Origin of the sequence: Cryobacterium sp. CAN_C2 (genome assembly GCF_015751745.1) — a bacterium.
Taxonomy (GTDB): domain Bacteria; phylum Actinomycetota; class Actinomycetes; order Actinomycetales; family Microbacteriaceae; genus Cryobacterium.
This window is the reverse complement of sequence record NZ_JADOUX010000002.1, coordinates 1-56,159: the sequence shown is the minus strand read 5'-3', so window position 1 is coordinate 56,159 and position 56,159 is coordinate 1. Positions and strand designations below refer to the sequence as shown.

At 64.9% G+C, this 56,159-nt stretch carries 55 protein-coding genes and 3 tRNA genes (1 of these 58 running past the window's edge); 31 read left to right on the top strand and 27 right to left on the bottom strand.

From position 1 onward, the window contains the following. On the bottom strand, positions 1–498 hold the 5' portion of the coding sequence (pgm, locus tag IWX77_RS01875) for a phosphoglucomutase (alpha-D-glucose-1,6-bisphosphate-dependent) (RefSeq protein WP_196842822.1). It extends 1,119 nt beyond the left edge of the window; only the first 498 of its 1,617 coding nucleotides appear in the window; its start codon is at positions 496–498; its stop codon lies off the left edge, out of view. Positions 499–533: 35 nt separating this feature from the next. On the opposite strand from pgm, the gene pheA reads away from it, so the two are divergent. Beyond that, positions 534–1,490: a prephenate dehydratase gene (gene pheA, locus IWX77_RS01870; RefSeq protein ID WP_196842821.1), complete on the top strand. Its 957-nt coding sequence runs from the start codon at positions 534–536 to the stop codon at positions 1,488–1,490. Between the two features lie 24 nt (positions 1,491–1,514). Here the strand turns inward: pheA and IWX77_RS01865 are convergent, their stop codons facing one another. Continuing rightward, a complete protein-coding gene (locus IWX77_RS01865; RefSeq protein ID WP_196842820.1) occupies positions 1,515–2,510 on the bottom strand; it encodes a diacylglycerol/lipid kinase family protein in 996 nt (331 codons plus the stop codon). A gap of 63 nt (positions 2,511–2,573) precedes the next feature. On the opposite strand from IWX77_RS01865, the gene serS reads away from it, so the two are divergent. From serS to IWX77_RS01840, 5 genes are all read left to right on the top strand, one after another. Further along, positions 2,574–3,854, top strand: a complete 1,281-nt coding sequence (serS, locus tag IWX77_RS01860) for a serine--tRNA ligase (protein ID WP_196842819.1) — start codon at positions 2,574–2,576, stop codon at positions 3,852–3,854. Beyond that, positions 3,851–4,666: an HAD family hydrolase gene (locus IWX77_RS01855; protein ID WP_196842818.1), complete on the top strand. Its 816-nt coding sequence runs from the start codon at positions 3,851–3,853 to the stop codon at positions 4,664–4,666. The genes serS and IWX77_RS01855 overlap by 4 nt, the downstream gene beginning before the upstream one ends. 118 nt (positions 4,667–4,784) lie before the next feature. Next, a tRNA-Ser gene (locus IWX77_RS01850) sits at positions 4,785–4,869 on the top strand. 100 nt (positions 4,870–4,969) lie between these two features. Next, positions 4,970–6,268 carry an LCP family protein gene (locus tag IWX77_RS01845; RefSeq protein WP_196842817.1) on the top strand — a complete coding sequence of 433 codons (1,299 nt, stop codon included), beginning with the start codon at positions 4,970–4,972 and terminating at the stop codon, positions 6,266–6,268. 88 nt (positions 6,269–6,356) lie between these two features. Beyond that, positions 6,357–6,447: transfer RNA gene (locus IWX77_RS01840), tRNA-Ser, on the top strand. Positions 6,448–6,804: 357 nt separating this feature from the next. Here the strand turns inward: IWX77_RS01840 and IWX77_RS01835 are convergent. From IWX77_RS01835 to IWX77_RS01820, 4 genes are all read right to left on the bottom strand, one after another. Further along, positions 6,805–6,948, bottom strand: coding sequence for a GPGG-motif small membrane protein (locus IWX77_RS01835; RefSeq protein ID WP_166786221.1), 144 nt, complete (start codon positions 6,946–6,948; stop codon positions 6,805–6,807). A 242-nt stretch (positions 6,949–7,190) separates the two neighbouring features. Continuing rightward, positions 7,191–7,559: a hypothetical protein gene (locus IWX77_RS01830; protein ID WP_196842816.1), complete on the bottom strand. Its 369-nt coding sequence runs from the start codon at positions 7,557–7,559 to the stop codon at positions 7,191–7,193. A 273-nt stretch (positions 7,560–7,832) separates the two neighbouring features. Then, positions 7,833–8,240: a DUF2256 and DUF3253 domain-containing protein gene (locus IWX77_RS01825; protein WP_196842815.1), complete on the bottom strand. Its 408-nt coding sequence runs from the start codon at positions 8,238–8,240 to the stop codon at positions 7,833–7,835. Positions 8,241–8,358: 118 nt separating this feature from the next. Further along, complete coding sequence (locus tag IWX77_RS01820) at positions 8,359–10,437, bottom strand: glycogen debranching N-terminal domain-containing protein (RefSeq protein WP_196842814.1); 2,079 nt, start codon at positions 10,435–10,437, stop codon at positions 8,359–8,361. A 170-nt stretch (positions 10,438–10,607) separates the two neighbouring features. Between IWX77_RS01820 and IWX77_RS01815 the strand changes: the two genes are divergently transcribed. From IWX77_RS01815 to IWX77_RS01800, 4 genes are read left to right on the top strand one after another with little or no spacing between them, the layout of a single operon-like run. Beyond that, positions 10,608–11,726: a LacI family DNA-binding transcriptional regulator gene (locus IWX77_RS01815; protein ID WP_196842813.1), complete on the top strand. Its 1,119-nt coding sequence runs from the start codon at positions 10,608–10,610 to the stop codon at positions 11,724–11,726. A gap of 2 nt (positions 11,727–11,728) precedes the next feature. Beyond that, positions 11,729–12,982 carry a sugar ABC transporter substrate-binding protein gene (locus IWX77_RS01810; protein WP_196842812.1) on the top strand — a complete coding sequence of 418 codons (1,254 nt, stop codon included), beginning with the start codon at positions 11,729–11,731 and terminating at the stop codon, positions 12,980–12,982. Between the two features lie 10 nt (positions 12,983–12,992). After that, positions 12,993–14,255, top strand: a complete 1,263-nt coding sequence (locus IWX77_RS01805) for a carbohydrate ABC transporter permease (protein WP_196842811.1) — start codon at positions 12,993–12,995, stop codon at positions 14,253–14,255. Then, positions 14,252–15,166 carry a carbohydrate ABC transporter permease gene (locus tag IWX77_RS01800; RefSeq protein ID WP_196842810.1) on the top strand — a complete coding sequence of 305 codons (915 nt, stop codon included), beginning with the start codon at positions 14,252–14,254 and terminating at the stop codon, positions 15,164–15,166. Before IWX77_RS01805 ends, IWX77_RS01800 begins: the two co-directional genes overlap by 4 nt. Before the next feature lie 96 nt (positions 15,167–15,262). On the opposite strand, the gene IWX77_RS01795 is transcribed toward IWX77_RS01800, so the two are convergent. From IWX77_RS01795 to IWX77_RS01775, 5 genes are all read right to left on the bottom strand, one after another. Continuing rightward, positions 15,263–17,368 (bottom strand): alpha-galactosidase, encoded by a 2,106-nt coding sequence (locus IWX77_RS01795; RefSeq protein WP_196842809.1) that lies wholly within the window; start codon positions 17,366–17,368, stop codon positions 15,263–15,265. A 149-nt stretch (positions 17,369–17,517) separates the two neighbouring features. Continuing rightward, a complete protein-coding gene (locus IWX77_RS01790; RefSeq protein WP_442784442.1) occupies positions 17,518–18,849 on the bottom strand; it encodes an ABC transporter substrate-binding protein in 1,332 nt (443 codons plus the stop codon). Between the two features lie 88 nt (positions 18,850–18,937). Further along, positions 18,938–19,852 (bottom strand): carbohydrate ABC transporter permease, encoded by a 915-nt coding sequence (locus tag IWX77_RS01785; protein WP_196843036.1) that lies wholly within the window; start codon positions 19,850–19,852, stop codon positions 18,938–18,940. 5 nt (positions 19,853–19,857) lie between these two features. Then, entirely contained in the window at positions 19,858–20,808 is a 951-nt protein-coding gene (locus tag IWX77_RS01780) for a carbohydrate ABC transporter permease (protein ID WP_196842807.1), read from the bottom strand. Then, positions 20,805–22,841 carry a beta-galactosidase gene (locus tag IWX77_RS01775; protein WP_196842806.1) on the bottom strand — a complete coding sequence of 679 codons (2,037 nt, stop codon included), beginning with the start codon at positions 22,839–22,841 and terminating at the stop codon, positions 20,805–20,807. Before IWX77_RS01775 ends, IWX77_RS01780 begins: the two co-directional genes overlap by 4 nt. Positions 22,842–23,005: 164 nt before the next feature. On the opposite strand from IWX77_RS01775, the gene IWX77_RS01770 reads away from it, so the two are divergent. From IWX77_RS01770 to IWX77_RS01755, 4 genes are all read left to right on the top strand, one after another. After that, positions 23,006–24,028 (top strand): LacI family DNA-binding transcriptional regulator, encoded by a 1,023-nt coding sequence (locus IWX77_RS01770; protein ID WP_196842805.1) that lies wholly within the window; start codon positions 23,006–23,008, stop codon positions 24,026–24,028. 493 nt (positions 24,029–24,521) lie between these two features. Then, positions 24,522–25,181 carry a TetR/AcrR family transcriptional regulator gene (locus tag IWX77_RS01765; protein WP_196842804.1) on the top strand — a complete coding sequence of 220 codons (660 nt, stop codon included), beginning with the start codon at positions 24,522–24,524 and terminating at the stop codon, positions 25,179–25,181. Between the two features lie 5 nt (positions 25,182–25,186). After that, positions 25,187–27,715, top strand: coding sequence for an MMPL family transporter (locus IWX77_RS01760; RefSeq protein ID WP_196842803.1), 2,529 nt, complete (start codon positions 25,187–25,189; stop codon positions 27,713–27,715). Positions 27,716–27,949: 234 nt separating this feature from the next. Continuing rightward, positions 27,950–28,519, top strand: coding sequence for a hypothetical protein (locus tag IWX77_RS01755; protein ID WP_196842802.1), 570 nt, complete (start codon positions 27,950–27,952; stop codon positions 28,517–28,519). Here the strand turns inward: IWX77_RS01755 and IWX77_RS01750 are convergent. Next, on the bottom strand, positions 28,506–28,919 hold the full coding sequence (locus tag IWX77_RS01750) for a DUF1294 domain-containing protein (RefSeq protein WP_196842801.1): 414 nt from the start codon (positions 28,917–28,919) through the stop codon (positions 28,506–28,508). The two genes, IWX77_RS01755 and IWX77_RS01750, sit on opposite strands and share 14 nt — an antisense overlap. Before the next feature lie 290 nt (positions 28,920–29,209). Next, the gene (locus tag IWX77_RS01745) at positions 29,210–29,947 is read right to left on the bottom strand and encodes a flavodoxin family protein (RefSeq protein WP_196842800.1); all 738 of its coding nucleotides are present in this window, start codon (positions 29,945–29,947) and stop codon (positions 29,210–29,212) included. A 149-nt stretch (positions 29,948–30,096) separates the two neighbouring features. On the opposite strand from IWX77_RS01745, the gene IWX77_RS01740 reads away from it, so the two are divergent. Beyond that, positions 30,097–30,169, top strand: a tRNA-Arg gene (locus tag IWX77_RS01740). 594 nt (positions 30,170–30,763) lie between these two features. Here IWX77_RS01740 and IWX77_RS01735 read toward each other — a convergent pair. The 3 genes from IWX77_RS01735 to upp all read right to left on the bottom strand — a co-directional run bounded on the left by IWX77_RS01735 (position 30,764) and on the right by upp (position 33,452). Further along, a complete protein-coding gene (locus IWX77_RS01735) occupies positions 30,764–31,240 on the bottom strand; it encodes a MarR family winged helix-turn-helix transcriptional regulator (RefSeq protein ID WP_297412912.1) in 477 nt (158 codons plus the stop codon). 354 nt (positions 31,241–31,594) lie between these two features. Continuing rightward, the gene (locus IWX77_RS01730) at positions 31,595–32,299 is read right to left on the bottom strand and encodes a winged helix-turn-helix domain-containing protein (RefSeq protein WP_196842798.1); all 705 of its coding nucleotides are present in this window, start codon (positions 32,297–32,299) and stop codon (positions 31,595–31,597) included. Positions 32,300–32,819: 520 nt separating this feature from the next. Then, positions 32,820–33,452, bottom strand: a complete 633-nt coding sequence (upp, locus tag IWX77_RS01725) for a uracil phosphoribosyltransferase (RefSeq protein ID WP_196842797.1) — start codon at positions 33,450–33,452, stop codon at positions 32,820–32,822. Between the two features lie 45 nt (positions 33,453–33,497). Between upp and tadA the strand changes: the two genes are divergently transcribed. Continuing rightward, positions 33,498–33,974, top strand: a complete 477-nt coding sequence (gene tadA, locus IWX77_RS01720) for a tRNA adenosine(34) deaminase TadA (RefSeq protein ID WP_297412910.1) — start codon at positions 33,498–33,500, stop codon at positions 33,972–33,974. A 3-nt stretch (positions 33,975–33,977) separates the two neighbouring features. Here the strand turns inward: tadA and IWX77_RS01715 are convergent, their stop codons facing one another. After that, positions 33,978–34,940: a cation diffusion facilitator family transporter gene (locus tag IWX77_RS01715; protein ID WP_196842796.1), complete on the bottom strand. Its 963-nt coding sequence runs from the start codon at positions 34,938–34,940 to the stop codon at positions 33,978–33,980. A 96-nt stretch (positions 34,941–35,036) separates the two neighbouring features. Here IWX77_RS01715 and proC point away from each other — a divergent pair, with 96 nt between their 5' ends. Then, positions 35,037–35,885 (top strand): pyrroline-5-carboxylate reductase, encoded by an 849-nt coding sequence (proC, locus tag IWX77_RS01710; protein WP_196842795.1) that lies wholly within the window; start codon positions 35,037–35,039, stop codon positions 35,883–35,885. Positions 35,886–35,919: 34 nt separating this feature from the next. Here proC and IWX77_RS01705 read toward each other — a convergent pair whose 3' ends face one another. The 3 genes from IWX77_RS01705 to IWX77_RS01695 all read right to left on the bottom strand — a co-directional run bounded on the left by IWX77_RS01705 (position 35,920) and on the right by IWX77_RS01695 (position 39,483). Beyond that, positions 35,920–37,305, bottom strand: a complete 1,386-nt coding sequence (locus IWX77_RS01705; protein ID WP_196842794.1) for a MinD/ParA family ATP-binding protein — start codon at positions 37,303–37,305, stop codon at positions 35,920–35,922. A 113-nt stretch (positions 37,306–37,418) separates the two neighbouring features. Next, complete coding sequence (locus IWX77_RS01700; protein WP_196842793.1) at positions 37,419–38,090, bottom strand: potassium channel family protein; 672 nt, start codon at positions 38,088–38,090, stop codon at positions 37,419–37,421. Further along, entirely contained in the window at positions 38,083–39,483 is a 1,401-nt protein-coding gene (locus tag IWX77_RS01695; RefSeq protein ID WP_196843033.1) for a TrkH family potassium uptake protein, read from the bottom strand. The genes IWX77_RS01700 and IWX77_RS01695 overlap by 8 nt, the downstream gene beginning before the upstream one ends. A 118-nt stretch (positions 39,484–39,601) precedes the next feature. Here IWX77_RS01695 and IWX77_RS01690 point away from each other — a divergent pair, with 118 nt between their 5' ends. From IWX77_RS01690 to IWX77_RS01675, 4 genes are all read left to right on the top strand, one after another. Beyond that, positions 39,602–40,048, top strand: a complete 447-nt coding sequence (locus IWX77_RS01690) for an ArsR/SmtB family transcription factor (RefSeq protein ID WP_196842792.1) — start codon at positions 39,602–39,604, stop codon at positions 40,046–40,048. A gap of 129 nt (positions 40,049–40,177) precedes the next feature. Continuing rightward, entirely contained in the window at positions 40,178–40,276 is a 99-nt protein-coding gene (locus tag IWX77_RS01685; RefSeq protein WP_003792170.1) for a 30S ribosomal protein bS22, read from the top strand. Between the two features lie 104 nt (positions 40,277–40,380). After that, positions 40,381–40,650 (top strand): glutaredoxin family protein, encoded by a 270-nt coding sequence (locus IWX77_RS01680; RefSeq protein ID WP_196842791.1) that lies wholly within the window; start codon positions 40,381–40,383, stop codon positions 40,648–40,650. Beyond that, the gene (locus tag IWX77_RS01675) at positions 40,647–40,946 is read left to right on the top strand and encodes a Dabb family protein (RefSeq protein ID WP_196842790.1); all 300 of its coding nucleotides are present in this window, start codon (positions 40,647–40,649) and stop codon (positions 40,944–40,946) included. The genes IWX77_RS01680 and IWX77_RS01675 overlap by 4 nt, the downstream gene beginning before the upstream one ends. 98 nt (positions 40,947–41,044) lie before the next feature. Here IWX77_RS01675 and aspS read toward each other — a convergent pair whose 3' ends face one another. Next, positions 41,045–42,358, bottom strand: coding sequence for an aspartate--tRNA(Asn) ligase (gene aspS / locus IWX77_RS01670; RefSeq protein ID WP_442784446.1), 1,314 nt, complete (start codon positions 42,356–42,358; stop codon positions 41,045–41,047). Positions 42,359–42,450: 92 nt separating this feature from the next. Here aspS and IWX77_RS01665 point away from each other — a divergent pair, with 92 nt between their 5' ends. The 5 genes from IWX77_RS01665 to ccsB are packed head-to-tail and all read left to right on the top strand — an operon-like array spanning position 42,451 to position 47,210. Continuing rightward, the gene (locus IWX77_RS01665) at positions 42,451–43,095 is read left to right on the top strand and encodes a histidine phosphatase family protein (RefSeq protein ID WP_196842788.1); all 645 of its coding nucleotides are present in this window, start codon (positions 42,451–42,453) and stop codon (positions 43,093–43,095) included. Next, the gene (locus IWX77_RS01660) at positions 43,092–43,712 is read left to right on the top strand and encodes a TlpA family protein disulfide reductase (RefSeq protein WP_196842787.1); all 621 of its coding nucleotides are present in this window, start codon (positions 43,092–43,094) and stop codon (positions 43,710–43,712) included. Before IWX77_RS01665 ends, IWX77_RS01660 begins: the two co-directional genes overlap by 4 nt. Continuing rightward, on the top strand, positions 43,709–44,470 hold the full coding sequence (locus IWX77_RS01655) for a cytochrome c biogenesis CcdA family protein (RefSeq protein ID WP_196842786.1): 762 nt from the start codon (positions 43,709–43,711) through the stop codon (positions 44,468–44,470). Before IWX77_RS01660 ends, IWX77_RS01655 begins: the two co-directional genes overlap by 4 nt. Then, positions 44,454–46,130 (top strand): cytochrome c biogenesis protein ResB, encoded by a 1,677-nt coding sequence (gene resB, locus IWX77_RS01650; RefSeq protein WP_196842785.1) that lies wholly within the window; start codon positions 44,454–44,456, stop codon positions 46,128–46,130. Before IWX77_RS01655 ends, resB begins: the two co-directional genes overlap by 17 nt. A gap of 15 nt (positions 46,131–46,145) precedes the next feature. Beyond that, on the top strand, positions 46,146–47,210 hold the full coding sequence (gene ccsB / locus IWX77_RS01645) for a c-type cytochrome biogenesis protein CcsB (protein ID WP_442784445.1): 1,065 nt from the start codon (positions 46,146–46,148) through the stop codon (positions 47,208–47,210). A gap of 37 nt (positions 47,211–47,247) precedes the next feature. Here the strand turns inward: ccsB and IWX77_RS01640 are convergent, their stop codons facing one another. Genes IWX77_RS01640 through IWX77_RS01625 form a run of 4 tightly spaced genes read right to left on the bottom strand, consistent with a single transcriptional unit; the run spans position 47,248 to position 49,887 of the window. Then, complete coding sequence (locus IWX77_RS01640; protein WP_196842784.1) at positions 47,248–48,234, bottom strand: o-succinylbenzoate synthase; 987 nt, start codon at positions 48,232–48,234, stop codon at positions 47,248–47,250. Positions 48,235–48,282: 48 nt separating this feature from the next. Beyond that, entirely contained in the window at positions 48,283–48,537 is a 255-nt protein-coding gene (locus IWX77_RS01635; RefSeq protein WP_196842783.1) for a hypothetical protein, read from the bottom strand. Then, a complete protein-coding gene (locus IWX77_RS01630; RefSeq protein WP_196842782.1) occupies positions 48,534–48,869 on the bottom strand; it encodes a DUF7882 family protein in 336 nt (111 codons plus the stop codon). Before IWX77_RS01630 ends, IWX77_RS01635 begins: the two co-directional genes overlap by 4 nt. 34 nt (positions 48,870–48,903) lie before the next feature. Further along, the gene (locus tag IWX77_RS01625) at positions 48,904–49,887 is read right to left on the bottom strand and encodes a sigma-70 family RNA polymerase sigma factor (RefSeq protein ID WP_196842781.1); all 984 of its coding nucleotides are present in this window, start codon (positions 49,885–49,887) and stop codon (positions 48,904–48,906) included. A gap of 219 nt (positions 49,888–50,106) precedes the next feature. On the opposite strand from IWX77_RS01625, the gene IWX77_RS01620 reads away from it, so the two are divergent. From IWX77_RS01620 to IWX77_RS01610, 3 genes are read left to right on the top strand one after another with little or no spacing between them, the layout of a single operon-like run. Then, positions 50,107–51,018, top strand: coding sequence for a 1,4-dihydroxy-2-naphthoyl-CoA synthase (locus tag IWX77_RS01620; protein ID WP_196842780.1), 912 nt, complete (start codon positions 50,107–50,109; stop codon positions 51,016–51,018). A 23-nt stretch (positions 51,019–51,041) separates the two neighbouring features. Then, on the top strand, positions 51,042–52,211 hold the full coding sequence (locus IWX77_RS01615) for an AMP-binding protein (protein ID WP_297412906.1): 1,170 nt from the start codon (positions 51,042–51,044) through the stop codon (positions 52,209–52,211). Between the two features lie 14 nt (positions 52,212–52,225). After that, entirely contained in the window at positions 52,226–53,206 is a 981-nt protein-coding gene (locus IWX77_RS01610; protein ID WP_442784444.1) for a 1,4-dihydroxy-2-naphthoate polyprenyltransferase, read from the top strand. On the opposite strand, the gene IWX77_RS01605 is transcribed toward IWX77_RS01610, so the two are convergent. Continuing rightward, on the bottom strand, positions 53,180–53,518 hold the full coding sequence (locus tag IWX77_RS01605) for a DUF4229 domain-containing protein (protein ID WP_196842779.1): 339 nt from the start codon (positions 53,516–53,518) through the stop codon (positions 53,180–53,182). The genes IWX77_RS01610 and IWX77_RS01605 overlap by 27 nt on opposite strands. A gap of 72 nt (positions 53,519–53,590) precedes the next feature. Between IWX77_RS01605 and IWX77_RS01600 the strand changes: the two genes are divergently transcribed. Continuing rightward, positions 53,591–54,037 carry a PLD nuclease N-terminal domain-containing protein gene (locus IWX77_RS01600; protein WP_196842778.1) on the top strand — a complete coding sequence of 149 codons (447 nt, stop codon included), beginning with the start codon at positions 53,591–53,593 and terminating at the stop codon, positions 54,035–54,037. Continuing rightward, on the top strand, positions 54,030–55,742 hold the full coding sequence (gene menD, locus IWX77_RS01595; RefSeq protein WP_196842777.1) for a 2-succinyl-5-enolpyruvyl-6-hydroxy-3-cyclohexene-1-carboxylic-acid synthase: 1,713 nt from the start codon (positions 54,030–54,032) through the stop codon (positions 55,740–55,742). The genes IWX77_RS01600 and menD overlap by 8 nt, the downstream gene beginning before the upstream one ends. A gap of 100 nt (positions 55,743–55,842) precedes the next feature. Here the strand turns inward: menD and IWX77_RS01590 are convergent. Further along, positions 55,843–56,159 (bottom strand): HNH endonuclease signature motif containing protein (locus IWX77_RS01590; RefSeq protein ID WP_196842776.1); only part of this gene is annotated, 317 nt, incomplete at its 5' end.

Sequence of the window (56,159 nt, the reverse complement as noted above, 5' to 3'; positions counted from 1 at the left end):
GCTGTCGGCCGGGCCGCCGTGCGGCGGGTTGTACTTGAAGCCGCCGTCCATCGGTGGGTTGTGGCTCGGCGTGACGACGATGCCGTCGGCCAGGTCGCCGTGCTCGGCGCGGTTGTAGGCCAAAATCGCGTGCGACAGGGAAGGAGTGGGTACGTAGTCGTCGAACTCGTCGACGAGCACGCGCACGCCGTTGGCGACGAGCACCTCGAGCGCGGTCGTGTAGGCCGGGCCGCTGAGCGCGTGCGGGTCGGTGCCGATGAAGAGCGGGCCGGTGATGCCCTGGCCGGCGCGGTATTCCACGATCGCCTGCGTCGTCGCACTGATGTGATCCTCATTGAACGCGGTGTTCAGCGAACTGCCGCGATGCCCGGAGGTGCCAAAGACGACCCGCTGGGCCGGCACCGCCACATCCGGTTTCAGGTCGTAATAGGCCTTGATCAGCTCATCAACATCGATCAAATCAGTTTCCAGGGCTCGGGTTCCCGCTCGTTCGCTCATGAGCACAGTCTGGCACCCCCAGTAGGCTGAGAGCCATGCCCGACTCGCCGAATGCGCCCACAAGCCAGACCTACAGTTATCTCGGTCCGGCCGGTACGTTTACCGAAGCGGCACTCGCCCAGGTGCCCGAGGCGCGCGGGCAGATCTGGCGCCCGGTCAACAATGTCGGCGAGGCCTTCGCCGACATCGCATCGGGCCGCAGCCAGGCGGCGATGATCGCCATTGAGAACTCGGTCGACGGCGGCGTCACCGCCACCCAGGACGCGCTGGCGAGCGTGCCAAACCTGCGCATCGTCGGCGAATATCTCGTACCGGTGAATTTCGTGCTCGTCGCGCGCCCCGGCACCACCCTCGCCGACGTGCGTGTCGTCAACGCGCATCCGGTTGCCTACGGGCAATGCCGCAACTGGCTCGAACGCACACTGCCGAGCCACGGTCACATTCCCGCTTCGAGCAACGTCGCCGCCGCGTCTGCCCTCCTCGGCAACAATCAAGCGGATGCCGCGATCGCCCCGCCCGGCATAGACAAGCACCACGACCTCGTCGTTCTCGCGTCAGAAATCGGTGACAACCCGAACGCGGTGACCCGGTTCGTGCTCGTCGCCCGCACGTCGGAAGTCGCCGCGCCGACCGGTGCGGACAAGACCAGCGTCATCATTGAGCTGCCGAGCGACCGTTCGGGTGCCCTGCTGGAGATGCTCGAGCAGTTCGCCACCCGTGGCGTGAACCTCAGCCTCATTCAATCGCGGCCGATCGGCGATTCCCTCGGCCGCTACCGTTTCGTCGTTGACGCTGACGGACATATTCTCGACGAGCGCGTCGCTGACGCGCTACTCGGCCTTCGTCGCTTCAGCCCCAAGGTGATCTTTCTCGGGTCGTATCCGCGAGCCGACAAGCGCCGGATCGAATTCACCTCCCGCTACGACGACGGCATCTTCATCGAGGCCAGGGACTGGTTGCGTGGCCTGATCGCCGGGGAGCCCACCGACTGAAGCGCACCGAGTCGCGCGCCGGGCTCAGGCGCCGGAGTCAGCGGGCACGCGCACGATGAGCGCGTCGGCATCGGCGTGCAGTCGCACTTTGTGCACCAGGCCGAACTCGTCGCCGTCGAGCTCAAATTCTTGCGCGTGTTCGAGCACGATGCGAATATCGGGCCCACGCAGGGTTGTCATGACGCGCTCATTCGATGATTCGGTTGCCTGAATCATGCGTCGGCCCACCGCTGAGCGCCTCAGCACCCCGTTCTCCCAGGTCACCCGGCGCCAGATGGTCAGCCAACCGAGTACGCCCTTGGGCTGCAGCACGGCAATGTCGAGAATGCCGTCGTCGAGGCGCGCCTCGGGTAGAAACTGCAGGTTGCCCGGCAGTAGTCCGCAGTTGGCGATGAGAATGGCGCTCACCTGCGCTGGCCGGTCGGTTCGCCCCCCCACGCTGTAGCGGATACGAAATGGCTGCGCTTTGGGCAGCGCTCGTGCCACCCCGTCGACGTAGGCGAGCCACCCCACCTGCTTCTTGAGGTCGTCGCGGGTGTGGGCGATCATCTGAGCGTCGAGGCCGAGCCCGGCCATGACCAGAAAGACGTGTTCCTCCACGGCGCCGGCTTGGGTGGTCATGCTCGCCACGCCGAGGTCGATGGGCTTATCGACGCCGTTGAACGCGATCGTGGTCGCGGCATCGATGCTGCCAAGCGGCAACAGCAGGTTGCGGGCGAGCAGGTTGCCGGTGCCCGACGGCACGATAGCCATGGGCACGCCAGACTCACGCAGTGCCTCGGCCACGGCCCGCACCGTGCCGTCGCCGCCGGCCGAGAGCACCATGGCGGCGTTGGCATCGAGGGCCCGTCGTGTCGCCGCCTGACCGACATCGTCGACACTCGTTTCAAACCATTGTGTTTCAGCCCAGCCGGCGGCTCGTTCGGCCGTGGCCACGCTGGCCCGCAGCTTGTCGAGGTCAACTTTCACGGGGTTGTAGACGACGGCGGCGTGCTGATTGAGTTTTCCGGAGGCGCTCACGAGGCCTAGGCTACTGGGTTGCACTCGCGATTGCCCAACAGCGCACGCTTGTAGACTGGCCGAGTGATTGATCCGGTGCTGTTACGCGAAAACCCTGACCTCTTCAAGCGTTCGCAGGAGTCTCGTGGCGACTCCGTTGAGGCGGTGGATGCCGCGCTCGCCGCCGACGCCGAACGACGTTCGACGATCACCGCGTTTGAAGACCTGCGCGCCGCGCAGAACCTGTTCGGCAAGCGCGTGGCGGCTGCGCCCGGAGCTGAAAAGAAGGCGCTCGTCGCCGAAGCGCAGAGCCTTGCCGCCGAGGTGAAGGCCGCCGGAGTCATTGCCAGTGATGCTGACGCCCGCTTTACCGCGATCGTCAAAACCATCGCAAACCCGATCATTGACGGTGTTCCCGCGGGCGACGAGGCCAACTTCGCGACCCTGCGCACTCACGGAGCGGCACCAGTTTTTGATTTCGAGCCGCGCGACCACCTTGAGCTCGGCGAACTGCTCGGCGCCATCGACATGGCCCGCGGTGCCAAGGTCTCCGGAACCCGGTTCTACTTTCTGAAGGGAATCGGTGCCCGCCTCGAGATCGCCCTCATGAACATGGCGCTCGACCGGGCCCTCGAAGCCGGCTTCGTGCCGCTCATCACCCCCACCCTGGTGCGCCCCGAGATCATGGATGGCACCGGCTTTCTCGGCGAACACAACGACGAGGTCTACTACCTGCCCGCTGATGACCTCTACCTCACCGGCACGAGCGAGGTCGCGCTCGCCGGATATCACAAGGACGAAATCCTCGACCTGTCCGAGGAACCCCTGCGTTACGCCGGCTGGTCCACCTGCTACCGCCGCGAAGCCGGCTCGGGCGGAAAAGACACCCGCGGCATCATCCGCGTGCACCAGTTCAACAAGCTCGAGATGTTCACCTATGTGCTGCCCGACAACGCTGAAGCCGAGCACGAGCGCCTCGTCGCCCTGCAGGAGGTCATGCTGCAATCCCTCGGCCTGAGCTACCGAGTGATCGACGTCGCCGCGGGCGACCTCGGCTCGAGCGCCGCCCGCAAGTTCGACATTGAGGCCTGGGTCCCCACCCAGAACGCCTACCGCGAGCTCACCAGCACGAGCAACTGCACCACCTATCAGGCGCGCCGGCTGGACATCCGCTATCGCACCGATTCGGGCAAGACCGCGCCGGTTGCCACGCTCAACGGCACGCTCGCGACCACCCGCTGGCTGGTCGCGATGCTCGAAACGCACCAGCAAGCCGATGGTTCGGTGCGCGTTCCAGACGCGCTACGGCCCTACCTCGGCGGCCTCGATGTGTTGATGCCCCTCCCGGTGCGGGGAGCGAAGTGACCAGCGTTGTGACCACCGAACCATGGCTCGTCGCCCTCGACATCGATGGCACCACCATGCACGAAGACGGGTCGATCAGCCAGGCCGTGATCGACGAGGTTAGCCGGCTCGCCGCTGCCGGCCACGAGGTCATGCTCGCCACCGGGCGCTCCGCCGCCGCTGCCCTGCCGGTGCTTGACCGACTCGGCATCTCTCCGCGCTACGTGGTCTGCTCCAACGGTGCCATCACCATGCACCGCGACGCCTCCGCGCCCATGGGCTACCGCCGCGAATGGGTCGAAACCTTCGACCCGAGCGACGTGCTCACCTCGATTCGAGCGCACCTCGGCTCGGCCCGGTTTGCGGTCGAAGACGAGCACGGCTTCTACCGCTACACCGAGCCGATTCCGGATGCGACGATCGGCATGGACAGCGAACGGGTCGATTTCGACGAGCTTCTGAAGCACCAGGCGACCCGCGTGATCGTCATCTCGCCCGATCACGACATGGAGGATTTTCTCCAGGTCGTTGAACGCATGGGTTTGAACCGGGTGAGCTACGCGATCGGGTGGACGGCCTGGCTCGACATCGCCCCCGACGGTGTGAACAAGTCAACGGCGATGGAGCGGGTGCGGGTGTCGGTCGGTATTCCCCGCGAACGGGTAATGGCCGTTGGTGACGGTCGAAACGACATCGACATGCTGCACTGGGCCGCCGAATTCGGTCGCGGTGTGGTCATGGGAGAGTCGCCCGATGATGTTCTGGCCGCCGGTTCGGAGGTCACCGGCAACGTGTCCATCGACGGCCTCGCCATGGTGTTACGCACGCTCTAACGGGTATCCAGCCGTTTGTCAGCCTGCTCTGTCAGCCTGAGCAATCTGCCATCGGCTAGAATCGGCCCAGTTCGCCCAATATTTCTGCGCTGTACTGTGCGCGGGGAATGGGCAACCGGGAGGGCTGTCCGAGCGGCCGATGGAGCCAGTCTTGAAAACTGGTGGGCAGAAATGTCTCGTGGGTTCGAATCCCACGCCCTCCGCAGCACGAGCGCAATGCAGCTTCACCGCACTGAATACGACCGGCGCACAACGATTGTCGCCTCAGGCACACCACGCCAACAAGTCGATGAGAGGACATGAGTGAGCGACCAACTTCGCCCCCGCAAGTCAGGTTCAACGAACCTCAAAACCGTTGCTCGTCACGGTCGGCTGAAGAAGTCGAACGCGGCCGTCGCCGTGGCAAAGTTCATCGCGGCCAGCGTGGCCGTCGTTCTGGTCAGTGGATTCTCCGTGGCCGCCATCGCCACCTATGACGTCGCCACGAGCGTGCAGCCCAGCGTGCACCTCGCCAATGAGTCAAACGGCCCCGTTCCCTCGATCGGCGCCATCAACGGCGGCGTGAACATGCTCATCGTCGGCAGCGACAGTCGGGTCGGCCAGGATGCGGCCTTTGGTCCAGTGGATTCCACCGGCGACCTCAACGACGTGACGATGCTGCTGCATATCTCCGAAGACCATAGCAACGCCTCCGTCATCAGCTTTCCGCGTGACATGTTCGTGGCGATTCCGTCCTGCCCGAAAGAGGGAGGCGGCACCTACAGTGCCATGAGCAGCCAGAAGATCAACACGACGCTCAGCTATGGCGGGCTCGCCTGCACGGTGGCGACGGTCGAAAAGCTGACCGGTCTGTCGATTCCGTTCGCGGCCGAGGTGCAGTTCAGTGGCGTCATGGCCATGTCGACGGCTGTCGGCGGCGTGCCGGTCTGTGTGGCCAGCAAGATTGAAGACGAGTACACCGGTATGTTCCTCGATGTCGGGGAGCACACGCTGTCGGGGTATGACGCTCTGCAGTTTCTGCGGACCCGACACGGGCTTGGCGACGGCAGTGACCTGACTCGCATCAATAACCAGCAGCTGTTCATGTCGTCGCTCGTGCGCACGATCAAGAGCGCGGATACCCTGTCTGACCCGACCAAGGTGTACTCGCTGGCCAAGGCCGTGACGGCGAACATGCGCCTTTCCGACAGTCTCAACAACGTATCGACGATCGCCTCGATCGCCATTGCGCTCAAGGACATCGACCTGAATCAGGTTGTCTTCGCCCAGGTGCCCACGGGCAATGTTGCCGGCGGCGTCGCGGCCACCCAGCCGGCCTTCGATAACCTGTTCCAGGCGGTTGCCGCCGATGATCCGCTCACGCTGAGCGGTACGACTGGGCGGGGCACGACCGCTGATCCCAATGCACCCGTTGCCGCTGATCCAGCGCCGGCCGTTCCGGTTGACCCGACCGCGACGCCGGAACCGACCGCGACGCCGGAACCAACCGGGACGCCGGAACCAACCGCCACTGATTCGGCTGGCGTCTTGTCGGAGAAGGTGACCGGGCAAACCGCGGGCGACTACACCTGCACCCAGGGCCGCACGCTCAAAAACCAATAGTGCGCGGTGCGGCATCCGTCGTCGTGGTGTAAACGACGGATGCCATGCGGCTAGGATGGACCAGTGTGTTTGCGTCAAGCAACACCAAGGAGACGTCGCATAGTTCGGCTTAGTGCACCACCCTGCTAAGGTGGAGTACCCTTTACGGGGTACCGTGGGTTCAAATCCCACCGTCTCCGCACTGAGGAATTCACGTAATTCCGGCGATTTGGTCACGAAATTCTTGCGGTAACCAAAAACCGGCGATCCCATCGTCGGGTTTTCGCTTTAATGCGCTGTTTCTGAAGGTGTTCGCCCCGAAATACGTCGTGTTCGGAGCGTGATCGTTGCTTAAACAGCGATACGCCCTGTTTGGAAGGCTCGGTTAGACCCGTCCATGCCGGTCCGCTCCGCGAGACGATCGCAAGTGTCAGGAAAAGCTATGGTCTCCTCGACGTCATGCAGCGCTCAGACAACGAAGAGCGTCAGTGGATCCTTCACGCCGAAACCGTTCCGGAGCTTCGCCACGCCTCGAAACGGCTACTCGATCCGCAGTCTCAGGTGAAGAGGCTCACGCCACCTGGACCAACCAACAGTCCCACGACGATGAGCACAATACCCCAGAGAATCTGTCGTCGAAATAGCGCGAAAATGCCTGCAATAACAAGGATTACTGCAATGATCCAGAGAATTGTTGCCATGGTGCTGCTCCATTTCATTCAGCGCCGACGGGCCGTACGCCCACAGCGGTTTTTGATCTGTTAAAGCGAACGTACCCCCTGCTCGGTCTCTGACCACTGTGTTTTATCCAGAATGTCGTGGAGGTGAGACTCTGTCATCAGCTGTTAGCGGCCATGCGAAACGACCAAGAGAACCCAAGCACCAGACAGGTGGGGGTTAGGGCACGCGAGGTGCCCCCATTAGTTAATTTCTCTACGAGAGATTAACCATTAGCAATCCTCTTGAACGGATTTCGGCCGGCGAAATCGAGCAGCTGCACCACGAGCTCAGCGCCGAGCTCGCTGGCAGGAAGCCCGGCGTCATCAGCATGAACGATTGCCTGAAAGAGGTTGGTGATCGCTGTGGCGGTCGGCTGTAAGGAGCCGTCCGGCAATGCACATCGAGCGGCCACGGAACGCCGCCATTTGTCAAACTCCACATCGAGAAGCTTCTTCCGGGTTTGTTTCCTCCGTCCCCCAAAGAACGCGAGGAAGTCGGAAAGCCTGAGGGGCAGGTCGTCGAGGTCGTTGTCCTCGAGGTACTTCGCTCTTCTCGCCTCCGAGATAAGCGCGCTTCGATGAAATGGCCTCATTTTCGGTTGGCGTCAACAGAAGCCAAGTTGTTCGCTGTGCCAAGCTCCTCGAGGCGTTGGGGTCTGGTCAGCTGTCGGTATGTCAGATTCCTCGGCGCAACCCACCATTCGCTACACGGAGGGCCGGCACCGCTAGGACGGCGACCGATCAGGCACTGAGATGGAATTAAGTCGGCGATGTGATGGAATCGAAACTATTCGTCTCGGTTTCCTTTAGCTCTATGAGTGGCCTGTGGGAATTACGTAAACTACCCGCACTGAAAGCCGCAAATTCTACCCCGGTTTGCGCAGACGGATCGGACCTTTCGCCGCAGAAGGATCCACGACCGCGCCGCCCTGTGTTATCTGCACCTGTCCGGCCGCGACCATCCGCCGAGCGGCACGACGCGTCGGCTCCAGGAGAGCGCGCCACGATTCGCCGCCAACCGCGCGCGCTACGTCGGACGGGCAGATCGAGGCATTCCCAGCACGCGTCGACAGCAGTTGCTCGATAGTGCGCTCCAACTCTCGGTCGGTGTCATCAACTCCGTGCCGTCGGCACGCGTCGGAGCAGTACTTCACGTTGGCCCAGTCCTGTGCCCAAGACGCCCGCCAGGTGATCCGACGGCCGCAGGACGAGCAGGTGCGCTCGACCGGCGAGACCTGATCGATGTCGGATGCGCGCTGTCGGTGGGCCACCATTCCATTCTGCACCCGTGGACCGTCGCTGTCAGGGGTGGGGACCCCGGTCGTGAACTGGTCACACCCATACGCAAGCCGATAGACGTCTGACGAGGACAGTACGACCGCGGTGAGACACCTACTCTTTGGCGACGAGGGTGGCGGCTCCCGTCTCGAGCAGCGAGTTGCGGTTCACCGCGCCGGAGGCATCCGTTGCGAGCTCGAAGCTGCGGCCACCGAAGACGAGGCCGCGCACATCGAGCGCCCCGGCGATCGGGAGGGGGGAGACCCGGAGCTCGTCGGCCTGCGCGTCGGGTTCGAGGCCCAGGATCGTGCCGATGACGGCGACGGCGGACGCGGCCGACCACGCCTGCGGGCGGCAGGCCGCGGGGTACGGGATCGGGGTGGCGGTCTCCTCGGTCGAGTGGCCGGAGTGGAGTTCCGGCATCCGATAGTCGAAGCCCTCCGCGGTGCGCAGTAGCCCCTCGATCAGGATGGCTGCCTCGGCGCCGAAGCCCGCACGGCCGAGCCCGGCGATCGCGATCGCGGTGTCGTGGGTCCAGACGGAGCCGCCGTGGTAGCTCAGCGGCCAGTAACCGGCGGAATCGGTTGACATCGTGCGGAGACCGTAGCCGGAGCTCAGCTCGGGGGAGACCAGGCGCTTGGCGACCAGGCGCGAGCCTTCCTCGTCGAGGATGCCGGTGCCGAGCAGGTGACCGATGTTGCTGGTCACCGTGTCGACCTTCCGCTTGTGGGCGTCGAGGGCGACGGCGGGGTAGGCGCCGTCGGGGGATTCGATCCAGAACGCCTCGTTGAACCGGGTCTTCAGCACGGCCGCCCAGTCGCGCCAGCCCGTGCCGCCGGAGCGGCCGAAGTGGTCGAGCAGAGCCGCGCCGCCGATGGCAGCCTCGTAGGCGTAGGCCTGAACCTCGCAGAGCGCGATCGGCCCTTCGGAGAGGCGTCCGTCCCGCCACTGGATGGAATCGCCGGAGTCCTTCCAGCCCTGGTTGGCCAGGCCGTGCCCGGTCGAGTCGACGTATTCGAGGAAGCCGTCCCCATCGCTGTCGCCGTAGGAGCGCATCCAGACCAGCGCGGTTTCGAGGTTGGGCAGCAGCGCCTCGACCTCGGCGTCGGGCATACCCCACTTCCAGGCGTCGTGCAGCAGGTTGATCCACAGGGCGGTCGCGTCGACGGTGCCGTAGTAGAGCGGCGGCAGGGAGGTCTCCTCGCCGGGCATGTCGAGGGTGCCCGGGCGCAGCTCGTGCATGATCTTGCCGGGCTGTTCGGCGGTCGCGGCGACCGTCTCGGTGCCCTGCAGCGCGGCGAGCACGCGCAGGGTCGACCCGGCGAGGCCGGTGCCGAGCGGCAGCAGCATCCGGGCGGCCCAGATCGAGTCCCGGCCGAAGAGGGTGAAGAACCACGGCGCCCCGGCGGCGAGGAACACGTCGTCCGGCTGGTCGCGGGTGACCATCCGCAGCCCGGCGAGGTCCTTGAGTGCGGTGTCCACCCAGGCGCCGAGGCGGGAGTCGTCGGCTCTGGCTGTGACGCCGGTCCAGTCGGACGCCCCGCTCGCGCCGCGAACGACGGCCGACGGGTCGACGATGTCCAGTTCCCAGCTCACGCTGACGCTGCCGTGGGAGGGGATCGTGACGTTCCAACGTGCGGTGGTCAGCCCGTTGGCGTCGACGACGAGGTCGGCGCCTGCGGAGGAGAACGAGGCCGTGATTGCGCCGGAGGAGTAGTGCACCCCGACATCGTCGAGTACGGAGGCGACCACGACGTCGGGCGTGTGCACGCCGCCCTTGACGTCGTGGATGATGTCGAATGAGGGCGTGAGCTCGAGCGTCACGGTCGTCTCGATCGGGTCGGTGATGGCGCTGGTGAGCTCGATCGTCTCGGTCACTCGGCCGTCCCGCACCCGGCGTACCCGGTTGAGCAGCACCCGGGGGTCGGCGCCGCGGCCGTCGAGGTGGCGCAGCAGGGAGACGAAGCGGAGCGTGGCGGCATCCGTCACGCTGTGCGAGATATTCTCGGGCACCTGGCCGCCCACGAGCAGCGTGAGGGCGCCCACAATGCGGGTATCGGAGTGGTAGATGCCGTGCAGGGGGCGGCTGCCCAGTGATCCGTCGGGGGAGGACCAGACCTGGGTGGGCGCGGACAGCGCCACCAACTCGTCGTGGAGCAGGGGCTGGTGGGGGTGCTGGGGTGTCTCGGACATGGTTGGGTTCACGACTCCTCGTTGGTTCGGTGAGCCCGGTAGCACTGCATTTCGAGGCCCGATGTGCGACTGGTTGTTGACAGATTCGCGTATTCAGGTAACGTAGCACTCAAGATTTGAACGATCAAACTTTTGAACGATCAAATCACCGCTCATGGCAAGGAGGCACCGTGGCCCGGTTACCGACGATCGACGACGTCGCTCGTGCTGCGAAGGTGTCGAGGCAGACCGTGTCCAACGTGTTGAACACCCCGGCCATCGTCAAGCCCTCGACCCGCAAGCGCGTCGAGGTCGCCATTCGCAAGCTGGCCTATCGGCCGCACGCCTCGGCCCGCCGGCTGCGGATGCGCAAGTCCTCCACGATCGCCATCCGGCTCGACCCGATGACCAACGGCATCTCCGGCGCGCTGCTCGACCGCTTCCTGCACGCCCTGACCGAGCAGGCGGATGCCCGTGGCATCCGGATCCTGCTCTTCACCGCCGCCGACCCTGCCGCTGAGATCGAGCAGATCCGCAAGCTGCGCGCCGGCGCCGACGTGGACGCGTTCGTGCTCACCGCCACCTTCCACGGCGACCCGCGCACCGAGTGGCTGGTGGAGAACGACGTTCCGTTCGTCACCTTCGGCCGGCCGTGGGGTGCCAATGACATGAACGACCCGAGCCACCTCTGGGTGGACGTGGACGGTTTCGCAGGGATGCGCGAGGCAACCATCCACCTGATCGACGAGGGCTCTTCCCGGATCGGCTTCATCGGCTGGCCGAGTCTGTCCGGCACCGGAGACGACCGGCGCCGCGGCTGGCAGACCGCCGTCAAGGAGCGACTGGCCTTTGGCGACGACGACCTCGCCGCCCTCGACCTGAGTGTGGAGGACCGTCTCGAAGACGCGAGGGATGCCGTGGTCGCGCTCCTCCCGAGCGACGAACGGATCGACGGCCTGGTCTGCGCGAGCGACACGCTGGCCCTCGGCGCCATGATCGCCGCAGCATCCGTTGGCCGGAGCGACCTGCCGATCATCGGCTTCGACAACTCGCCCGTCGGCCAGGCCATCGGCCTCTCCAGCGTCGACCAGACCCTCGACGAGGTCGCCGCCGGCGCCCTCGAACTGCTGCTCGGCGAGACCGGGGGAGACCTCGTGCACCGCGACGCCGCCGCCGGGAACACCCGTCACCGGCTCATCACACCTCACCTCGTCAGCCGGCAGCCTCTGCGGCTGCTGGCCCCTGACGCGGTATCGACCCCCACCGCAACCAAGAATGCGGTCGGCAATCACAGGAATGGAAAGGAATAACAATGAAACTACGACGAGGAGCACGCTGGGGTGCCGTTCTGGTGGCCGGCGGACTGTTGGCCAGCCTGGCCGCCTGTTCGTCCGGTGGCGCCGGTGGCACCGACAGCACCGGCGGCGACGTTGCCGGGCAGAAGCTCACCGTGCTGATCGGCTCGAGCGGCGACGCCGAGACGCAGGCCGTGACCGACGCGGCCGCGAGCTGGGGCACCGCAAACAAGGCGACCGTCGAGGTCGTCGCCGCCAACGACCTCACCCAACAGCTGGGCCAGGGCTTCGCCGGCGGCAACCCGCCCGACCTGTTCTACATGGGCTGGGATCAGTTCCAGACCTACGCGAGCAAGCAGTACCTGGAGCCCTACGCCGACAAGGCCGGGAACAAGGATGCCTTCTACCCGTCGCTGACGAGCGCGTTCAGCTACAAGGACAAGTTCTACTGCGAGCCCAAGGACTTCTCCACCCTCGGCCTGATCATCAACTCCGAGAAGTGGGACGCGGCCGGGCTCACCGACGCGGACATCCCCACCGACTGGGCCGGCCTCGAGACGGTCGCCAAGAAGCTCACCACGGCCGACACCACCGGGCTGTCCTTCGGAGCCGAATACGCCCGGATCGGTACATTCATGAACCAGGCCGGCGGATCGATGATCTCCAAGGACGGCAAGAAGGTCACGGCCGACTCGGCTGAGAACCTCGCCGGACTCACCGAGGTGAAGAAGCTCCTCTCCGACGGCGTGCTCAAGTTCCCGGCAGACCTCGACTCCGGCTGGAGCGGCGAAGCGCTCGGCAAGGGCAAGGCGGCCATGGTCATCGAGGGTCCCTGGATCAGCGGGCTCAAGACGGACTACCCCGACCTGAAATACAAGGCCGTTGAACTTCCCGCCGGCCCCGGAGGACAGTCGACCTTCACCTTCAGCAACTGCTGGGGTATCCCGGCCCAGTCCAAGACGGCAGCCGCCGCCGAAAGCCTGGTGAAGTTCCTCACCACTGACAAGCAGCAGCTGAAGTTCTCCGATGCCTTCGGGGTCATCCCGTCGAAGGAGTCGGCCGCCAAGGTCTACTCCACGACGTACCCGCAGAACGAGTCCTTCGTCAAGAGCAACGACTACGCGGTCAGCCCGGTCGCGTTTGCCGGCGCATCCACCGTGATCGGCGACTTCAATTCCCAGTTGCAGGGTCTGAGCACGGCCGACCCCAAGGCGATCCTCGGCACCCTGCAGACGAACCTGCAAGACGCCCTCGACGCCGCGAACAAGTAAGCCGGACATCATGAGCACGATTCGGGGCAGTATCAAACCAACACCGGGTGCCGGCACGGCGCCCGGTGGGGCTGGGGCGGCCCCGAATCGTCGCCGTGGCACATCTCGGCCGAGCCTGCATCGCGGCGAGGCGAAGTACGGCTGGCTGTTCATCACGCCGCCGATCATCATCATCGGGATCTTCCTGGTCGTGCCGGTGCTCCTCGCCATCTGGGTGAGCGTCAGCGACTGGAGCGGGCTCGGCTCGCCGCTGAACCCGCAGGTCAGTTTCGTCGGTTCGAAGAACTTCGAGGCGGTGCTCTCCGACCCGGGACTCGCCCAGAAAGACTTCGGCACGTCCATCCGCAACAACCTCTACTACGTGCTGCTCGTCGTTCCGCTGCAGACCGCACTGGCCCTGTTCCTCGCGGTGCAGGTGAACCGGCGCATCCTCAAGGGGCGCGGCTTCTTCCGCACCGCCTTCTACTTCCCCTCGGTAACGAGCTCGATCGCGATCACCGCGATCTGGTTGTTCCTCTTCGGCGCGACCGGCGCCGTCAACAAGATCCTCGGGTTCTTCGGGGCGAGCGGCCCGGTCTGGTTCGCCGATCCGCGCGGCGTGCTGCACATCATCCTCGGCGCCGTCGGCGTCTCCTCCGCACCGGGGGCACTCACGGGCGGCGGGATGCTCGGGGTCAGCTGGTGGGACTGGCTGAGCGGGCCGAGCGTGGCCATGTGTGCGATCATCCTGCTCGCCGTCTTCACGACCTCGGGAACCTTCATGCTGCTCTTCATCGCGGCCATGCAGGCGATCGGCGCCGAGGTCGACGAGGCAGCCCTGATGGACGGCGCCGGCCCGTTCCGCAAGTTCTTCTCGGTGACACTGCCGATGCTCAAGCCGACCCTGTTCACCGTGCTCACGCTCGGGCTGATCGGCACCTGGCAGGTCTTCGACCAGATCTACCTCACCGGAGGCGGCAAGCCGGGCAAGACCCTGCTGACACCCGCGTACCTGGCCTACCAGAGCTCGTTCAAGGACCTCAACTGGGGCCAGGGTGCGGCGATCTCGTTCATCCTGTTCGTTATCATCATCCTGCTCACCGCGCTGCAGCGCTATGTGCTGCGGGATCGGAAAGACACGGGCAAGGTGAGCCGGGCACTGGCGGGGGCGATCGCCGCCGATCACACCGTCGTCGTCGCGGCGACCACCGTGGCATCCGCTGCAGACCGGGGGTCCTCGACGTCTTCCTCGGGCGGGAGCACCTCCTCGAACCAGACCGGAGAAGAGAAATGAACGCCGTGACCACCCCGCACGCCCCGGCTGCCGTTGCCCCTGAGTCGACGCCCTCACCCAGACCGCGTAAACGATCGATCAGCTGGCGGCTCCGCACCGGCGCGGGACTCAGCTACCTGATGCTCAGCGTGCTCGCCCTGGTCTACATCTACCCGTTCCTGATAACAGTGTCCTCGGCGTTCAAGAGCGACGATGAGGCCACCAACGACCCGCTCCGACTGATCCCGCAGACGTGGTCGTTCGCCTCGTTCGAACGGCTGTTCACGGACGTGCCGCTGCCGCTGTGGACCATGAACACGGTCTTCGTGACCATCACGATCACTCTCGGCCGGGTGTTCTTCGACTCCCTCGCCGGTTACGCGCTGAGCCGACTGCGGTTCCGCGGCCGCGGACTCATCTTCGCAGCCCTCGTCGCGGTGATGGCCGTCCCCGGGGTCGTGCTTCTCATCCCGCGCTTCCTCATCCTCAAGCAGTTCGGCATGTACGACAGCTACGCGGGCATGATCGTGCCGCTGCTCGTCGATGCGGCCGGGATCTTCATTATGAAGCAGTTCTTCGAGTCGATCCCGAGCGGCGTGGAGGAAGCGGCCCGCCTCGACGGAGCCGGCGTCTTCCGCACCTTCTGGACGATCGTGCTGCCCATGGCCAGGCCGGCCCTGGTGACCCTGTTCATTCTGAGCTTTCAGGGCTCATGGAACGAGTTCGGCCACTTCATCGTGTCGCGGCAGAGTCCGGAGACGAACACCCTGACGACGGGTATCGCGTCGCTGTTCTCCGGCCAGCTCGGCTCAGGCAACGAGTATCCCCTCAAGATGGCGGCCGCCGTGCTGATGACCATCCCGGTCGCGATCATGTTCTTCGTATTCCAGAAGCGACTCACCAACACGACGGAAGGCTCTGAGAAGGGCTAGCACCGCCGGTCGGCCCGGCAAATAGCGGGAGTCACGGACAGGGCTGGCGGGGAGGGGCGAGTCGCGCCGCTACTGCCACTACTGCTGCTACTGCCGCTACGGCTCCGCGTCGACCGTGTAGATCGCGGCCTGCTCCGGGGAGAGTAGCGGCGCTGGCAGCCCGACGAGGGCGAGCACTGAACCGGGCAGGGTGATGCCGCCGCCGCCGCCGCCCAGCCAGCCGGGCGGCGCATCCTGCACGGTGCGGGGGGCGCCGCCGAGCGCGAGCGGAGTCACCCGGTAGCTCCGTTCGGGGTCAAGGCCGGGGAATCGGATCGGCGCGGGCAGGGCTGCGAGGGGAGCAGCCAAGGCGACGTAGGCGAACACGGCCGCGGCGCGGTCGGCCGACACAACTCCGTGCAGCTCAAGTGCGGGATCGCTCGGGTCGGCCCGCACAACAGTACCGGAGTGCAGCAGCGGCCGGAGCGCCTTGTACCGGCCGACCCACTCCGCGATCGAAGCCAGCTCGGCCTCGCTCGCCTGGGTTAGGTCCCATTCGATCCCGGCGCTGCCGAAGAGCGCGGTGGCGAGCCGGAAGCCGAGGTCGGCGGTGCGTCCGGTGGTGTGCGCGGTCGCTGCGCCGAGGTGCCCGCCCAGGTATTCGGGCGGCACGAGCACGCCCGTGTAGCGCTGGATCGCCTGTCGTTCGAGCGGGTCGTTGGTGTCGCTGGTCCAGACCCGGTCGACCCGGCTGAGGATGCCGAGGTCGATCCTGGCGCCGCCCGATGCGCAGGATTCGATCTCCACTCCGGGATGCGACTCCCGCACGGCGTCGATGAGGCGGTAGAGGGAAGCCGTCTGCCGGTGTGCGGAGCCGGCCAGCAGGTCGCGATTGTGGTCCCACTTAAGGTAGCTGATCGGGTACTCGGTGAGCAGGGCGTGGAGCCGCGCGAGCAGCCAGGCGAAGGCATCCGGGTTGTCGAGGTCGAGCACCCTCTGGAACCGCCAGGTCGGTGCGCCGTCTGGCCCGAGGACCCAGTCCGGATGCTGCCTGGCCAGGTCGGAATCAAGGCTCACCATTTCAGGTTCGACCCAGAGGCCGAAGTCGAGGCCGGCGCCGCGCACGTGGTCGATCAGCGGGTGCAGCCCATCCGGCCACCCTTCTGAATCGACGAACCAGTCGCCGAGCGCGCGCCGGTCGTCGGATCGGCCGGTGAACCAGCCGTCGTCGAGCACGAACCGTTCGACGCCGACCCGCGCGGCCACGTCGGCGAGCCGGATCAGCGTGGGTAGGTCGTGGTCGAAGTAGACCGCCTCCCAGGTGTTCAGTACGACCGGGCGAGACCGTGGGGCGGGGGCAGGCCAGGAGCGGATCCACGGGTGCAGCCTCGCTGAGAGTCCGTCGAGCCCGGCGTTCGAGTACACCGCCACGGTCCACGGGGAGGCGTAGCTCTCTCCCGCCGCCAGGCTGAGTTCGCCCGGGGCGAGGAGCTCGCCGCTGCCGACGGTGGACGCGCCGAGCGAGCTTTTTTCGGCCCAGGACCGTTTGTCGCCGCTCCAGGCCAGATGGGTGGCCCACACCTCGCCGGCACGGAAGCCGAAGCCAATGCTGCCGGCAACGGTCAGGAACGCGTCGTCGTGGCCCGGGCGGCCGTGCCGTGACTCGCGACTCCAGACGCCGTGGCCGAGGGTACTGCGCTGCGGGCGGCGCTCGTGGCTCCAGAGCCCGGTGAAGTCGAGGATCTCGGCGGCGCGGTCCGGCACCGGTAGGGTGACGTCGAGCGAGCCGAGTTCAAAGGCCGAGTTCGCGGTGTTGGTGAGGGTGTGGCGCAGCCGCAGCACGCCCTGCACGGACAGTTCAAGATCGGTGCACAGATTCAGGCCGAAGGCGGCATCCGTCAGTAGGAGGGCCAGAGTGAGCGGGCCGGCGGAGCTCACCTCGGTGAGACGGAGGTCGAGCGCGGCGGTGGTGCCGCCCGAGCGGAATCCGGTGATTCCGGGCCGGCCGCTCCAGCCCTCGCGGGCAGTCGGGAGCAAGGACAGCCGGAGGGGGATGTCGACCGAGCTCGGCGGGATGGCCGGCACGGCTGAATCGGCCAGCGCGGTCAGGTCGGTGATGGAGAGCGCACCGAGGTCGGCACCCCAGTGCACCACGACGGGAACGCCCGTGCCGCGGGCGTCCAGTACGAAACTGGTACCCGCGGCACGGAGGTGGTGGACCATCGACGGGACACCCGAGGCGGTTGTTGTCCGGACGGGAGAACTCACGTGATCTGCTGCTAACTGGTTGTCACTGCGTGAACGGGTGGAACGGGTGGAACGGGTGGCTGGTCACTGCGACCGGCCACCCGGTGACCGACTTACTTTTTCGACTACTTGTTGACCGGGATCGACTGCGCCGTCATGGCCGCGATCGTGTTGGTCTGGCCGACTTTCAACGCCTCGGAGAGGGTTCCCTTGCCGCTGACCGCAGCCTTGAAGCCATCCGAGACATCATTGTAGGTCTGGGTCATGGTCGGGCCCCAGACGAAGTTCGGGGAGACCTGGGCGGATGCGATGGCGAACTCGTCGTAGATCGCCTGGTCGCCGTAGAACGGCACGCCTGCCTTGAGCGCAGGCAGTTCGAGGCCGGACTTGGCCGCCGGGTAGAGGTTGGCGGACTTGTTCAGCATGGTGAGCGCCTCGTCGGAGGTGTTCAGCCACAGGGCGAACTTCGCGGCTTCGTAGGGGTGCTTGGAACCCTTGAAGACCGCGGTCGATGAACCACCCCAGTTGCCGCTGGCCTTGTCGCCGGCTTTCCACTGCGGGGACTGGGCGACGGCCCACTTGCCCGCCGTGTCCGGGGCGCCGCTGGCGATGGAGTTGGCACCCCAGGCTGCGGAGTTCCAGGTCCAGTTGCTGCCGGAGTTGTAGGCGTTGTTCCACTCATCAGTCCACGGCGGGTTCGTCGACACGAGGTCCCGGTCGATCAGGTCCTGCCAGTAGGCGGCGACCTTGGTTGTGGTCGGGTCCGTCAGGTCGACGGTCCAGTTGTCGCCGTCGTTCTTGAACCACTCGCCGCCGGCCTGCCAGACAAATCCGGCGAACTGGTTGATGTCACTCTGGGAGAAGTTGGTGATGTACCCACCAGTGGCGCGCACTTGCTCGGCCGCGGTGGCGAATTCCGCCCACGTGGTCGGAATCGCGATGTTGTTGGCCTTGAACAGATCGGCACGGTAGAACATGGCCATGGGGCCGGCGTCCTGCGGGATGGCGTAGACCGACTTGTCCTCGCCGAAGTTGACCTGTCCCCAGGTCCAGTCGACGAAGTCGCTCTTCGCGTCGAGCACGCCGTCGCAGGCGGCCAGATTGGTCAGTCCGTCCTGCACGCGGAAGTTCGGCAGGGCGTCGTACTCAATCTGGCCCAGGTCGGGCGCGTTGCCGGCCTTGAGCTGGTTGAAGAAGTTCTGGTACGTGCCGCCGTTGCCGTTCGGGCCGGTCTGGACTTTGACCTGGATGTCGGGGTTGGCCTTGTTCCACACGGCGACGGTTTCTTCCACGCCCGGGATCCAGGTAGTGAAGGTCAGGTCGACCTTGCCCGTGGAGGGGGCACACGCGTCGGCTGACGCGGTGCCGTCGGGGGAGCTGGCGGTGGCGCAGCCGGTGAGGGCGACGGTGGCCGCCGTGAGCAAGGCGACGGCGACTGCTCTTCTCTTCATGTGCATTCTGTTTTTCTTCTCTCTTGGTGAAGGGAATCCGCCTGGGCTGTCCAGACGGCTGGTGCGGGCAAAACGGGAGGTGCGGCGTGGGGCACTACTTGACCGAACCGGCGCTAAGGCCGTTTCGCCAGAAGCGCTGGAGAAGAAGGAAGATGATGATGAGGGGGATGATCGAAAGCAGGGCGCCGATCAGTACGTAGTCGCGCAGCACGGGGATCTGGTTGACCTGCGAGTTCCAGGCGTAGAGCCCGAGCGTCACCGGGAACAGGGTCTCGTCGCGGAGCATGATCAACGGCAGGAAGAAGTTGTTCCAGATGGCGACGAATTGAAACAGGAAGACCGTGACCAGGGCGGGCACCATCATCCGCACCGAGACGGTGAAGAAGGTGCGCACCTCGCCGGCGCCGTCGAGACGAGCGGCCTCGATCAACTCGTCAGGCACACTCGCCGAGGCGTAGATGCGGGCCAGGTAGACCCCGAACGGGCTGACCAGACTCGGCAGGAACACCGACCAGAACGTGTTGGTGAGGCTGATCTGCGAGAAGATCAGAAAGAGAGGCAGCGCGAGGGCCGTGGCGGGCACGAGCACCCCGCCGAGGACAACGTTGAAGATGAGTTCGCGGCCGGGGAAGTTGTACTTGGCCAGGGCGTAGCCGCACATTCCGGCGATGATGGTGCCGATGAGGGCACCGCCGCCGGCATAGAGGGCACTGTTGAGCATCCACTTGAGGTAGACGCCGTCGCGGTAGGCCACCAGGTTGCCGATGTTCTCGAACAACGAGAAGTCGGCGAACCAGAGCGGGTTCGTGGTGGTGAACTGTGAGCGGCTCTTCGACGCCGCGACCAGGAGCCACCAGATCGGCACCAGGAAGTAGAGGGTGAAGACGCCCATCACGATCAGGGCACCCCCGCGGGCCAGCGGGCTCTCGCGCTGGGCCCGCGGGGCGTGCGGGTTCTTCGATTGCACCGGGCGGACCCTGCGCGCCGGGCGCTCTGAGTCGGTCTTCATGGCGCTCACGTGGTTTCCTTCCGCTGGGTGAACTTCAGGAACGTGAAGGAGAGGATGAACGTGGCCAGGGCCAGCACGACGGAGAACGCGGCCGCGAGATTGAAGTTCGGGATGGATGAGGTCGAGTAAACCGTCAGGTTCGGGGTGAACGTGCTGGTCACCGCGGAGCTGAAGCTGCGGAACACCTGCGGTTCGGCGAGCAGTTGCAGGGTGCCGATGATGGAGAAGATCGCGGTGAGCACGATCGCGGGCATGATCAGCGGGATCTTGACCGACCAGGCGATCCGCAACTGGCCTGCCCCGTCGAGGCGGGCTGCCTCGTAGAGTTCCGTGGGGATAGCCAGCAGAGCCGAGTAGATGATGAGCATGTTGTAGCCCACGTAGACCCAGGTGACGACGTTGGCGATCGACCACAGCACCAGGTCTGCCGAGAGAAAGTTGATATTCTCGGTGACGGCGCGAAACGGCGACAGGTTGGGCGAGTAGAGGTATCCCCACATGATTGCCGCGATGACACCCGGCACGGCATACGGTACGAAGAAGGCGAGCCTGAAGAAGCGCTTGCCGCGCAGCAGCGGTGAGTCGAGCAGCAGCGCGAACAGCAACGCCAGGCCGAGCATGACCGGCACCTGTACGACGCCGAACATCAGTACTCGGCCGATCGACTGCCAGAAGGGCCCGTTCTGGAAGACCAGGATGTACTGGGTGAAGCCACCGAACACCTCGGTGGCCGCGCCGAAGGTGCCCTCGCGCTTGATCACCAGGAGGGATTCGTAGACCGCGTAGCCGATCGGCACAAGGTAGAACAGTCCGAACAGGATGCCGAACGGGAGCACGAAGGCGAGGATCGCCCCTTTGTGCTGCACCCGCACCTTCGACGCGCGTGGCTTCTTGGTCCTGGATACCCGGGCTGCACTGCCCTGGGCATCCGGGGACAAAGCGGCTGATGCGCTCATGATGCGGTGTCCTCTCTGATGACGCGAACGGCTCCGGCCGGCACGCGCACGACGTGGCCGATCGGATCACCGGTGATGAGGTCGTGGCCGGTTGCCGGCAGGGTGAGTTCGGTGCCGCCGTGGTTGATGATGAACAGGTAGCTGGCGGTGTCGCTCGTCCGGCGTACGACCTCGACCGTGCCGTCGCTCTCCGGGCCGATTGCGGTGACCCTGGCCTGCTGAGCGATCGTGCGCATCTGGTCGCGAAGGGCCTCGGCGTCGAGAGCGGTGGCCAGGTACCAGGCGGTGCCGGCGCCGTGACCGTTGCGGGTGACGGCCGGGATGCCGGGAAGCGGGCCGTCCAGGTAGCTGGCGATCACCTCCGCTCCGGTCGGGCGGAGCCGTTCGACCCACAGGCTCGCGGTGGCACCGGAGTCGAGGGTGACCTGCCGGCCGGGCGCCAGCGGGGCGAACTCCTCGACGGTGATGCCGAGCAGGTCCCGGAAGGCGCCGGGATACCCGCCGGTGCGCACTCGGTCGTCCTCGTCGACGATGCCGCTGTAGAAGGTGACGAGGGCGTGGCCGCCGCCGGCGACGAAGTCGGCGAGGTTCGCGGCCTGCCCATCGGTGACCAGGTAGAGGGCGGGGGCCACGACAAGGCGGTAGCCGGAGAGGTCCGCGTCGGGGGAAATGACGTCGACCGTGATGCCCAGCTCGTGCAGGGCAGTGTAGGCGGTGAGCACCTGATCGAGGTAGCGCACCTCGTGCGACGGACGGGACTCGCCGTCGCCGGCCCACTGTGCCTGCCAGCTGAAGATGATCGCGGCATCCGCCACGACGGTGGTGCCCGCGAGCTCTCCCAGCCGGTCGATGGCCGCGCCCAGTTCGACCACGTCGCGCCAGAGCACCGTGTCGGTGCCGGCGTGGGGCAACAGAGCGGAGTGGAACTTCTCCGAGCCCTGCAGCGAGGCCCGCCATTGGAAGAAGCAGACCGCGTCGGCGCCGCGGGCCACGTGGGTGAGGGAATTGCGTGCCATCTGGCCCGGCGTCTTGGCCAGGTTGACCGGCTGCCAGTTGACCGCGCCGGTGGAGTGTTCCATGAGCAACCAGGGTTTGCCGCCGGCCAGGCCGCGAGTGAGGTCCGCGGCGAAGGCCAGTTCGGTGGTGGGGTCGGCCAGGCGGATGTCGAGATAGTGGTCGTTGGCGATCACGTCCACCTCGGGGGCCCAGGACCAGTAGTCGAGATTCTTGATGTGCGTGGTCACCATGAAGTTGGTGGTAACGGGCACCGCGCTGAGGCGGCGAAGCACCGCGGTCTCACGGCGATAGTACTCGAGTAGTTCGTCTGAACTGAATCGGTGGAAGTCGAGGACCTGGCCGGGGTTACGGCTCGAGAGAGTGATGCGTGGGGTGAGGATCTCGTTCCACTGGCCGTAGCGCTGGCTCCAGAACGAGGTGCCCCAAGCGGCGTTCAGCGCGTCGATGCTGCCGTACCGGTCCTGAAGCCAGGTGCGGAAGGCGGCCGCGGTGTCGTCGCAGTAGCAGAGGGCATTGTGGCAGCCGAGTTCGTTGGACACGTGCCAGAGCGCGATGGCCGGGTGCCTTCCGTAGCGTTCGGCGACCTTCTCGACCAGGGCGAGGGCGCGCTCGCGGAACACCGCGGAGCTCGAGCACCAGGCCTGGCGACCGCCGGGGAATCGGGTGGTGCCGTCCTCGGCCATCGGGAGCATCTCGGGGTGCAGCGTGGTCAGCCACGGCGGGGGCGATGAGGTTCCGGTGCCCAGGTTGACGCGGATGCCGCCGGCGTGCAGCAGCTCGATGATCGCGTCGAGGGCGGCGAAGTCGTACTCCCCCGGGCTCGGTTCGAGCTGGGACCAGCCGAAGATGTTGATGGCGACGAGGTCGACTCCCGCCTCCTGCATGAGGGCTACATCTTCCACCCAGACCTCTGGGCTCCACTGCTCGGGATTGTAGTCACAGCCGAAGGCGATGCCCTCGTGGCTGAACACGGTGGCAGGACGCAAGCGGACCGCGGTTGTTGCTCCCGGATTCATGTGCTCCCTGACCGTGCTTTCGTTTCTCTCGACGTTGCTCTGTGAACGAGCACAGCGTAGGAAGTGACAACTTCGCGTTGAGATTCTGTGAACGTACACAGAGTAGGTATTGGCTCGCGCCCGTGTCAAGCGGAATCGGCGAAACCGGGGGCTACAGTTATCAAATGGTGACCGTTCCGACTCGACGCAAGCGTGCGACCATCAACGATGTCGCCGTGGAAGCCGGCGTGTCCCGCGGCACGGTGAGTCGGGTGGTCAACAACGAGCCCTACGTCTCCGAACAGGCCCGCACGGCAATTGAGGCGGCGATCGAGAAGGTCGGCTACGTGCCGAACAACGCCGCCCGCAGTCTGGTCATGCAGCGCTCGCAGGCGATCGGGTTCATCGTGCACGAACCGCACTCCCTATTCCTGGATGATCCCAACATCGGCGGCATCCTGCTCGGCGCCAACTCCGTGCTCTCCCGCGCCGACTATCAGATGGTCAGTCTCGTGATCGATTCCCAACGTGATACCGACCGGGTCGCCCGCTATCTGAGCGGCGGATTCGTCGACGGGGTCATCATGGTCTCGGCGCGCTACGAGGATCCGATGACCCGCGTCGTGGAGAAACTGGCAATGCCCGCTGCCTTCGTCGGGCATCCGCCCGACCTGCGCCAGCTCCCCTTTGTGGGAATCGACAACCGCCGCTCGGCGCGCGCGATCACCGAACGCCTCATCGGCACGGGGCGCCGGCGGATCGGTATGATCGCCGCCGCGCTGGACCGGGACTCCGGCGCCGATCGCCTGGCCGGTTTCACAGATGCCCTCGGTTCCCGCTTCGACCCGGCCCGCGTGGCGCGCGTGGCGCTCTACACCTTCTCGGACGGCGCAGACGGAATGCGCGCCCTGCTGGCTGTCGACCCTGACATCGACGGGGTCTTCGCGGCCTCTGACGCCGTTGCCGCCGGCGCGCTCGAGGCGCTCCGCGATGCCGGGCGCAGCGTGCCGGGTGACGTGGGGATCGTCGGGTTCGATGACAGCACCTGGGCGCTCCGCACCCAGCCGCAGCTGTCCACCGTGCACCAACCGGCCTTCGGACTCGGGGCCGCGGCTGCCGAGTGCGTGCTCGGCCAGCTGCGCGGCGAGGAGCAGCCGGCCGACGGCATCCTGCTGGAGACCCCCATCGTCTGGCGCGATTCCGCCTGATCGCCTGCCGGGGTTCATCGTCGCGAAAACCGGGGCCAGGAACGGCTCCCGCTGCCCCGCGCCCAGTAGTCGGTCGGCGCTGGCGGTGGTGGACAATCCCCCCCGTTTGGCCATCATTTTGCCCTTGATTGATTAAGCCAGCAATCACGAAGTTCTCCAGTGGCTTCACGAAGTTCTCCAGTGGCTTCACGAAGTTCTCCAGTGGCTTCACAGTGAAGAGCGCAATACCTTCTCTGTCGTGGGCCGAGCACGGCAAAATATACCTATTTGAGAAAGACCTAGATTGAGCCCTGAAACCCTGTATGAAGCAGGAACATCACTGGGGTTGTCAGACACCCTTTGGCGCGCGGCCGAGAGTGACCGCCTGTCTCGACCTGTCCTCGAAAAACGGCCGCCCGTTCTGTGTACCGGCGTAGAGGTCGAAATCTGGCACCGCAGCATCGTGCGCCGCCGCATCTTGCACTTTGTGCGTCGTTGCACTTAGTGTAAGCAAGTGTCTTCCCTCAACATCGCCCCCGATCGCCGTGCCGAGCTCAAAGCACGGTACCGTCAGGCCATTCTGGATGCCGCCGACTCCCTGATCCGGGAGCGGGGTAAACCGCATTTCAGTGTCGACGAACTCGCTGAGCGTGCCGACGTCTCCCGTCGAACCGTGTTCAACCACTTTTCATCGCTCGAGGACGTGATCATGACGACCTGCACCCGGCTGCTGAGCGCAACCGTCGACGAGTTCCGTGCGGCGACGGCGTCGACTCCCGCAGGAGACGGTACTCGAGAAAGCCTGTTTGAGGAGATCACCTCGGCGCTTCGTCACGTCGATCTGCCACCCGTGGTCGCCTACCTTGCCGGCGTGCTCACCGCGGAGGGTGAGACGGGTCGTTCCCAGCACGGCATCGGCGACGTCTTCACCCGCACCACCGAGCAGCTCTCAATCGAGATCGCCGAACGAACGAACGCGATCGACGAATTCGAAGTGGCGGTCCTCGTCAGCTCCGTGATGAACGGCATCGCCGTGGTGTCTGGCCATTGGTTAGCCCGCACGGCCGGGGCGCTCGACTCATCCTCGCGCACCGTGTGGGACGAGCTGCTCGACCGTCTCATCTCCACCCTCTGCACTGGTTACGAAACTCCCGATCATCAAGAAAGAACCTGATCAATATGGCATCCCTCCTCTACCGACTCGGTAGGTTCTCCGCGCGCCGAGCGTGGCTGGTCATCGTCGCGTGGACGGCCATTCTCGTTCTCGCCGGCGGTGCGTTCGCACTCTTCGGCGGAACGCTCACCTCGGCCGTCAGTATCCCCGGCACCGCCACCCAGAAGGTCAGCGACGAGCTCGCCGCGAAATTTCCGTCAGCCAGCGGTGGGCGGGGCACTGTCGTGTTCACCACCACTGACGACTCCACGTTCACGGCGGCGCAAAAAACCGCCATCGGAGACCTGCTCCGGAGTACGGTGGATCGCAACAATGTGAAATCGGCGACGAACCCCTTTGACACCCAGTCCCAGATCGATGATCAGGCGGGGCAGGTCATCAGCGGCCGGCAGAAAATCACAAATGGAACGGCCCAGATCAAGGCGGGGCAGGTGCAGATTGACGCGGCCATGGCCCAGGCCGATGCCGGTCAGGCGCAGCTCGATGCCAGCCGCACCCAGGCGGAGTCGGCGGGGCAACTCGCCGCCGCTGCGCCGCTGCTCGATGCGCAGCAGGCCCAGATCGATGCGGGCCGAACGGCGATTGCCGGGCAGCAGGAGACTCTCGATGCGAGCCGCACCGAACTCGAGGCGCAGAGCACCACGCTCGAGCAGGGAGCCGCTCTGCTTGACCTGGCTGCAGGCATCCGTCAGGTATCGACCGATGAGACGACCGCCGTCGCGAGCGTCCAGTTCGACACGTCGCTCAACCAGGTGCCAGCCGAATCGAAAAACGCCGTCGTCGCGGAGCTGAACGACGCAGGAATTGACGGCGTCACGGCCGAGGTTTCCAACGACATAGCCGCCAGTATTCCCGAGATCCTCGGCCCGGGCGAGATCGGCGGTGTGATTGTTGCGGCCGTCGTGCTGTGGGTCATGCTCGGCACCCTGATCGGTGCGGGGCTCCCGTTGCTAAACGCACTGATCGGGGTGGGCGTCGGCGTGCTCGCCTCGCTTGCACTGTCCGGAACCGTCGAGATGCTCTCCGTTACCCCGGTTCTGGGTGTGATGCTCGGGCTCGCGGTCGGGATCGACTACTCGCTGTTTATCCTCAACCGGCATCGAACCCAACTGCGCAACGGCCTGGAACTGCATGAGTCGATCGGACTGGCCAACGGCACATCCGGCAACGCGGTCGTGTTCGCTGGCGCCACCGTGCTCATCGCCCTGCTCGCCCTCAACCTCACCGGCGTACCCTTCCTCGGGCTCATGGGTACGGTGGGCGCCGTCTGCGTTTTCGTCGCGATTCTCATCGCGATCACCCTGACGCCGGCGATGCTGAGCGTGGTCGGAACGAGGATCCTCACGAAGAAGGCCCGCGTGCGTGCCGGCAGCACCGACAACCACGCCCGGGTGCCCGCCAAACCGATGAACACCGTGCGCGCCGTCGTGACGGTGGTCGGCGGTATCATCGTGCTGCTCATCGTGGCTATCCCCGCACTCTCGATGCGCCTCGGGCTTCCCGCCGGCTCCTCAGAACCGCTCAACTCAAGCGCCTACCAGGCCTACAAACTCGCTGACGAAAAGTTCGGTGCCGGAGTGAACGGCCCGCTGCTCGTGGTCGCAGACCTTGATACGGCCATCACGGCAGACGATCTGGTCGCGGAACAGGTGCGCATCGGCGCCGCTCTAAAAGCGGAGAACGACGTCGTCGCCGTCGCGCCGATCGGAGCATCCGACGATGACCTGCTGCTCGCGTTCCAGGTTATCCCCGCGGAGGGGCCGACCAGCGAATCGACCGAGCAGCTCGTTCGGGACCTGCGCGGTCTCGAGATTGACGGTGTCACAGCCCTCGGTGTCGCAGGCAACGCATCGGGCAACATCGATGTGAGCGAAAAACTCGCCGCAGCGCTTCCGCTGTACCTTCTCGTTGTCGTGGGGCTCTCGGTGATCATCTTGATCTTCGTGTTCCGTTCGATCCTGGTGCCGGTCACCGCGACGCTGGGCTTCGTGCTGTCTCTGTTCGCGTCCTTTGGGGCAATCACGGCGGTCTTCCAGTGGGGCTGGCTCGGGGTGGTGTTCGGCATCCACGATCCAGGGCCGATCCTGAGCTTCTTGCCCATCCTCGTCGTTGGTGTTCTGTTTGGACTGGCGATGGACTACCAGCTGTTCCTGGTCAGTGGCATGCGGGAATCGTACGTTCATGGTGCCTCGGCCCGCTTGGCTGTCCAGCGCGGTGTTCACGCCGGGCGTACCGTGGTCATCGCCGCCGCCCTCATCATGGCCTCGGTCTTCTCTGGCTTCATCTTCTCGAACTCGGTGATGATCCAGTCGATCGGCTTCGGGCTGGGCATCGGGGTACTGCTCGACGCGTTCGTGGTGCGGCTGCTCATCATCCCGGCCGTGATGCACCTGGTGGGCGACGCGGCCTGGTGGCTGCCGAAGTGGCTCGACCGCATCCTGCCCAACATCGATGTGGAAGGCGCTTCGCTCGAACGGTTGCACCCCGTCGTGCCCGTGAGCGAACCCGAGCGCGTCACGACGCCGATTGCCTGACCTGCTGTCGGGCGACGGATCTGACTCTGTCGCCCGGCGGGCCCGCTCCCGAAGAACTTAGGTAATGCGGGTGCATGCTCCGGGGGCCGTGACGTTCTCACCCTGTTCCGCGCGCAGCGGAACCCGGATTCACCGATAAAATAGAAGTCACCTGCACGAGGAAGTGGTGGCGCAATCATTTGGAACCGGTCCCGGCGTCGTGCTGACGCTCACGCGCACGCCAGTGAACCCGACGTGAACGCTGAGCTGCCCGACCTTGAGCGTACGGTCGATGAAGGCTTGCTCATCGCCTTGTCGGCCGTGCGGATGGCCGTGAAGAATGACATTATCGTGGGCGCACTGCGCGAGCACTTCGACTACGACCCCGGGCGTTACGCCGACAACGCCCGCAGCGAGCTGCATCGCCTGGCTCGGCAGAACGAAGAGTATGCCCGGCGGGTCAGCCGGATGGGTCGGGATCTCGCGGCAATGAAGTGGCGGTTGAGCCTCACCGACGACCAACGACACGACCTGAAGCAGTTCGCCCTAAGATTTCGCGTGCACGAGCGATTGACACTCGCTCTCGATGCCGTGGCCGATGACGATGAGCAGGTGGCGCGGATCGTGGCGAGTGCACAACAGTCGGCGAGCGAGGAGGTCAGCTCAGCGGTCTCCTCGAAGCTCATCGAGCTGGCCGTCGACCAGCGCGAGCCCGACTACGCCGAACATCGCGGCGAACGTCTGGAAGCATTCGTTCTCATCAACCTGGCTATTCTGAAGTCCAAGCACGACGCGGCCACCAGCCCCGAATTCAACGAGTACTGAAGTCGGTGATCGTTTGGGCCACCAGCTGGTCGAATGTAGGCGTACTGAGCAGGGCGAAGAACACGACGTTGCAGACGACAGTGGTCCAGAATGCCTCGCGAAAGCTCCTCTTCTGGGTCTTGTGCCGCAGAACCTGCTGCGCCACGATCGCGCCCGGCCAACCGCCGATGAAGCCCCAGAACAGCAGCATGCGTTCCGACACCCGCCAGCCGCCGAACCTCGCCCGGCGCTTATCGACGCCGTAGAGGGCGAAACAGATCAGGCTGGTGACGAGGTAGAGCACGGCCACCCAGAGCGGTCTTGGCCAGTACACGGCGCCGACCAGGTAGAGCACCGCGAAGACGGCGATCGCGAGGTAACTGCCACGGCCCGCAGCACGGCGGGAGCGGGCGATGACCATGACCCCATGCTAGAGGCTACAGACGAGGCAGAAACCGTTGCCAGAGACGACGGTGGGTGCCCGTGACGCAGCCGCGGCACGGCTGCGGGGCGACGTCGCCCTAACGTGAGGCGTGCCGTCATCCCGACCACGCGACGATCGGGTGTGGTGCGCGAATGCCGCGCACCACACCACCGGTGACGCGCACGTCGAGCACGCTCGGCGCTGGCACGAGTGGAAGGGAGGAAGACTCTGTCGAAAGCGTTTGGAGTACCACTAGTACCCTGATCTGTCGAACTTGCTGTTGTTTGTTACCGATATTCCGGGTTCGGCTCAAACCCGAAGCGTTCGCCGCGGTCCCAGTCCCGGAGCAGGTTGCCGAATGCCGGGATGCCGCCGTTCTTCTTCAGGATCGAGGCGAGGTGCATGAGGTTCCAGCTCATGAAGGTCGTGTTGCGGTTGGTGAAGTCGTTCTGCGGTCCGCCCGATCCCTCGTCGAGATAACTGGGGCCGGGACCGATCTCGCCGATCCAGCCGGAGTCGGCGGCGGGCGGAATTGAATAGCCAATGTGCTGCAGGCTGTAGAGCAGGTTGGACGTGCAGTGTTTCACGCCATCTTCATTGCCGGTGATGATGGCGCCGCCGACCTTGCCGTAGAAAACATACTGGCCCTTGTCATTGAATTCACCCGAGTGAGCGTACAGCCGTTCCACGACGCGCTTGGTCACCGAGCCGTTGTCGCCGAGCCAGATCGGCCCGGCCAACACGAGGATGTCTGCGGCTTGCACCGTCGTAAACAGCGACGGCCAGGCATCCGCTTGCCAACCGTGTTCGGTCATGTCGGGGTAGACGCCGGTGGCGATGTCATGGTCGATGGCGCGAATCAGGTCGACCTGCACGCCCTGCTCGCGCATGATCCTCGCGCTGAGGTCAACGATGCCCTGGGTGTTGCTGACTTCGGGGCTGCGTTTGAGGGTGCAATTGATGAAGACGGCGCGCAGGCCGGAGTAGTCGAAGGATTTCCGCTGGGCACCACTCGTCTCGTTCACTCACTGAGTAAACCATTCACTGATACGGGAAAAAAGGGGGTTGATTTCGGTGCCGGTGGCGCGCTGCACCGCAGCGCGGCGCGGGAAGCCCCCGATAACTGGTATAGTTTTCAAGTTGTCTCCGGCTCTACTGTTCGCGGGATTGACATGCGCTCGTAGCTCAACGGATAGAGCATCTGACTACGGATCAGAAGGTTGGGGGTTCGAATCCCTTCGGGCGCACAGCTAAACCCGTCGCACAAGCCTTATTACGTGTCAGACGGGTTTTTTTCGCGCAGCTGCGTGTCGTTACGCGGCGAAGGCTTTTCTTGGCAGGTCGCGTTCACCGCCATCAGGGTGTCGATCGTCTCGTCCGAGACGTCGGCCATAGTTCCAAAAGCGACGAGCCCGGCAGCACACGCAGGTCACCAGCGACCACGGCTCCGGCGATACCCAGATCTGCAATGCGCTCGGCGCAGCGCGCGTGCAGGGTGAGTTTGGCGCCTTCCTGGCTCAGAATCTGCTAAATTTCTCGGCCCAACCCCCCAGCGGCTCCAACGATAAGAACGGATGAGCCGGCGAGGGAAGTCACACAGTCAGACTGGACGGTATGCCCTGTGGTTGCGCACGAATAACAATTCCATCCCCGCGCTGGGATAGCATCGGTCGAAGTGAGCAAAATTCACTAGTTTGAATTCGTTTGATTCTCAGAGGAATCCGGTACAAGGTTGCGTCCGAGTTTCTCACCGGGCAATGTTCGGGCGCCCGGTGAGGAAGGCATTCCTGCGAGGGATTGCCTCGGTGGGACGAGGGGTAGGGCCCTCGTTCCATCGCCCCCTACCCTCCAGGTCTACTGACCGAGTCGTCCCCCAATGCGCCGCGGCAATCAACTCGCAGTTTGTCGCACAAAAGCGTCAGCTGCGTCAGCTCGTCGTCGGTGAGGGTTTCGCCAATGCGCACGGCAATGGAGTCCATGTGGTCAACGGCAACTCGCCGAAACAGGGCGAGGCCGACATCCGTCAACTCGATGATGGTACCGCGACCGTCGTCCGGGTCGGTGTGCTTGTGCAGATAGCCCCGGGACACGAGCCGGTCAACGAGCCGGCTCACGCTCGGCTGGGTCAGGAGCACGTGTTGGTTGAGATCACGCAGGCGGATGTGCCGGTCCGGCTGCCGCGACAGGTTGAACATCACGTCGTACTCGTTGAGCGAAATTTCCTTGGAGGGAAAATTCGCCGCGAGGCTGCGCATGATGGCGACCTGGGCGCGAAACAGGGATTCCCACGCGCTCACCGCGGCCGTTCGATCCACCACCTGCGGCTCCTTGCCTCTTCGAGTTGTTCTCCAAGGATAGAGACTCGGGGAGGTCGCCGGGGAATCGCACATGGCTGCACCGGCAGCATCCGCTCGTGGGGCAATGGTCAGGTGCTTGGCATGAAACTCGCAGGTGATTTTCTTGACGAAAGGTGGCGCCCGTTACCTATTCGTTATATGTTTTAGGTGCGTCAATCGTTTGCTGTGGCGGATGACGTGAAATGTGATTGCAGGACACTCTTGGTGCAAGGGAAGAGGGTCGGTCGTAGCCTCTGCGACTGGCCCTCAATCACTTTAACGCCGCCACCTTCACGCCTCTGTGAGAGACCGAAATTTCTGCCCGGCAACCCCGGCCTAGAACAGGTCGGGGCTCGGCGTGGTCGACTGGCGTATGGCGACGTCCGCGTGGCGGTCGAAGCGGTAGCCGACTCCGCGAACAGTGCGCACGATGTCTTCATAGCGGCCGAGCTTGGAGCGTAGGCGACGAACGTGCACGTCGATGGTCCGCTCGTTCGGGGTGTCTTCCTCGTCGGCGGAGTTCCACAGCGACGAGACGATCTCGGCGCGGTCGATGGTGCGGCCCTCGCGTAGCACGAGGTACTGCAGCAGCTCGAACTCCTTGTAGGTCAGCGCGGCGGTCTCGTTGTCGAGAATGACCCGCTTGCGGGAGATGTCCACGACCACGCCACTTTGGGCACGGTCCAGTTCCTCGGGCTCGGCGCGGCGCTGGGCCAGGGCGGCCGGGTCCTGCAAGGCCAGGCGCACGACGTCCACATCGCGCCCGCCGGCGCCCTCGGGAGCCAGTGCGACGGCGGCGTAAGTCTCGGCCGAGGGAGCTATCTCGGCGGCGAGAGCCTTGAGTGCCTCAACGATGCGGTTCAGGCTCGTGCCGGCTGCGGCCGCCTTGGCCTCGTCGATGCCGACGTAGAGCACGAAACCGCGAGCCTCGGTGCCGGTCGGCACGGCGCGAATTCGCGGGGCGGCAACCGGCGGGACCAGATTGAGTTCGGGGCGGTTGACGTGTGTGGGGCGAGTGGGGTGGATGTGTGCGAGAGACATGGCGTGGGTCCTTGACTGTTCGATCGAAGGGAGCCCGGCGGATGCGCGAAAGCGCGCTTTCCGTAAGTGGAGGCTCCCTGTGGCCCGTGGGGCCGGAGGGCGAATGCGTCAAATCAGCATTCGAGGCGTCGGCCTGACGATGTCAGGCGCAGGACGCGAGGAGGAACGTCTTGGTTAGCGGCACATTCGGCAACAGCGGATGGCGGGGGTGCCGGCCATCATCATGGCGGCAGTCCCGGGGGCCTCAAGGGAGGTCAGGGGGCGTGCGCTGGTTGTCATAACTGCGAGTAAAGCCGAATGTGACGCCGTGTGTCAATTTGATGTCACGGGAAGTCGCCGGATGACGTGCATCACGTTCGCAGGGCCGCGCCCATTTAGGCGATTCCGTGCGCAATCACGTCTTTATGAAATATTCCGTTATGAAGCGTGATTCAATCAAAGATTGTTAATGTTAACCGGGCCTGGCGTGTTGCTGGTCGCAGGACCTACATGCGCTGGTCGGGTTGTATCGGTCAGGTCGTCAGACCAGTCCGTACAATCGGTCGCCGGCGTCGCCGAGGCCGGGCACGATGTAGCCCAGCTCGTTGAGCTTTTCGTCGACGGCGCCCAGCACGATCGTCACTTCGCGGCCGGCCAGGGCTTTCTCAACGGCGGCAAGGCCTTCCGGGGCGGCGAGGATGCAGATCGCCGTCACGTCGACCGCGCCGCGGTCGAACAGAAAATTGATGGCCGCAATGAGTGACCCGCCGGTGGCGAGCATCGGGTCGAGCACAAAGCACTGCCGATCCGATAGATCGTCGGGAAGACGCTCGGCATAGGTTGTGGGCTGTAGAGTCTCTTCGTTGCGGGCCATGCCAAGAAAACCAACCTCGGCGGTCGGCAGCAGCTTGACCATGCCCTCGAGCATTCCGAGGCCGGCGCGCAGAATCGGCACGACGAGTGGCTTCGGGTCGCTGATGCGCACGCCCGGAGCGGCCGATACAGGGGTCTGCACGGTGACAGCCTCCACGCGCACGCCGCGCGTGCCCTCGTACGCGAGCAGAGTCATGAGCTCCTCGACCAGCGATCTAAATAACGGCGACGGCGTGTCTTTATTGCGAAGCACGGTGAGCTTGTGCGTGATGAGCGGGTGGTCGGCAACATGGACTCGCATAGGCTCAATTCTACTAGAGGCAATCCCCCCGGCTTGAGGTGACGCATGCGCGAACGAGATCAGCACACTGAGTGGATGCTGCTCGCCCTGACCGAGGCGCGCGCGGCCCTGGCGTCCGACGACGTTCCGGTCGGCGCCGTCATTGTCGATGCTGCGGGCCAGGTGATCGGCCGGGGGCGAAACGAGCGAGAACTGCACCAGGACCCGACGCTCCACGCCGAGGTCGTGGCCATCCGGGAGGCGGCCGCGCACACCGACGACTGGCACCTGATCGGATGCACCCTGGTCGTCACGCTCGAACCCTGCGTCATGTGCGCCGGCGCGATCCTCGCCGCGCGAGTGCCCACCGTCGTGTTCGGTGCGTGGGACGAGAAGGCGGGAGCGGCCGGGTCGGTCTACGACGTGCTGCGCGACCGTCGACTCAACCATCGGGTTGAGGTTTTCGCGGGCGTCGACGAGAAGGCGTGCGCTTTGCTCCTTCGAGAGTTTTTCGAGAATCCAGCTCGTCGATCAGCCCGCTGAGGCCTACTCCAGTCCCTTGATCACAAAAGTGTCGGTCGGCGGGTTGGCGAGGTTCGGGTCGAAGAAGATGTCGGGTTCGAGATAGATCGTGCGGGCGAGCGGCACCGCGGCGCGAATGCGGGTTTCGACGGCATTGATGTCGGCGGCGACGTCGGCAAAGCGGTGCTCGCCGTCAAAGGCAACCTTGGCGCCGACCAGAATCTCATCCGGCCCGAGGTAGAGAGTCTTGAGGTGGATGATGCGTTTAGTTTCCGGGCCATTCAAAATGGCCGCTTCGATCGCATCCAGGTCCTTCCTGCTCGCGCCCTCACCCACCAGCAGGCTCTTGGTTTCGATGCCCAGAATGATCGCGACGAGCACGAGCAGGACGCCGATGGCAAGCGTTCCGACGGCGTCCCAGATTGGCTCATCGGTGACGATAGTCCAGCCGACGCCGACGAACGCGAAGGCGAGGCCGGTGAGGGCCGCGACATCCTCGAGCAGCACGACCGGCAGCTCGGGCGCTTTGGCATGGCGAACGAACTGCACCCAGGTCTGGTTTCCGCGCAGATGGTTTGATTCCTTGATCGCAGTGCGTAGCGAAAAGCTCTCAAGCACCATGGCGATGGCGAGCACCAGAATCGGCAGCCAGGCATTTTCGAGCGGATGCGGGTGCTGCAACTTGTCGAAGCCCTCGTAGAGCGAGAACACCCCACCGATCGAGAACAGGATGATCGAAACCACGAAGGCGTAGACGTAGCGTTCACGCCCGTAGCCGAACGGATGCTCCAAATCGGCCCGCTTCTTAGCCTTGCGACCGCCCAGCAGCAGGAGCAGTTGGTTGCCGGCATCCGCTACCGAGTGCACCCCCTCGGCGAGCATCGAGGACGAGCCGGAGAAGCCCCACGCCACGAACTTGGTCACTGCGATCCCCAGATTGGCCGCGAATGCGGCCACGATTGCCTTGTTTCCGCCCGGTGCGCTCATGAAAACATCTTAGAACCGTGTGCCAGCGGGTTGGAGCAGGAGGGTTCTGGGCGATCGTTATGGGCAGCCCGATGACGGAAAAAGTAGACTGGTCGGATGACTTCTTCTCAGAATGTGACTCTGCCCACGATCGCCTTCCTCGGCGCCGGTTCCATGGCCCGCGCCATTCTGGCCGGTCTGCTCAAGCCGGGCGTGACCGTGGACGGCGGCATTCGCGTCACCAACCGTACCGCGGCGAAGGCCGCGGAGCTGGCGGACACCGAGGGTGTCACCGCCTACGCGACCGAGGTCGACTCCGACGCCAATCTCAAAGCCATCGACGGTGCCCAGATCGTCATCATCGCCGTCAAGCCGTACATGGTGGCCGATCTGCTCGGCGAAATTGGCGCCTCCCTCGCCCCCGGCACGCTCGTTCTGAGCGTCGCGGCCGGCGTCACGATCGACACCTTCGAGTCGCTCCTGCCCGAGACCGTACACGTCATTCGCACCATGCCGAACACCCCCGCCGTCGTCGGCATGGCCGTTACCGGCATCAGCGCCGGTAGCCGGTCGAGCGAGGCCGACCTCGCGCTCACGAGCGCCCTGTTCGCGACCGTCGGCGACGTGCTGGTCGTGCCCGAAAGCAAGCTCGACGCCCTCAGCACCATCTCCGGCTCCGGCCCGGCCTACGTGTTCTACCTGATCGAGCAGCTCACGGAAACGGCCATCGGAAAGGGCTTCACCCCCGCGGAGTCGGCCGTCATGGTCAACGGTACCTTCCTCGGCGCGAGCGCGCTCCTCGCCGTGTCCGACAAGTCGCCGAGCGAACTGCGCCGCCAGGTGACCAGCCCGGCCGGCACGACTGAACGTGCCGTCTGGGAACTCGAAAAGGGCGGCCTCAAGGAGCTCTTCGATACCGCGACGGATGCCGCCCTGGCGCGCGCCAGGGAACTCGCCGCCTCCTAGCGCGCACCCGCCTCCCAGCGCACCCGTCAGCGCCTTACAGCCCTTCGGCGATGACGGCCGTGGCCTGCAGCCACGCGGCGCGGGTGCGCGGCGCCAGGGCGTCGACGTTGAGCGGGCCGCCACCGACCAGTGAGGCATCGTAGGGAACGTCGACGACCGTGCGGGTGAGCTGGCGAAAATGGTCATGCAGGCGCTTGGACAGCTGCTCGTCGGCGGTTTTCGACGGCGACGCGAGCACGGTGACGGCCTGGGCGACCTTGTCGGCGTGACCCTTCTGCCGCAGGCCGTCGATCAGCGAGGCGGCACCGTAGCCGGTGTCCTCGCGAATCGTCGACACGATCACGAGCTGGTCGGCGGTATCGACCGCAGCCTCCCAGTTGCTGGCCCGCATGTTGTTGCCGGTGTCGATCACGAGAACCCGGTAGAAACGGCTCAATGTCTTGTGGAGCTTGCGAAAGGCGTTGTCGTCGATGCTCGCTGCACCCGCCGGATCGAGGTCGGAGGCGAGTGCGTCGAACTGGGCATCGCCCTGCGAGCGCACGTAATTGTCGAGGTCGCCGACCCGGGAGCGGGTATCGCCGAACCGGTCGAGGTCGCGCAGCAGGTCCACGGCCGTGTTGGTGTGCCGGGCGGCTTGGGCGCGCACACCCAGCGTTCCCATGGTCTCGTTGTTGTCCCAGGCGAGGGTGTAGCCGCCGCGATAGATGCCGAACGTGGCAGCGATGAGCAGCGTCGCCGTTGTCTTATGGGCGCCACCCTTGGGGTTGAGCACCACGATCGTGCGCGGGCCGTTCAGGCTGCGCTGAACGGCCGTGATGGCGGTGCGTTGCTGGCGCTCGGTCGAACTCGGCGTGGGCGAGACCAGGCCGCCCGTGAGGCGGCGTAGGGCGCCCTGCCAGCCCTGCTCGGCCGGTCCGGCGGGCGCCGGTGGCCGTGAGCTGAGAAAGTCGGCGAGGTTCGGCGCCACGCTTGATGCGGCCGGTGACGCGGGCGCGGCATCCGTTCTGGGCGCTACCAGCGACTCGAACAGGGCGTTGGCGGGCGCCGTGACGGAGGGCTGCATCAGCGTGGCAAAGGGTGTCGATGTCTCGAGTTCGGTCACGACTGGAAGAGGCGCCGTAGTCGCCGGCTTCGGGCGGCTGGCAACCACAACCGGCCCGGCCGACTCGACCCGCCCGTTCGGGTGCACGGTCAGCGGCCAATCGCCTTGCTCATCACTGACCTGCAGCAGAACGGATTGCCCGCGTCTGCGAGCGGTCTCGACCACGAGGCCGATGATCTCCTCGCGAACGCCGGCTTCATCGGTACCGGTGACGCGGTGCCGGGAGCCATCGATGTTCACCTCGCCCGTCGTATCGGTGTGAACTGCGGCAACAATGTCAGCCGGGGTGTTGGCGAGAGCGGGCACGTCGTGTGACATGGGAGAGCCTTTCCGTCCACGCACACGTCGTCAGCGCGCAACCTCAGGTGAGCTGCGGCGAGAAATGTCCGTACTAGGAGAATAGCCGGTCGTCTCCCCCGAATAGGGGAGCGTCAGGAACCGAGCGCTGCGAACCGTTCAATATCGGCCTCGGCGCCCGACACGATGATGAGGTCGTGGCTGGAGACGACGGTCTCCGCGGTCGCGTAGGTGAACGGTTTTCCGGGGCTCTTGACGCCGACGACGGTCACGTTGTACTTGCGGCGCACCCCGGAATCGACGAGGTTGAGACCGCGAATGGGCTTCGGCGGGATCATCTTCACGAGGGCGAAATCGTCGTCGAACTCGATGAAATCGAGCATGCGACCCGACACCAGATGGGCGACACGTTCGCCGGCCTCGGCCTCGGGGTAGATGACGTGGTTGGCACCAATGCGTTCAAGAATTTTACCGTGCGATTTGGAGATGGCCTTGGCCCAGATCTGCTGAATCTTCAAGTCGACCAGGTTGGCGACGATGAGCACGCTGGCTTCAATCGATGAACCGACGGCGCAGACGGCAATCGAGAAGTCCTGTGCGCCGATTTGCTGCAGGGCCTCAAGCGAACGGCCATCCGCTTGAACGGCATGCGTCACCCGCTCCGACCATTTCGACACGAGCACCTCACTCGTGTCGACGACGAGTACCTCGCGGCCCAGTCGGTCGAGCTGGCCAGCGGTGGCCGCGCCGAACCGTCCGAGCCCGATGATGAGCACGGGGGCATCGTGTTTGATGCGATCAACCAACGATGGGTCTCTCTTCCGGGCGTTTGAACAGTTGCCTGCTGTGGCTCGCGGCCAGTGCTGCCGCGAGAGTCACTGTACCAACCCGGCCCATGAACATCGTCGCCGCCATCACGTACACGCCTTCCGGCGGCAGGTCGGCGGTGAGCCCGGTTGACAGGCCGCAGGTCGCGAACGCGCTGATCACGTCAAACAGCACGACGTCGAGCGGTTGCTTCGAAATATGCAGAATGAGGATGCTCGCGACAGCCACGGTAGTCGCGCCCCACAACACGACGCTGACCGACAGGCGCAGAATGTCGCTCGGAATACGTCGGCCGAAGGCCTCCATCTCCTGCTTGCCGCGCGCTTCAGCAAACGCGGCGAGAAAGAGGATGGCCAGGGTTGTGACTTTAATACCGCCGGCGGTCGACGCCGACCCGCCACCAATAAACATGAGCATGTCGGTGAGGAGCAGACTGGATCCGTTCAGGTCGCTGATCTCGATCGTCGCGAAGCCGCCCGACCGGGTCATCACCGACATGAACAACGATTGAAAGATGGTGTCGCCCGCATTGAGCGACCCAAAGGTCTTCGGATTGTCGAATTCCAGAATGATGTACAGCACCATGCCGACGATCATGAGGGCGATCGTTGTGACGAGGGTGAGTTTGACGTGCACCGACCAGCGGCGCGGCTTTCTCCAGCCGCGGGCGAAGGCGTAGATCACCGGAAAACCGAGACTGCCCAGAAAGACACCGATCATGAGCGCGCTGAGAAACCAGTAGTCGTTTGCGAACTGGTCCAGGCCGCCGGAGTTCGGGTTGAAGCCGGTGTTGGTGAAGGCCATCGCGCTGTAGTAGAAGCTGTGCCACAGCGCTTCGCCCAGGGCTACGCCGGCCTGCAGCATACGGGGAAAAAGCAGGGCGGCGACACCGACCTCGATGACGAGTGCGCTGATCGCGACGGTGAGCAGCAGGCTGCCGACCTCGCCGAGCCGCACGGTCTGGCCCTCGTTGACCGGGCCGGCGTGAATGCGCGAGGGGTTGGAGTCGCTCGCCGCCATCAATTTGGCGCGAAGCCCGAGCCGCCGTGAGATGACGAGTCCCATGAGCGACGCGAGCGTCAACACGCCGATTCCGCCGATATTGACGCCAACGAACACCAGAATGTCACCGAACGTCGACCAATGCGTGGCCATATCGACGGTCGCGAGGCCGGTGACGCAGATGACCGAGACCGCGGTGAACAGGGCGTCGTGCAGCGGGGTCATCGTGCGGTCGGCGGAGGCGACCGGCAGCGAAAACAGCAGGGTGAACACCATGATGAGGGCGGTGAACACGAGGATGGCGAACCGCGATGGCGATTGGTGGGCGAGCGAATCAACGCCATCCCGAATGCGCACCAGAATCGACATCGGGCGCGGAAAAAATGGTTCAGTTCCGGTTCTCGACAGCACCTAGAACCCCTGACTAACCTGCGACCCTGGACAGTTTGACATGGTACTACCCAACCGTAATGACTACCCTGAGGTCATGGCAGACATCTTTACCGTGGTGGCGGACTCAGCGCGACGGGACATCTTGCGCATCCTCTTAGAGCGATACATTCCCTCCGGGAAAGTCCGTGGCGAACTGAGCGTGTCCGACATCGTCGGTCACCTCGGGCTGAGTCAGCCGACCGTGTCCAAGCACCTCAAGGTGTTGCGCGAAGCCGGCCTGGTCACCGTGCGTGAAGACGGACAGCACCGCTTCTACCGGCTGGAGTATTCGCCGCTTGAAGAGATCGAGGATTGGTTGATTCCGTTCCTCAGCGTCGACTTCGACCAGGCCGTCAAGGACGCCGATCACGAGGCCGATGCCGGTCTGAAAGACGAACAGCGGGCGTTCGCTTCGGCCATCGGCAAGGCCTTCGCCGACGCCTCGCAAATGTCGCATGTCGTCAAAGATGCCACCGCAAAAAAGTGGCGGAGAAACGTCTAAACCGACCCCGTTCGCCCGCTCGCGAAGCGCCCGATCCGGGTACTGAGTAGTTGGAGCCGGTTTTGTCCGATAGAATGGTATTTTCGTGTCAGTCGCTCCCGCGACTAAACCAATACTTGTGAGGTCCGTGTGGGTTCTGTAATTAAGAAGCGACGCAAGCGTATGGCGAAGAAGAAGCACCGCAAGCTGCTTCGCAAGACTCGCCACCAGCGTCGTAATAAGAAGTAGAACAACACTCAGCTGTTCTTCGAGCAAAGCGCTAGCCCTTCGGGACTGGCGCTTTTTGCTGTCCGGCGGCCGGGGTGCCGCGCCCGTCGGCCTAGGCTGGAACCATGCCTACCGCACACCTGACCCTGATCGGCAAGCCCGGTTGCCACCTCTGCGACGACGCACGCGACCTGGTCGGCAGCGTCGTGGCCAAGCTCGCCGACGACGCGGCGGCCCCCACGATCACGTTCGAGGAACGTTCCATTCTCGATGACGCCGCACTGCACGAGTTGTACCTGGAGGATATTCCGGTGCTCCTCATCAACGGCAAAGTGCACAACTACTGGCGCATCGATCCCGTGCGCCTGCGCACTGCCCTACTGGAGGTCTCATGACCATTCGTCACATCGTTTGCTGGAAGCTCAACGCCCTCACCCCGCGCAAGAAGGCCGATGATGCCGCCGGCATCGTGACCGGCCTCGAGGCCCTCGTGGGCGTCGTTCCCGAGATTCGTGCTTTGACGGTGGGCTCGGATGTTGTCGGTAACGAAAACTGGGACGTCGCGCTGATCGCCGATTTCGACGACCTCGCGGCCCTCGACCGCTACCAGAAGCACCCTGAGCACGAAAAGGTCGGCGCGTTCATTCGCACCGTCGTGGCGGACCGCCTGGCGGTGGACCTCGAGGTGTAAACCGCTCATCGAACCGTGAGTTTCGGCCCATTTTCCGCGAAGAACGGGCCCAAACTCACGGCTCGGCGACGCCCGGGCCGAGCCCGGGCCGGCCAGGCCTAGGGCTCCAGGCGAGTCGGGCCGCGGAAGAGGTAGGTGACCTCGCGAATCGACGCCTGGTGCAGCATGAGCATCAACACACGGGCCAGGCCCATGCCGAAGCCGCCGTGCGAAGGCACGCCGTAGCGGAAGAAGTCGAGGTAGCCCTCGATCTCCTGCGGGTCGAGACCCTTCTCAATCGCCTGCGCTTCGAGCACCTCAATGCGGTGCTCGCGCTGGGCACCGGTGGAGATTTCGGTGCCGTTGAAAATGAGGTCGTAGCTCTTGGTGATCGATGCGTCGCCCTCGTGCCGCATGTGGTAGAACGGACGGATGCTCGAGGCGTAGTCGGTGAGGAACACGAACTCGTGCCCGAACTTCTCGGCCACATAGGCGGCGATCTGGCGCTCACCCTCCGGGTCCATGTCGTCGTCGTCGCGCGGAACCTCGTAGCCGCGGCTCTTGACGATCTCCTTGGCCTCGGCCAGCGGGATGCGTGGGAACGGTGTGCTCGGAATGCTCACCTCAACCTCGAACAGGGCCATGACCTCGTCGCCGTGCTTGGCCTTGACCGCGGTGAACCCGGCGACCATGAGGTCTTCGTGCAGCTGCATGACGTCGTCGTGGCTGCTGATCCAGCTGATCTCGGAGTCGACGCTCGTGAACTCGGTGGCGTGACGGCTCGTGAACGAGGGGTCGGCGCGGAACGCCGGCCCGACCTCGAAGATCTTGCCGAAGCCGGCGGACTGGGCCATCTGTTTGAAGAACTGCGGGCTCTGCGCGAGATAGGCCTTGGTGTCGAAATAGCCCACTTCGAACAGTTCGGCGCGCGACTCGCTCGCACTCGCCATGAGCTTGGGGGTGTGCAGCTCGATGAAGTCGTGCTCGATCCAATACGTGCGCAGCGCGTGCTCGAACGTGGTCTGGATGCGGAAGATGAGGTTCTGCTTGGGGTTGCGCAGGTCGAGAAAGCGCCAGTCCATGCGCTTGTCGAGGCTCGAGTCGGGCGCGATCGGCGTCTCGGGAATCGCGGCGGACACCACAGAGAGGGTGGCCAGCTTGATTTCGATGCCGCCCAGCTTGACCCGTTCGTCGTGCTTGAGCGCTCCGGTGACGGTTACGAAGGTGCCCTGGGCGAGGCCCGAGATGCTCGTGGCCGGCTCGTCGGCGACGACGACGCCATCGGCATCCGTTGTCCGCGGATTGACCAGCTGCACGGCGCCGGATTCGTCGCGGAGCACAACGAATTGCACCTTCTTCTGGTCGCGCACCGTGTCGACCCAACCGGACACCGAAACGGTGCCGTCATCGAGAGCGGACAGGTTCTTGATCAATACGCGCGAAGTCACAGGTCGAGTTTAGCCGGAGCCGCCCGGGGGCCGCTCTCACGGCGGTTTCTAGGCTGGGGCCTCCGTAGACTGGTCAGGTGGTAGCTAGTCAAGTGCATCTCGTGCGTCACGGTGAGGTTTTCAACCCCGAACGCGTGCTCTACGGACGGCTGCCAAACTATGGGCTCTCTGAGCGAGGCGCACTCATGGCCGGAACCGCCGCAGAGGAACTGGTCGAGCGCGGTCGGGCAGTCGTGCGCGTCATTGCCTCACCTCTTCAGCGCGCGCAGGAGTCGGCCACTCCGATCGCCGCCGCCTTCGTGCTGTCGATCGACACCGACGAACGCATCATCGAACCGACCAACGCCTTCGAAGGCAAGCGGATGGGCGGCCCTGACGGCGCGTTGCGCGACCCCCGCAACTGGCCGGCCCTGATCAACCCCCTGAAGCCGAGCTGGGGCGAACCGTTCACGTCCGTCGCCACGCGCATGTTGGCGGCGATCGACGACGCCTGGAACTCGGTCACCGAGGGAGACGTCGTTCTGGTCAGCCACCAGCTGCCGATCTGGATGGTGCACCGGGCCCTCGCCCATGAACGCCTCGCCCATGACCCGCGCAAACGACGCTGCGACCTGTCGAGCATCACCACGCTTTCCTGGCATGGCGACCACTTCGCTGAAACCGCCTACGTCAGCCCGGCGCTGGCTCTTCTCGACCCGAGCAATGATGTGGGTGCCGTATGAACCGGATCAAACGCCGTCTCGCCCCTCTGCTGGCCGGGCTGGCCGCCGGCGCCCTCCTGCTCTCGGGCTGCTCCTCTGACCCGCTCGCAGATCAGTACCGGGAAGGCTCGAGCAAGGGCTTCATCGCCGGCGACGGCAGCGTCACCGAGATTGCCCTCGCCGACCGCGGCCAGGCCATCGAGTTTTCGGGCGTGACGGAGACGGGCGAGACGGTCACGAGCGCCGATACGCTCGGCGAAGTTCTCGTGGTCAACTTTTGGTACGCGAGCTGTGCGCCGTGCCGCGCCGAGGCATCCGATCTGCAGAGCATCAACGTGCAGTTCGAGAATAAGGGCGCGAGCTTTCTCGGCGTAAACGTGCGCGACCAGGCTCCGAACGCCATCGCCTTCAACGAGACCTACAGCGTGACCTACCCCTCGGTGCTTGACGTTGATACCGGAGCCATGCAGCTCGCGTTCAGCGGCAGTATTCCGCCGAACGCGGTGCCGACCACGCTCGTGCTCGACGCCGAGGGCCGGGTCGCGGCGCGCATTCTGGGCCAGGTCACCTCGCCATCAATTCTGAAAACCCTGATTCGCGACACAATCGCGGAGAAGGCCGAAGGCGCCATCGAGTGAACAATCCCTTCGGAGAGATCGTCTTCAGCGGCCAGCTGCTCTTCGCTATTCCCATCGCACTTCTCGCCGGGTTGGTGTCGTTCGCTTCCCCGTGCATCCTGCCGCTCGTACCCGGCTACCTCGCCTATATCGGCGGCTTCACCGACGGACGCACCGGCGCCTCCAATCGCGACCGGCGCGGGCGTAACCGGCTCCTGGCCGGGGTCGGCCTGTTCGTGCTCGGCTTCACAGTGGTGTTCGTGCTCACCGGCGTGGTCTTCGGCGCCGCCGGATTCTGGCTCAACGCCTACCGTGACCTGATCACCCGCATCGCCGGCGTCGTGGTCATTCTGCTCGGCCTGGTCTTCGTCGGCCAGTTCGGTGCCCTCCAACGCACCATCAAGACCAATTGGCGCCCCAGAATGGGCCTGGCCGGCGCCCCCCTGCTCGGTGCGGTGTTCGCGGTGGGCTGGACGCCGTGCACCGGGCCCACCCTCACCGCCATCAACTCGCTCAGCCTCGGCACCGGATCGCCCTGGCAGGGCGGTCTGCTCGCGCTGTTCTATTCCTTCGGCCTCGGAATTCCGTTCCTGGTGATCGCCCTCGGCCTCAACTGGGCCACCGGATCCGTCGCATTCCTGAAACGGCATATTCGTGCCATCAACCTGTTCGGCGGCGTTCTGCTCGTCGTCATCGGAGCACTCATGGTGAGCGGTATCTGGAACGCCTGGCTCCTCGATTTGCAAGGGGTGATTGGCAACTTTGTCCCGGCCATCTGACCACTACGATTCCCGCCCGCAGACGCCCCCGTCCGGTGTCGTGCAGCCCAAGCTCGGCCTGATCGGCTGGCTGCGATGGTTCTGGCGTCAACTCACGAGCATGCGAACCGCGCTGTTTTTGCTGCTGATGCTCGCCATCGCGGCCATCCCCGGATCGCTCGTGCCGCAACGCAGCTCCGACCCGAACGGGGTCAGCCAGTACTTCGCCGATCACCCCGACCTGGCGCCGACGCTGGATAAGCTGCAGGCCTTCGACGTCTACACCTCGGCCTGGTTCTCGGCGATCTACCTGCTGCTGTTCATCTCCCTCATCGGCTGCGTCATTCCGCGCACCAAACACCACTTCCAGGCCCTGCGTTCCAAGCCGCCGACCACACCGGTCCGCCTCGCCCGCCTGTCCGGCTTCACCGAGGGCGAGGCGCCCGCGCAAACGGATGCCTCTGCCGCCATCACGCACGCCAGCACCCTCCTGAAATCCAGCGGCTACCGCGTCGCTCGCTTTGATTCTGATACCGAATCATCCGTTTCGGCGGAGCGCGGCTACCTGCGCGAGACCGGCAACCTCATCTTTCACGGTGCCCTCGTCGGCATCTTGATCACCGTCGGTTTCGGCGGCGGCTACGGCTTTGCCGGCCAGCGCGTGCTGGTCGAAGGACAGACCTTTGTGAATACCCTGCTCGCCTACGACTCGTTCAGCCCGGGGCGTTTCTTCGATGACACCACCCTCGACCCGTACACGCTGAGCCTGGACGACTTCTCGGTCTCCTACGAACAACGGAACCTGCAGGCCTACGGCCAGCCGATCGACTTCACCGCCGACGTGACCGTCACCCCCAAGGGTGACGCTGCCGAGCCCGGCGTCGTGAAGGTGAACGGACCGTTGCGCACAAACGGCACGAGCATCTACCTGCTCGGCAATGGTTACGCGCCGACCATTAAGGTCACGGCCCCGGACGGCGCCGTCGTGTTCTCCGACTCGGTGCCGTTTCTGCCTCAGGACGCCAATCTCACCTCACTCGGTATCGTGAAGGTTCCCGACGGCCTGGCTGAACAGCTGGGCATGATCGGCTTCTTCTATCCGACCCAGGACAAAGCGGCGTCCGGCGCGAACTTCTCGAGCTATCCCGACCTCGAATACCCGCTGCTCACACTGAACGTCTACACCGGTGATCTCGGTCTGGATGCCGGCGTACCGACATCCGTTTATGCCCTCACCACCGACACCCTGACACAGCAGACCGGCGGCACAACCGGCGTCGACTCGATCGAGCTCAAGCCCGGCGAATCGGCCAAGCTGCCGGGCGACCTCGGCACCGTCAGCTTCGTCGACAATGACCCGGCCGCGTCGGCCGTCGGAGACTTCACGAAGTCGGTTCCACGATTTGCGAGCTTTGACATTCACCACGATCCGACACAGATCTGGCTCTTCGGCTTCGCCACGCTCGTATTGTTCGGCCTGTTCACCGGACTCCTCGTGCCACGCCGTCGACTCTGGGTGAAGGCCACGACCCGCCCCGACAAAACCGTGCACCTCGAATACGCCGGCCTTGCTCGCGGCGACGATGCCGCCCTCGAGTCTGCCGTCACGGCTCTGGCCGACCGTCACCTCAAACTGTTGAAAACCCACCAACCCGTCGTAGCCACCCCCGAATCGACGTAGGCTTACAGAGTGAATCTGACTGACTCCGCACTGCTAAATACGTACTCGCTCTACGCACTGTACTCAGCGATGGCCGTCTACGCCCTCGCCTTTATCGCTTTTGCTATCGACCTAGCCCGTCGTTCGAGTGCTGTCGACGCCATCCAGGCTGCCGACCTGATCGAAATGGATACTGCTCCCTCGGCCGGGTTCGAAGCATCGGCCGCTAGCACCCTCACACTGAAGCGGCCCGTGCTGTCGCGAATCAGCGCCCGCATCGACAACGATGCGGCCCTGCCGTACGGCCGGTCGTCCAGCCTGCGAGTCGGAGTCGCACTGACCGTGCTGGCCTGGGCGGTGCACCTCGCGGCCACGATCATGCGCGGTTTCGCGGCCGATCGGGTGCCGTGGGCGAACATGTACGAATTCGCCATGACCGGCACCTTGCTCATCATGACGGTGTTCCTGATCGTGCTGGTCCGTTCCGACCTGCGCTTTCTCGGCACCTTCGTCACTGGTCTCGTGCTCGTTCTGCTCGGGGTGGCCGCCCTGAAGTTTTACGTCGAGGTTGCCCCGCTGCCACCGGCACTGCAATCGGCTTGGCTGGTCATTCACGTATTCGTGGCCTCGCTGGCGACTGGAATGTTTGCGCTGGGCTTCGCGCTGTCGACCGTGCAGCTGCTGCAGTCCCGTAGAGAAAACAGTGAGCTCGACGACCCTGCAGGCGCCAGCGCGCCGCGCTCGGCCGTTGCATCCGCCCTGAGGTTGCGCTTCCTGGCCACCTTGCCGTCGTCGGCGACACTGGAGAACCTGGCCTACCGCATCAGCATCATCGGCTTCATTCTGTGGACTTTTACGCTCATGGCCGGCTCGATCTGGGCCGAACAAGCCTGGGGCCGCTACTGGGGCTGGGACACCAAAGAGGTGTGGACCTTCATTATCTGGGTCATCTACGCCGGTTACATCCACGCCCGCGCGACCCGCGGCTGGCGCGGCTCACGATCGGCCTGGCTCGCGATCATCGGGTTCTCTGCCGTCATGTTCAATTTCGGCGTCGTCAATGTGTTCTTCAAGGGCCTGCACGCCTACTCCGGCCTCTAACGGAGCGACTGCGCGGCCTGGAGGTCGCTGATAAGCGCTACTGCTCCGCGGCGACCAATGCATGCGTGCGCGCGAGTCGGGCGAGCCACCAGTCTCGGCGCTCCGGGCTGGCCGCGCGCTGGTGCAGCAGAGCCAAATCGGGCACGACCCGGCGCACGGGAACGGCACCGTTCACCGGCAGAAGTGGCTCGCTCGTCACATCGTCGGCGAGCAGCGAGGCGGTGCCGAGGCCGCAATCGAAGTACAGGCCCGGAACGGACGCCGCGAGGTGAGCGCCCATCGACAGCCCGACCGACGTATCAAGGGCGCTGGAGACCACGACCGGCAGACCGGTCTGGCCGATGATCGACAACGCGGCACGGATACCGCCGAGAGGTTGAGCCTTGATCACGAGAATGTCGGCGGCACCGGCCCGGGCCACGGCGAGCGGGTCGCCGCTCTTACGCACGCTCTCGTCGGCGGCAATCGGAACGCTCAGATAGGTGGTGCGGTGGCGAATCTCGGCGAGTTCGGGCACCGTCATGCACGGCTGTTCGACGTACTCGAGGTCGAACGCGCTCAACGCGTGAATGGCGTGTTCGGCCTCGTCGACGTTCCACAGACCGTTGGCATCGATACGAATGCGCCCCTCCGGGCCGAGTACACGACGCACCTCAGCGACCCGCGCGACGTCGTCGGCCAAGGTCTGCTCGGGGCCGGCCACCTTCACCTTGGCGGTGCGGCACCCGGGAAAACGTGCGAGCACCTCCGCCACCTTGTGTGCAGGCACGGCCGGCACCGTGGCGTTGACCGGAATGCTCGTGCGCAGCGCGTGCGGCGTACTCTGCCAGCCGAAGTCGATCGCGGCCCGCAGCCAGTTGGCGGCCTCGGCGTCGTCGTACTCGACGAACGGCGAGAACTCGGTCCAGCCTTCGGGGCCTTCCAGCACCAGTGCTTCCCGACTGTCCAAGCCGCGAAACCGGTCGAACAGTTTCAGGGAGACGACGTGCGCGGAACCGAGTAACTCATCCAGTGAGGGCATCATGGTTCCAGTGTGCCAGCCTCCGGCTGGGTAGACAGCCAGAGCCTGTGGCTAGTCCTGCTCATAGAGCTCGTCGGAGTTGCTACCGTGGTCGAAGCCGTTCGGCTTGACGTTGACCATGGCGACGGGAATGCCGGGCGCGATGAGCAGGTAGGCGTCTTCAAACCGGCCCTCACCGCTGTTCACCCGCAACCAGTAGGCGAGACCAGCGGCGAGGGCGCCGTCGATCTCCACCTGGATGGATTCAATGGAACGGCCGCCGAGTGAATAGGGTTTGCCGCCGTAGACGATGTCGACGCGGTTCATGGTTCGTCCTTCACGGAACTCGAATGTGCGGCCGGGAAGTAGGGTTCCGGAATGATCTGCAATCCGCCGGAGGAATTGGCCGCAGCCATGAGCGCCTCGATCCACTCGCGGTTCAGTTTGGGCGAGCGACTGCCGAAATACTTGTACGCAAGGGGAATACCCGGGTGTAGCCAGATCGTGCTGCGCCCGCCTCCGGCCTGCGGGTCGTCGCGCCACGTGAAGTAGAACGATTCCCCGCGCCGAAGCTTGGCGCCAATGACGACCTGAATGTGGGCCAGCACGCGATCGTCGAAGTCCGCAGTGAGAGTCGAGTCGTAGGTCAGCTTTCCCATTTCTCGCTCCTGCTCGCGTGCAATCGGTCGGCGTTCAGTCCCTCAGGTAGTGTTCCAGCCGCGGCACGTGCAGCAGCGCCAGGGCTCGCTTCTCGATTTGACGCACTCGCTCCCGGGTCACTCCTTCAATGTGGGCGATCTGGTCGAGGGTGCGTGGCTCGTTGCCGTCGAGGCCGAACCGGGCCCGCAGAATGGAACGTTCCCGAGGCGGCAGCGTGTCGAGAAAAAAGCGGATATCCGCTGCCCGCAGGGTCAGCGTGGCGTGCTCATCGGGCTGGGGAAGGTCATCGTCGATGATGAGTTCCGCCATGTCGCCGGCGCCGTCGCCGACCGGGGTGTGCAGGGAGATCGGCTCGTTGTCGTATTGCAGCAGCCGCAGAACATCGCGCACCGGAAGCTGGGCCGCTTCGCCGATCTCGCGCGCCGTGGGATCGCGGTCGAGCACGCTGGTCAGGTCGCGTCGGATGCGTTTGATCTTGTTCAGCTTCTCGGCGGTGTGCACCGGGATGCGGATCATGCGTGACTTGTCGGCCATGCCACGGTGGATGGCTTGCCGAATCCACCAGGTCGCATAGGTGGAGAACTTGTACCCGGTCATGAAGTCGTACTTCTCGACGGCGCGCACCAACCCCATATTGCCGTCCTGCACGAGGTCCATGATTGGCACTCCGCGGCCGGAATAGTGCTTGGCAATGCTCACGACCAAACGCAGGTTGGCCTCGATGAACTGGTTCTTGGCGCGGCGCCCGTCGTGCACGAGCCAGGCCAGCTCGCGCTCGTCGACCGGATCGCGCACGGTGGCGCTTCCATCTTGAAGCAGTCGAGCCTCAGCGAAGAGCCCCACTTCGATGCGGCGAGCCAGATCGACCTCTTGCTCGGCGTTGAGCAGGCTCCCCATGCCGATACGGCGCAAGTAGTCGCCGAAGGCATCCGTCGAAGCGGCGTTGTAATTGCCCGGTGACGTGGTGCGGCGAGGTGACGACGTTGTAGTGCGGGACTCTTGAACGGTGGTCGTCATGGTTACGTGCCCCCGCAGTGGTTGCTGATGCCGTGTGTGATTTTCATGGCGACCTCCCCATACTTTTCAAGTCATTAGTACACCCCCGAATGGGGTGGATGGCAAGGGATTGACTTCTTGCTCGGTTCACAGTACATGAGGTTATTTCGACTTCCAACCCTTGATATTACGAGTTTGCGACGCTGCAAAACGGCCTCTCGCTCCGCGTAGGCTGACGGCATGAGCGAACAGGTATCCGAAATCTTCGATGCGAGCCAGTGGAAGGCCGTTGCGGGCTTTGAGTACCTCGATGACCTCACCTACCATCACGATGTGACGGGCAGAATTGCCCGGATCGCGTTCGATCGACCCGAGGTGCGTAACGCCTTTCGACCCCGCACGGTCGACGAGCTGTTTGCGGCCCTCGAAGACGCCCGCACCAACTCGAAGATCGGTGTGGTGCTACTCACCGGAAACGGTCCGAGCGCCAAGGACGGCGGCTGGGCGTTCTGCTCCGGCGGCGACCAACGTATTCGCGGCCGCGACGGCTACAAATACGCCGAGGGTGAGACAGCAGCAGGCATCGACCGTGGCCGCGCCGGGCGCTTGCATATTTTGGAAGTGCAGCGGCTCATCCGTTTCATGCCCAAAGTGGTCATCGCCGTTATTCCCGGCTGGGCGGCCGGCGGCGGGCACTCGCTGCACGTCGTGTGCGACCTGAGCATTGCGAGCGCCGAACACGGCAAATTCAAGCAAACGGATGCCGACGTCGGGTCGTTTGACGCGGGGTACGGCAGCGCCTACTTCGCCCGCCAGGTCGGCCAGAAGGCCGCCCGGGAAGTGTTCTTCCTGGCGCGGGAGTATTCGGCCCAGCGCGCCCTCGAGATGGGCGCGATCAACGCGGTCGTGCCGCACGCTGAGCTGGAAACGGTCGCGCTGGAGTGGGCTCGAGAGATTCTGACCAAGTCGCCCACCGCTATTCGCATGCTCAAGTTCGCCTTCAACGCCGTCGACGACGGTCTGGTTGGCCAGCAGGTGTTCGCTGGGGAGGCGACTCGTTTGGCCTACGGTACCGATGAGGCCGTCGAGGGCCGCGATTCCTTTCTGGAGAAACGCGAACCCGACTGGTCCCCGTACCCGTGGCAGTACTGACTCGTGCCGCGCAGGGGTGAGTTGTGAGGCCGCTGCGGGTGCTCGTGCCGGGGCATCCGCTCGACTTTCTTGCCGCAGTGCGCGACGCGCTCGCGGGCAGTGGGCCCGCCCTGCTGCCCGTGCTGGCCGGCGCAGCGGAGCCGCTCGTCGGTGACGTGCCGAAGCGCGTCGCCGTTGTGATCGAAACGTCGGGGTCCGCTGGGGTGCCCAAACGGGTCATGCTCGCGACCAACGCCTTACTGGCCGGTGCTGCGGCATCGACGGTTGCCCTCGGCGGGGCTGGACAATGGCTGCTCGCCCTGCCCGTGCACTACATCGCCGGGGTGCAAGTGCTCGTGCGTTCCATCGCCGCCGAGACCAGCCCGCTCGTGCTGCCGCCGGGTCATTTCGACCCGCAGAATTTTCGGCGGCTGGCCGAGACCATGACCGAGCCGCTGCGTTACACCGCGCTCGTTCCGGTGCAGCTCGCCCGGTTGATTGACGCAGCGGATGACCCGGCCCTGTTGGCCGTGCTGCGCCGCTTCACCGCTATTTTGGTCGGCGGGCAGGCGATTCGAGGCGAACTCATCGCTCGGGCGGAAGCCCTCAACGTGCGGGTCGTGCGCACCTACGGGTCGTCGGAGACCGCCGGCGGCTGCGTCTACAACGGTGTTCCGATCGGTGACACCCTCGTGCGCGTCGTCGATGGGCAGCTGGAGCTGTCGGGTTCCGTGCTCGCCGAGGGCTACCTCGACGATGAAGCGCGCACCGCTGACCGCTTTCTGGTGGAGCACGGTGTGCGCTGGTATCGCACCGGCGACCTCGGTGAGGTCGACCCGCACAGTGGTCGGGTCACGGTGCTCGGACGGGCCGACAACGTAATCATTTCGGGTGGGGAGAAGGTATCGCTCGATGCCGTCGAAGACATCGTGCGGTCCCATCCGGGGTTCGAACAGGCCGTCGTGATCGGCGGCGACGACGAGAAGTGGGGAAAGGTGCCGGTCGTCGTGGTGGCCGGGGGAGAAGGTGCGGAGGTGGATCTGATGGCATCCATTGTGGCAATGCTCGGGCGTGCGGCGAGGCCCGCGCGTGTCGTTCGCGTTGCAGAGATTCCGCTGCTGACCTCGGGCAAGCCCGACCGCGCAGCGCTGGCCAGTAACATGGGGGCGTGGCACAAGGAGCTCGGCCGACCAGGCCCAAACAACAACGATTGAACCCCGCTGCGAAGCTGGCTGGTGTTGATCTGAGCAGCAAGACCAGCGGCAACGGTAAGTCCGGGCATCCGGCCTTCAAGAACGGCCCACCCCGCAAGGGACCAGCCAAGGTCAAACCGGCCACGGCCTCCGACTGGGTGTCCGGCGCACGCCTGCGCACCCTGCCGCTCGCTGTCGCGCCCGTGCTGCTCGGCACGGGTGCGGCCATCGTTGCGAGCGGTCCCGGCGTCTACCATCCGGTGCGCGCGCTCCTCGCGCTCGCCGTGGCGCTGTTGCTGCAGATCGGCGTCAACTACGCCAACGACTACTCCGACGGCATTCGCGGCACCGATGCCTTTCGCGTCGGCCCGGCCCGGCTCACCGGCGGCGGTGTCGCCAACCCGCGCACTGTGCTGCGCGTTGCCCTCGTCTTCTTCGGCCTCGCCGCCATGGCCGGCCTGACGCTCGTTATCCTGACCCAGTACTGGTGGTTGCTGCTCGTTGGCGTGGTCGCCCTCGCCGCAGCGTGGTTCTACACCGGTGGCAAGAAGCCCTACGGCTACCTGGGCCTCGGTGAAGTGTTCGTGTTCGTGTTCTTCGGCCCCGTGGCTACCGCCGGCACGACCTACGTACAGGTCGGCGATTTCACGACCGAGAGTGTGTTCGGCGGTGTCGCCCTGGGGCTGATCGCCAGCGCCGTACTCATGGTCAACAACCTGCGCGACATCGTGCCCGATAAGGCCGCCGGTAAGCGCACCCTTTCGGTACGCATCGGCAGCACGGCATCCCGGGTCGTGTTCTGCGTCTTTCTGCTGGTGCCGTTTGTGATCACCGGCTTCTTCAGCGTGTTCTATCCGCTGGGAATCTTTACGTTCTTCGTGCTACTGCTGGCCCTGCCAGCCTGCCTCATCACGATCACCGCGACGTCGGCAAAGGAACTCATCCTCGCCCTCAAGTTGACGAGCCTGGCGGCGCTGGCTTACGGCCTGCTACTGGGACTTGCTTTCGCGTTCTGAGTTGGTCTGCCTGTCAGCTGCACTCTGCCTGTCAACTGCACTCTGCCTGTCAACTGCATCAAGCGCCGAGTCCTCGATCGCGGAATCGGGGTTCACCGGCTCCTTGTCGGGGTGCCGCGCTTTGTAGAGGCCGCGGGCGACACTCTCGCGTGACTTGCCGAGTAGGAGGTACGACAGGCACAGCCCAACCAGGGCAGCGATGACAGCAGATGCCCACGGCCAGAATCCCAGGGACAGCAGAATCGCCAGCGGAACGGCAAACATCAACACGCGCAGAACGGAGTAGTACAGCCAAGGAGGCAGGAATTTCATGAATCTAGCTTAGGATGCACCGGCTGGTGATCTGCACATGTCTCTCACGGTCAAGCGGCTTACAATCTAGGTATGCCCAAGCTCTTGATCGGACTAGGACTGGCCCTGGTCATCCTCACCGTCTACACCCTCGTGGACTGTGCCGTGTTCGACCGCAAACGTATTCGCGGATTGCCGCGCTGGGTCTGGATTTTCGTCATCGTTCTGGTGCCGTTAATCGGCCCGCTGCTCTGGCTGCTCGTCGGCCACGGCCGTGCCGCCCCCACTACCCGGTCGTATCGATCGGTCGCCCCAGATGACGATCTTGATTTTCTGCGTAGTCTCAGAGGCGACGGCAGCGTGAAGTCCGGCAGCGGCGAGAACCGGCCGTTCAACGAGAAAGATCAGCAGGAACGCATTCGTCGGATGGAGCAGGACCTCGCGGACCTCGACAAGAACGATCCGACACCGGGTGAGGCGACGAAGAAGAAGAAGAACGAACCGGGCGAGGGCGAACAGCCTGGCCGTCGGGATGCCTGAGCGGTCGACCAGCAACCGAAGCAGCCCGGCGACCGATTTCAGCATAGCCCTCCTGAACGAATTCGTTCGGCTCGGGGTGCGCGACCTGGTTCTGTGCCCCGGAGCACGTTCGCAGGCCCTCGCGTTGGCGGCGGCCGAGTTGGAACGGGTCGGCAGCATCCGCTTGCACGTGCGCACCGACGAACGGAGCGCCGGATTTCTCAGCGTCGGTCTCGCCCTCGAAACCGGCCTTCCCGCCCTCGTCGCGGTGACCTCGGGAACCGCCGTCGCCAACCTGCACCCTGCCGTTCTCGAAGCGCACCACGCCGGGGTGCCCATGATTCTGCTGACCGCCGACCGCCCGGCCGAGCTGCGCGGTATCCGCTCGAACCAGACCACCGTGCAGTCCGGCCTGTTCGGGGTCGCCACTCGACTGTGCCTCGACGTTCCGGCACCGGTCGGCGAACCCGACGAGGTCAGCACCGCCGTGGCGCTGGCCCGTCAGGCGATGGATGCCGCGACCGGCGTGTTCACCACTGCTCCCGGCCCGGCACAACTCAACCTGGCATTTCGCGAGCCGCTGTCGGCTGCGCTGCCTGCAGGGTCCTCCTTCGCGACACCTGCTATCCGTGTTGCCCCGGCCACGTCAACAGATGGGCCGGCCATGCTGCTCGCGCCGGGACCGCGCACGGTCGTCGTCGCCGGTGATGGCGCCGGGCCCGCAGCCGAAGAACTGGCGCATGCCGGTGGCTGGCCGCTGCTGGCCGAGGTGTCCAGTGGCGCTCGATTCGGCCCCAACCTGATCGTGCACTACCGGGAGCTACTCTCTGCGGTCGACCTCGGCGGCCAGGTCGAACGGGTAATCGTGTTCGGCCACCCCACCCTCAGCCGGGAGATTCCGGCCCTCATCAAGCGAGACGGGGTGGAAACCATCGTGGTCGCCCCGACCGGACTCGAATGGTACAACCCGGGCCACACCGCGCGCGGCTTCACCCGCTCGATCGGAGCGGATGCTTCGTGCGCGCTGGCAGCCCGCACGCCGGCCGGGCGAGCGTGGCTGGGCCGCTGGATCATGACCAGCCGGGCGCTAGCCGAGGCGGCGGCCGACGAAGGTCGGGTGCCGATAGATAAACGCGGCATCACCCGCGCCGAATTGGCCGCGTTGCGCGCGCCGCTGACCCGGGCACTGCTCGTCGACGCCGTCTGGCGGGCGTCGTGGCCGCACGACCGGCTCGTGCTCGGCGCCTCCCGGCTCATTCGCGAGGCCGACAAACGGGTTCCCGGCAAGAAGATCCCCGTGCTGGCTAATCGAGGCCTGGCCGGAATCGACGGCACCATCGCCACCGCGCTCGGTGTGGCCCTGGCCAGCCAGGCTGAACCGGAGCCGCGCTCGGTCGGTGTGACCCGGGTTCTGATGGGCGACCTGACCTTTCTGCACGACGTCGGTTCGCTGCTGATCGCCCCCGGCGAACCCCAACCCCGACTACAGGTCATCGTCGGAGTCGACGGTGGCGGCAGCATCTTCGACGGCCTCGAGGTTGCGGCGACGGCTCCGGCCGAGGCGATGGAGCGGGTGCTCTACACCCCGCGCAGCGTGGACCTCAAGGCGCTCGCCGCTGCCTATGGCTGGGACTACGAGATGGCCGCCACCCGCAGCGACCTCGAACGCGCCCTCACCGGCGCCCCTACCCGTCCCGCCATCCTCGAGGTTCCGCTCGTTCGCTAGCTTCGCCACGGCCCGTTTCAGCAGCGACTCTTTCACCAGCGCCGGTCGCAGACAGTAACTGAATCACGGCAAATCACGAAATTCAGGCGGATCAGGCGTTCTAGGTGCGCCAGTGGGGTTTTGGGCTGGGGGTGTGGGCGCTGGGGGTGTTGGCACGGTGGGTGTGGGCGGGTCGCCAGGTTTGGGTGGGGTCCCAGAGGAGGGGGCCGAGGAGTTGGGGTCTTCCGTTGGTTGTGCGGATTTTCCAGCCGTTGCTGTTGATGGTGTGGTGGTGGTACCAGCAGAGCAGGGTGCCGTTGTCGATGTTGGTGGGGCCGCCGTGTTGCCAGGGGATGATGTGGTGGATTTCGCACCAGCGGGCGGGGATGGTGCAGCCGGGGATGATGCAGCCTTCGTCGCGGGCGGCGATGGCCGCGC

What these genes read in the sequence shown, in the direction of transcription:
- pheA (WP_196842821.1), top strand. Translation starts at nt 534, where the DNA reads ATGCCCGACTCGCCGAATGCGCCCACAAGCCAGACCTACAGTTATCTC.
- IWX77_RS01835 (WP_166786221.1), bottom strand. Translation starts at nt 6,948, where the DNA reads ATGGCAACAATTCTCTGGATCATTGCAGTAATCCTTGTTATTGCAGGC.
- IWX77_RS01830 (WP_196842816.1), bottom strand. Translation starts at nt 7,559, where the DNA reads ATGAGGCCATTTCATCGAAGCGCGCTTATCTCGGAGGCGAGAAGAGCG.
- IWX77_RS01825 (WP_196842815.1), bottom strand. Translation starts at nt 8,240, where the DNA reads ATGGTGGCCCACCGACAGCGCGCATCCGACATCGATCAGGTCTCGCCG.
- IWX77_RS01820 (WP_196842814.1), bottom strand. Translation starts at nt 10,437, where the DNA reads ATGTCCGAGACACCCCAGCACCCCCACCAGCCCCTGCTCCACGACGAG.
- IWX77_RS01810 (WP_196842812.1), top strand. Translation starts at nt 11,729, where the DNA reads ATGAAACTACGACGAGGAGCACGCTGGGGTGCCGTTCTGGTGGCCGGC.
- IWX77_RS01805 (WP_196842811.1), top strand. Translation starts at nt 12,993, where the DNA reads ATGAGCACGATTCGGGGCAGTATCAAACCAACACCGGGTGCCGGCACG.
- IWX77_RS01800 (WP_196842810.1), top strand. Translation starts at nt 14,252, where the DNA reads ATGAACGCCGTGACCACCCCGCACGCCCCGGCTGCCGTTGCCCCTGAG.
- IWX77_RS01795 (WP_196842809.1), bottom strand. Translation starts at nt 17,368, where the DNA reads ATGGTCCACCACCTCCGTGCCGCGGGTACCAGTTTCGTACTGGACGCC.
- IWX77_RS01790 (WP_442784442.1), bottom strand. Translation starts at nt 18,849, where the DNA reads ATGCACATGAAGAGAAGAGCAGTCGCCGTCGCCTTGCTCACGGCGGCC.
- IWX77_RS01785 (WP_196843036.1), bottom strand. Translation starts at nt 19,852, where the DNA reads ATGAAGACCGACTCAGAGCGCCCGGCGCGCAGGGTCCGCCCGGTGCAA.
- IWX77_RS01780 (WP_196842807.1), bottom strand. Translation starts at nt 20,808, where the DNA reads ATGAGCGCATCAGCCGCTTTGTCCCCGGATGCCCAGGGCAGTGCAGCC.
- IWX77_RS01775 (WP_196842806.1), bottom strand. Translation starts at nt 22,841, where the DNA reads ATGAATCCGGGAGCAACAACCGCGGTCCGCTTGCGTCCTGCCACCGTG.
- IWX77_RS01770 (WP_196842805.1), top strand. Translation starts at nt 23,006, where the DNA reads ATGGTGACCGTTCCGACTCGACGCAAGCGTGCGACCATCAACGATGTC.
- IWX77_RS01760 (WP_196842803.1), top strand. Translation starts at nt 25,187, where the DNA reads ATGGCATCCCTCCTCTACCGACTCGGTAGGTTCTCCGCGCGCCGAGCG.
- IWX77_RS01750 (WP_196842801.1), bottom strand. Translation starts at nt 28,919, where the DNA reads ATGGTCATCGCCCGCTCCCGCCGTGCTGCGGGCCGTGGCAGTTACCTC.
- IWX77_RS01730 (WP_196842798.1), bottom strand. Translation starts at nt 32,299, where the DNA reads ATGTCTCTCGCACACATCCACCCCACTCGCCCCACACACGTCAACCGC.
- upp (WP_196842797.1), bottom strand. Translation starts at nt 33,452, where the DNA reads ATGCGAGTCCATGTTGCCGACCACCCGCTCATCACGCACAAGCTCACC.
- tadA (WP_297412910.1), top strand. Translation starts at nt 33,498, where the DNA reads ATGCGCGAACGAGATCAGCACACTGAGTGGATGCTGCTCGCCCTGACC.
- IWX77_RS01715 (WP_196842796.1), bottom strand. Translation starts at nt 34,940, where the DNA reads ATGAGCGCACCGGGCGGAAACAAGGCAATCGTGGCCGCATTCGCGGCC.
- proC (WP_196842795.1), top strand. Translation starts at nt 35,037, where the DNA reads ATGACTTCTTCTCAGAATGTGACTCTGCCCACGATCGCCTTCCTCGGC.
- IWX77_RS01705 (WP_196842794.1), bottom strand. Translation starts at nt 37,305, where the DNA reads ATGTCACACGACGTGCCCGCTCTCGCCAACACCCCGGCTGACATTGTT.
- IWX77_RS01695 (WP_196843033.1), bottom strand. Translation starts at nt 39,483, where the DNA reads ATGTCGATTCTGGTGCGCATTCGGGATGGCGTTGATTCGCTCGCCCAC.
- IWX77_RS01690 (WP_196842792.1), top strand. Translation starts at nt 39,602, where the DNA reads ATGGCAGACATCTTTACCGTGGTGGCGGACTCAGCGCGACGGGACATC.
- IWX77_RS01680 (WP_196842791.1), top strand. Translation starts at nt 40,381, where the DNA reads ATGCCTACCGCACACCTGACCCTGATCGGCAAGCCCGGTTGCCACCTC.
- IWX77_RS01675 (WP_196842790.1), top strand. Translation starts at nt 40,647, where the DNA reads ATGACCATTCGTCACATCGTTTGCTGGAAGCTCAACGCCCTCACCCCG.
- IWX77_RS01660 (WP_196842787.1), top strand. Translation starts at nt 43,092, where the DNA reads ATGAACCGGATCAAACGCCGTCTCGCCCCTCTGCTGGCCGGGCTGGCC.
- IWX77_RS01640 (WP_196842784.1), bottom strand. Translation starts at nt 48,234, where the DNA reads ATGATGCCCTCACTGGATGAGTTACTCGGTTCCGCGCACGTCGTCTCC.
- IWX77_RS01635 (WP_196842783.1), bottom strand. Translation starts at nt 48,537, where the DNA reads ATGAACCGCGTCGACATCGTCTACGGCGGCAAACCCTATTCACTCGGC.
- IWX77_RS01630 (WP_196842782.1), bottom strand. Translation starts at nt 48,869, where the DNA reads ATGGGAAAGCTGACCTACGACTCGACTCTCACTGCGGACTTCGACGAT.
- IWX77_RS01625 (WP_196842781.1), bottom strand. Translation starts at nt 49,887, where the DNA reads ATGACGACCACCGTTCAAGAGTCCCGCACTACAACGTCGTCACCTCGC.
- IWX77_RS01620 (WP_196842780.1), top strand. Translation starts at nt 50,107, where the DNA reads ATGAGCGAACAGGTATCCGAAATCTTCGATGCGAGCCAGTGGAAGGCC.
- IWX77_RS01605 (WP_196842779.1), bottom strand. Translation starts at nt 53,518, where the DNA reads ATGAAATTCCTGCCTCCTTGGCTGTACTACTCCGTTCTGCGCGTGTTG.
- IWX77_RS01600 (WP_196842778.1), top strand. Translation starts at nt 53,591, where the DNA reads ATGCCCAAGCTCTTGATCGGACTAGGACTGGCCCTGGTCATCCTCACC.
- menD (WP_196842777.1), top strand. Translation starts at nt 54,030, where the DNA reads ATGCCTGAGCGGTCGACCAGCAACCGAAGCAGCCCGGCGACCGATTTC.